Genomic DNA, 56,348 nt, shown 5'->3' with positions numbered 1-56,348 from the left:
GTTGGCTGGAACTAGTGGTCATATTTGGAGCACCATTACCTCCTTGAGGCGGTTGGTTATTACTTGTTTGGCTAGAAGATGTTGTCGTTGAACTGGATGAAGCAGAGGTATTTTCTCCTGGGCCACCCCCTTGTCCAGCCCCTGTTGACGTTTGTGTCGTGCTCGTTTGTTGGCTAATAAGCTGTTGTCCTAGAACATTTCCAACAACATTTCCTGCAGCGGTTGCAAGTCCAATAGAAACCAACATGACGACAAATAACTCAACGAAGAATTGACTGATAATCTTTAATCGCCCTTCTCCCAGACTCATGAGGACGCCGATTTCGTAACGTCGTTCACGAATACTTAAGATAACAATGAGTGTTAGGATGATGGCGCCAGCAATGGAAACCAGCCAAACAATGTTTTTAGCAATGGATGCAATGCTATTAAGAGGTTGAAGCATTTGTTGATAGACTTGGTCATTGCCCGTCAGTTCATACTTTTCAGTGTCAATATCTTTTTTGGCATTAGACACAAAACTGTCTTTTTTGGAAGGATTTGACAAGGTATAAACAGCTGAATCTACTGTATCACTGCTTCCTTTCATGGTATTTGCAGTTGTCAAGTTAGTGTAAATGTTGTTTTGTGGGTTGCTGGCTTTATTTTGCAATTGTGAAGCCGTCACAGTTGCTGTTGAGGTGTAAATGCCGACAACTTTAAGGGTGTAGCTTGTGCTTGTATTGTTGACAGTTGTGGTAACTGTAAAACTATCACCTACAGAGAGGTTATTGGCTTTGGCTAAATCAGATGAGATGACAGCTTCATTGTCAGCTGTTGACGCTGTAATGCCTACGCCACTTTTTAGTGTGTTTGTGCCATTTGAGAAATCAGAGACGTTATCTGTCGTGTTGACACCAGTGATAGTGAAATCCCCAGATTGCATAGCGCTCGGACCATTTTGTTGATTGGTGCTTGAGCTAGATGTAGTTGATGACGAACTAATGGCTGAAATGCCACTGCCAGCAGTTGCTGTTGTGGTCGTTGTAAAGAGATAGGATTTGACACCAGATTTTTCGGCGATTTTCTGAGCCGTCTCTAGGGGGATGGGGGTCATGGTCATGGTTGGTGGCTCGTTACTACTTGAGTCTGATGAGGATTTACTAGCCTCCATCTGTTGCATCATATAGTCTCGACTAACTTGGAGAGTGACCGTGGCTCCTGTTTCTTGCTTAGCAGTTTCAACAGCCGATTTTGCTGCTTTATTGATGGTTAAACCGGCTAGAACAAACGTTAAGATGACTGACGTCACTAAAATAAGTAGTAGTGACTTTCCTTTCTTTGCCCAAGTGTATAACCAGGCTCTTTTGATAAAATTCATATGAGGACTCCTTCTATTGTTATCTGGGCCTAATATACAATGAAATACTTGCAAAAACCTATAATTTATACAAAACAAAGCTTAAAAAGCCAAGTGGTAAGACCCAGGTGCTTTGGTAAAATGTGGTATAATAAAAGGACTATAGTAGAAGAAAAAGATTGTCTGTTAGGGAGAGAAAAATGGCAAAAATAATTGAGCTACCTGAAGTTTTAGCCAATCAAATCGCTGCTGGTGAGGTTATTGAACGACCAGCTAGTGTCGTTAAAGAATTAGTCGAAAACGCTATCGATGCCGACAGTCACATCATTCGTGTGGAAATTGAGGAATCTGGTTTAAAGAGTATCTGTGTTAGTGATGATGGAAATGGCATGGCAGAAGCAGACGTGGCTTTGTCTTTAAAACGGCATGCGACGAGTAAGATTTCAAAGCAGGCCGACCTTTTTCGCATAAGAACCTTAGGTTTTCGTGGTGAAGCCCTCCCCTCAATTGCCTCAGTTAGTCAGTTAACCATTACCACGAGAGAAGGCGAGGCGACTTCTGGGACACAACTGATTTCAGAAGGCGGAGAGGTTAGGTCAATCACGCCGATTGCAGCTAAACCTGGGACCAGGATTTTGGTTGAAAATCTCTTTTTTAATACGCCTGCCCGTCTGAAATATATGAAAAGTTTGCAGGCAGAATTGGGGCATATTATCGATGTCCTCAATCGACAGAGTCTTGCTCATCCAGAGATTGCCTTTTGCTTAATCAATGATGGGCGTGAAGTATTGAAGACAAATGGAACGGGGAAACTGAAAGAAACACTGGCAGGAGTTTATGGTGTCAATACAGCCAAGAAAATGATTGCCATTGAGGCGCAAGATTTAGATTTTGAAGTCACTGGCTATGTCAGCTTACCAGAATTAACACGGGCTAACCGTTCTTATATTACCTTGATCATCAATGGTCGTTACATTAAAAATTTTCTGCTTAACCGTGCTATTCTTAATGGTTATGGCAGTAAGTTGATGGTGGGACGCTTTCCCATAGCGGTCTTGTCCATCAAGATAGACCCTTATTTGGCCGATGTTAACGTGCACCCGACAAAGCAAGAAGTACGCTTATCTAAGGAAAAGGAACTGATGGGACTGATAGAGTCAGCCATACAGGAGGCCTTGTCTGAACAAGAACTTATTCCAGATGCCTTAGATAATCTGAATCAAACGCGTAAACGGACGTCACAGAGGCCAGAGCAACTTGCTTTTTCCTTACCAGCAGAGAAAGTGGGGAAAGAAGACTACCGTCCTGCGGTGACTTCTCCTGTAGATCTACCGAATTTTACAAAAAACGTTGTTGACGAAACCCTCTCATCGCCCGTCACCTATGAAACAAACGACACCACTTCTTCGGCGGTTAAAACTGCTAAACGTCGTGAGGACTTTGGAAATCAAGAACACCCGGGCCTAGCTATTCGGTCACGTAAGGAACGGCAAAGAGTTGACAAAATTGTCAACCAATTAGAACAGGAAGAAAACCAAACATTTCCAGAACTGGAGTATTTTGGTCAAATGCATGGGACCTACCTGTTCGCACAAGGGCAAGAAGGTCTCTATATCATTGATCAACATGCTGCTCAAGAGCGGGTCAAGTACGAATATTATCGAGAAAAGATTGGGGAAGTTGACAGTTCTTTACAGCAACTTCTGGTACCCTATCTGTTTGAATTCTCGAAATCGGATTACCTGACACTTTTAGAAAGACAAGATACCCTAAAAGAAATTGGTATCCATTTAGAACCCTATGGAGACAGCACCTTCATCCTAAGGGAACACCCCATTTGGTTGGCAGAAGATGAGATTGAGTCTGGGATTTATGAGATGTGTGACATGCTTCTTTTGACTGACCAGGTCTCTGTCAAGCGTTATCGAGCTGAACTGGCGATTATGATGTCGTGTAAACGCAGTATAAAAGCAAACCATCGTCTGGATGAGACGTCGGCACGAAATCTGTTAAGACAGCTTGCCTATTGTCATAATCCTTACAACTGTCCCCATGGACGTCCCGTATTGGTGTACTTTTCAACATCAGATATGGAAAAAATGTTTCGGCGGATTCAGGAAAACCATACCAGTCTGCGTGAATTAGGCAAATACTAGTACACTTTAGGAGGTGAGGGTGCCTCTTGTATACTGGCATAGGGGAAAAGCAAAAAGATGCGGTTGGTAGGCACAATCTTTTATATAGAAGTTTGTGTGAGCTACCAATAACGCTAGAAAGAAAATCAGAAAGAGACTTATGTACGAATATATTACTGGTGTTCTCGCCAAAATTACGTCTAAATACATCGTGGTTGAAACAGGAGGAATTGGCTATATCTTGCATGTGGCCAATCCTTATGCCTATTCTTCTCAAGTTGGTCAAAACTTAACCATCTATCTCCATCAAGTCGTCCGTGAGGATGCACAGCTCTTGTATGGCTTCTCAACAGAAGAAGAAAAACAACTGTTTTTGAACCTAATTTCAGTGTCGGGAATTGGCCCTGTATCAGCCTTAGCTATTATTGCCTGTGATGACAATACTGGTCTGGTGAAGGCCATTGAGGGGAAAAACATCACTTACCTGACTAAATTTCCCAAAATCGGGAAGAAAACAGCCCAGCAGATGGTACTTGATTTAGAAGGGAAAATTTCAGTTGCTTTAGATGAGGCCCCAGAACAATCACCGTCTTCACAGGAAACGTCAAATCAATCACTAGAAGAGGCTATGGAAGCTATGTTAGCACTGGGCTATAAAGCGACAGAATTGAAGAAGATTAAGAAATTCTTTGAGGGGACCTCTGACACAGCAGAGAATTACATCAAATCCGCTTTAAAAATGTTAGTTAAGTGAGATAGGAGTAAGCATGGTTAAACGTTGTTCTTGGGTGAAACTATCGAACCCTCTCTATGTAGCTTATCATGATGAGGAATGGGGGCGCCCCTTACATGACGATCAAAAATTGTTTGAGTTGCTATGTCTAGAGACCTATCAGGCGGGGTTATCTTGGGAAACGGTTCTCAATAAACGTCAGGCTTTCCGCCAAGCTTTTTTTCAGTATGATATTGCGCGTGTGGCACAAATGACAGACAAGCAGCTGGAAGCCTTATTGGCTAATGCAGCCATTATTCGACATCGCGCCAAGTTGTTTGCGACACGTCAAAATGCTCAGGCGGTTTTAAAAGTACAAAAAGAGTTCGGTAGCTTAGACCACTTTCTTTGGGATTTTGTTGGGGGACACCAGCAAGTCCATAAGGTTACGACGATTAAGGACATCCCGACTAAAACAGATTTGTCTGAACACCTGTCTAAAACATTGAAACGATTAGGTTTTTCATTTACTGGCCCTGTGGCCATGCAGTCTTTTCTGCAAGCAGCAGGTTTGGTAAATGACCATGAAGAGACTTGTGATTTCAAGTATCATCAATCGTCTTAGTGTTTATGGAAATAATAACGAATACATTGATGGGAGGATTAAAAGATGCGAACTGAAATTATTGCTGTCGGAACGGAGCTGTTGACCGGGCAAATCGTCAATAGCAACGCGCAGTTTATTTCTGAAAAGTTAGCTGAAATTGGGGTGGATGTCTATTACCACACGACTGTTGGAGATAATCCTAGCCGCTTGCTAGATGTTTTTCAAAAAGCACAAGAACGGAGCGATTTGGTGATTGTTTCAGGGGGACTGGGACCGACTGAAGATGATTTGACCAAACAAACCATCGCACAAGCCCTAGGTGTTTCTCTTGAAACAGATGGGCAGGCTATGGCAAAAATCAATCAGCGCTTTGTCAATATTGGTCGCCCTAAAACGGTTAATAATGACCGTCAGGCACTATACCTGGCTGGGGGAAAGCCATTGCCCAACCGAACTGGCTTAGCTATCGGCTCCTATCTGCAAAAAGAAGACAAAACCTATGTTTTATTGCCTGGCCCTCCTAGTGAATTGAAGCCAATGGTGGTAGAAGAATTGCTTCCACTCCTAGCACAAGGGAAAAGGCTTTACTCTCGCGTGCTACGGTTTGTAGGTATCGGTGAGAGCTTGTTGACGACCCTCTTGGCAGACATTATCAGTCAGCAAACAGACCCCACGATTGCGCCTTATGCAAAAACTGGTGAAGTTACTTTGCGGTTATCTACCAAAGCATCTCATGCTGAGGAGGCAGAGAAACGTTTGGACCTTTTTGAGGCAAGTATTTTAAGTAAGGACCCTCAAATTCGTCAAGCTTTTTATGGTTATGGGGATGATAACTCACTAGCTCAGGTGGTTGTTTCTGCCTTAAAGGCATCTCATCTTACCGTGACCGCTGCTGAAAGCTTAACAGCAGGTTTGTTTCAAGCGACCCTTGCCTCTGTCAGTGGTGCTTCTGAAGTTCTTCCAGGCGGATTTGTGACCTATAGCCTAGAGCAAAAGGCGCAGATGTTAGATATTCCTGTGGTTGATTTAGAAAAACACGGGGTGGTGAGTGCGTATACTGCAGAACAGATGGCTAGCCAATCTCGCAAAAAGACTGGTGCTTCGATTGGCGTCGGCTTGACAGGGGTTGCAGGCCCAGGAGAGTTGGAAGGTCATGAAGTAGGAACAGTTTATTTGGGCTTGGCAACAGAGCAGGGAGTCTACTCGCGCCTCTTAAAACTGGGAGACCGTTCGCGACAAGATATCCGTAAAATTTCTGTGCTGACAGCCCTAGACTGGATTCGTCAGGACTTGAAAAAAACCAAAAATATAGTATAATAACTATAAGAAACTATTTTAACAAAGGAGAAAACTTTGGCCAAAAAAACAAAGAAGACAGAAGAAATTACCAAAAAATTTGGTGACGAACGCCAGAAGGCCCTAGATGCAGCCCTCAAGAATATCGAGAAAGATTTTGGTAAAGGGGCCATTATGAAGCTGGGCGAACGCGCTGAGCAAAAGGTTCAAGTGATGAGCTCTGGGTCTCTAGCCTTGGATATTGCTCTGGGGGCAGGTGGTTATCCTAAGGGACGGATTATTGAGATTTATGGTCCTGAAAGTTCTGGTAAGACTACTGTTGCACTGCACGCAGTAGCACAGGCGCAAAAAGATGGGGGGATTGCTGCCTTTATTGATGCGGAACATGCTTTAGATCCAGCTTATGCGGCGGCCTTGGGAGTTAATATCGATGAACTTCTCTTGTCTCAACCAGATTCAGGTGAACAAGGTTTAGAGATCGCAGCGGAATTGATTGACTCAGGCGCTGTAGACTTGGTGGTGGTTGACTCTGTTGCCGCCCTTGTCCCTCGGGCTGAAATTGATGGTGATATCGGAGATAGCCATGTCGGTTTGCAAGCTAGGATGATGAGTCAGGCAATGCGTAAGCTGTCTGCTTCTATCAATAAAACTAAAACGATTGCCATTTTCATTAACCAATTGCGTGAAAAAGTTGGGGTTATGTTTGGAAATCCTGAAACTACCCCTGGTGGACGTGCTTTGAAATTCTATGCCTCTGTCCGTATGGATGTTCGTGGAAATACACAAATCAAGGGAACGGGTGACCAAAAAGATAGTAATGTTGGTAAGGAAACCAAGATTAAAATCGTTAAAAACAAGGTAGCTCCGCCATTTAAGGTTGCAGAAGTGGAAATCATGTATGGTGAAGGTATTTCACGGACAGGCGAACTTCTAAAGATTGCAACGAACTTGGATATTATAAAGAAGGCCGGTGCTTGGTACTCCTACAATGGAGATAAGATTGGCCAAGGTTCTGAAAATGCCAAGAAGTTTTTGGCTGACAATCCAGAAATTTTTGATGAAATCGACCGACAAGTGCGCGTGAAGTATGGACTCATCGAGGAAGACAAAGAAGTTGTCACAGAAACTCAGGCTCCAGATGAATCAGATGCTTCTGTAGACGATGTTGTTTTGGACTTGGATGATGCCATCGAAATCGAAGAATAAATCTTTGAAAACGAATTCTTTAAGAAAAAATTAGGAAAATAAACTTTTTATTTGACAAAAAGCGAAATAGGTCCTAAGACCTATTTCTTTTTTGGTCTAGACGTGTTAGAATAATGGTATCAGTGATAGAAAGCGAGAAAATCATGATTAAAATTTATACGATTTCAAGCTGTACCAGCTGTAAAAAAGCGAAAACATGGTTGAATAAACATCAACTGCCTTATAAAGAACAAAACTTAGGGAAGGAACCTCTCACACGTGAAGAAATTTTGGATATCCTTTCCAAAACTGAAAACGGGGTCGAAAGTATCGTTTCTTCTAAGAATCGCTATGCCAAGGCCTTAAAGTGTGATATTAATGAACTAAGCGTTAGTGAAGTAATCACTATCATCAAAGAAAATCCTCGAATTTTAAAAAGTCCGATTCTCATAGACGATAAGCGTCTACAAGTCGGTTATAAAGAAGATGATATCCGTGCCTTTTTGCCACGTTCTATTCGAAATGTGGAAAATGCAGAAGCCCGTATGCGTGCGGCTTTGTAAGGCAATTGAGGAAGTTCAAAAACACCTCCCTAATCAATAGCTAGTCTTTGATGTGGGTTGTTTTTGGGCTTTTTTCAATGGGCAAAGCAGATGGTTGATAAAAGCTAACAAATAAGATATACTACTGACTAAGAAACAAGAAAAAGAGGGTAAGTTATGGGATTTACTGACGAAACTGTTCGTTTCAATTTAGACGATAACAATAAAAAAGAGATTAGCGAAACCCTGACAACTGTTTATCGCTCACTCGAAGAAAAAGGCTATAATCCTATCAATCAAATTGTAGGCTATGTGTTGAGTGGAGACCCTGCCTATATTCCCCGTTACAATGATGCGCGGAATCAAATCCGTAAATACGAACGAGATGAACTGGTAGAAGAATTGGTCCGTTTTTATCTCAAAGGTAACGGAGTTGATTTTCGATGAGAATCTTGGGGTTAGATGTTGGCTCAAAGACCGTTGGAGTGGCGGTCAGTGATCCGTTAGGGTTTACGGCCCAGGGTGTCGAGATTATTGCTATCGATGAAGCAGCTGATGAGTTTGGACTGGATCGCTTGGGAGAGCTAATCGCTCAATATAAGCCCGAGAAGATTGTGATTGGCTTGCCTAAAAACATGAACAATACGAGTGGGCCACGTGTTGAGGCCAGTCAAGCTTATGGGGAAAAAGTGACCCAACGTTTTGATTTACCTGTGGCTTATCAGGATGAACGGTTAACGACTGTCCAAGCAGAACGGATGCTTGTCGAGCAGGCCGATATCAGCCGCAGTAAGCGGAAAAAAGTTATTGATAAATTGGCAGCACAATTAATTTTGCAGAATTACTTAGATAGTCATTTTTAAAGGAGAAGGTATGGCACACGAACACAACCACGATCATGAGCATAAACATGAAGTTATCACTTTAGTTGATGATCAAGGAAATGAAACTTTATTTGAAATTCTTTTGACCATTGATGGACGTGAAGAATTTGGGAAGAACTATGTTCTCTTGGTACCTGCGGGTGCTGAAGAGGATGAAAATGGCCAAATCGAAATTCAGGCCTACTCTTTCACAGAAAGTGAAGATGGAACAGAAGGCGACTTGCAACCTATTCCTGAAGATTCCGATAAAGAATGGGATATGATTGAAGAAGTCTTCAATAGTTTTTTAGATGAAGAATAAATAACCTAAAAAAGTCTGAGATGTTTATCTCAGACTTTTTATTTAGGATGCTCTCCCTGTTTTCCTCCTTTCTTTTTCGAATAAAGGATAGAAAGGAGGTGTACCTCATGGCAGAGGAAGGGTTAACACCGAAGGAAAAGAAGTTTTTGGAAGATTATCGGTCTAAGAAAACACACTGTTTTCGTGATATCCTGCGCTATTGTGAATTACGAAAGAAATTGACTAATAGCTGAAATTTGATATACTTGATAAGAATATATCAAGGAGTAATCGCGTGAAAGAACATCAAGAAAAAGCCGAGGTGACCTCCCAGTCACCTAGAGGACAATACAGCCGCGTTAGCCGACTAGAGGGGACCACAGCCAAAGTCCATCCAGCAAAGGAGGCTCGAGAGCGCTTGCGCCTTCCAAAGGAGGAAACGGCATCCAACACCGTTGAAAAGAGTGTTGAAAAGAAACCTCAAAAAGAACACAAGGTTAAAAAGAAGCGTAAGGTGACGGCTCCTGAACCACAAAAAGTGGCTAGTCGTAAACAGCCAGGAACAAATCGGTTGATGACAAGTAAACGAGTACCAGTCTTAAGACGGCATCGTCTCTTCCTGGCGATTTGTAGTTTCTTTTTGGCTTTACTAACGGTGTCAATGCCTTATATGACAAACCTGGCAAATGGTTTTCAATCTCAAAGCCTCTATACGGGCTATCTATTTGCGAATGGGTCGCTACCGTATACAGATGTCTTCTCAACGGGTGGTTTTTTCTATTATGCCATAATTGCCCTGTCTTATGTTTTAGGATCTAGTGTCTGGCTAATCTTTGTTCACTTTGTAGCCTTTTACATGGCTGGATTTTACCTGTATAAAATCGTTGCCCATATGACAGGACGACGTGATGCTGCAGTGAGTTTAGCCTTAATCTATTACCTTTTGAATCTTGGTCTCGGTTTTGGAGGACTTTACCCGATTCAGTGGGCCATGCCCCTTGTCCTGTTGGGCATCTGGTTTTTGACCAAATACTTCTCTGGCATGACGAAGGACGAAGCCTTTATTTTGTATGGTTTTGTTTCTGTTTTTGCTTTCATGATCGAACCTCGAACAGCGATTTTTTGGGTAGTTTCTTTTGTTGGTATTTTAGTCTATAACATAGCTAATCATCATTTTGCGCGTGGTTTTTATCAGTTACTGGCCATTATTTTTGGAGCGATTCTGGTCTTTTATACAGCGGCCTATTTTATCTTAAATCTCCAAATTTTAGGAAATTATGTCTATCAAGCAGGCAGTTACCTTCTTGGAAACTTTGCCATTGGTTCTGGGAATGTTTTCTTAACTCTAGTGTATCAGTTGTTTGTGGCAGCTGCTTCAGGTTTATTGATTGGCTGTTTTGCCTTGTCTAAGCGCAGTGCTTACACGGCGCGAGACCGAGTAATAAAAGTGATTCTGCTTTTGACAGTGGCCCTAAGCTTGGTGATGGTTCTTCTGGTACAGACTTTTCAAGTCTATGACCTCCTCTTAATTTTGCCATATAGTTTAGTCTTGGCTGCTGTGATGGTAACTAATACAGATGAGGTTAATGAAGAAACGATGTCAGGGCACGAGAGTGCGTTTGCAACCTATCTTGCCAAACATTTTTACTTGCCCTACCTGGTTGTGATTATTGGCATCCTATGTCCACTCATTTCAGGTGTTCTGCAAATTGCTACCGTAAAAGAGCGAACAGACCTTGCTAGTTTTGTCGCGAAAAACACCTCACAGTCTGATGCTATTTATGTTTGGGACAACTCGGCAACAATCTACTTAGCCAGTCAACGTAAAGCTGCTTCACAAATTATTTTACCAACAGTGAATGCAGCATCTGAGACCAACCAAAAGTTACTGTCGGATGATCTTTTGCAAAATAATGCTAAATATGTCATTGTCAACAATAATCAGAAGTTACCAAGTGCTGTCAGCACGGATTTAACCAGCAATTATGACATTATCACTGTCGATAATGTGAGTCACTTCACGGTTTATCAGAAAAAAACTTCGTAAGACCTAAAAATCAATATCTTGTGTTTCTAAAAAAAGTTACCACAAGATATTGATTTTTTTTAGATTACGACTATAATAGGTGGCGTGAAAGGAAGTATTGCGAAATGATTACATTGGAAGAAGAACGTGTTTTAAGTCAACCAAGGATTCGTGTCATGAAACGTGATGGTCGTCTGGTTGATTTCGATGCCCAAAAGATTGACCGTGCACTACACAAGGCTAGTCAAGAAGTGGAGGAAATGTCACCGCAAGTAGAGGCCAAGTTACGTACCATTTCTGATCGCATTATTGCCGAAATTTTTGAACGATTTAGTAAAGATGTTAAGATTTATGAAATTCAAAGTATTGTTGAACATGAGTTACTCGCATCTGGAGAATATACGATTGCTAAGGAATACATAAACTATCGGACGCAACGAGATTTCGATCGCCAAAAGGCAACTGATATCAACGTGGCCATTGATAAATTGCTTAATAAAGAACAAGCGGTGGTCAATGAAAATGCGAATAAGGATAGTGAAGTTTTCAATACGCAGAGGGATTTGACAGCAGGAATCGTTGGCAAGTCCATCGGGCTTAAGTTACTGCCACCTCATGTAGCCAATGCGCACCAAAAAGGGGATATTCATTTTCATGATATGGATTATAGTCCCTATACCCCAATGACCAACTGTTGTTTGATTGATTTTAAGGGCATGTTGGAAAATGGGTTTAAGATGGGAAATGCAGAGGTGGAGTCTCCAAAATCAATCCAAACGGCGACTGCGCAGATTTCTCAAATTATTGCAAATGTTGCCTCCAGTCAATATGGTGGCTGTACGGCAGACCGTATCGATGAACTGCTAGCGCCTTATGCCGAGCTTAATTATCAAAAACACCTCAAGGATGCCAAAGAGTGGGTAGCTGAAGATAAACAGGAAGCCTATGCACGTCAAAAGACGCAAAAAGATATCTATGATGCGATGCAGTCTTTGGAATATGAAATTAATACCTTGTTTACGTCAAATGGCCAGACACCATTTACCTCTCTTGGCTTTGGCCTTGGAACGAGCTGGTTTGAGCGAGAAATTCAAAAGGCTATTTTAACCATTCGTATCAAAGGTTTGGGAAGTGAACACCGGACGGCTATCTTTCCTAAGCTTATCTTTACCCTCAAATCAGGGCTGAATTTGGAAGTCGGGACGCCAAACTATGACATTAAACAGTTGGCTCTGGAATGTGCTACGAAACGGATGTATCCGGATGTTTTGTCCTATGACAAAATTGTCGAATTGACAGGCTCCTTTAAAGCACCGATGGGCTGTCGTTCTTTCCTTCAAGGTTGGTGGGATGAAAATGGGCAAGAAGTCAATTCTGGTCGCATGAATCTTGGTGTTGTAACCCTCAACCTTCCGCGGATTGCGCTTGAAGCAGAGGGGGATATCGAACGATTTTGGGATATTTTCAAGGAACGTTTAGCCATTGCCAAGGACGCTTTGGTTTACCGTGTCGAACGTGTCAAAGAAGCGAGTCCGGCAAATGCTCCTATACTTTATCAATACGGGGCCTTTGGCAAACGCCTGCCTAAAGTGGGCAGTGTGGATGAACTCTTTAGAAATCGTAGAGCCACTGTTTCCTTAGGTTATATTGGTCTCTATGAAGTGGCAACAGCCTTTTATGGTGGTGCCTGGGAACATAATCCGGCAGCCAAGAATTTGACCATTGATATTGTCCGTCAGATGAAGGAAGCCTGTGAAGACTGGTCCAATGAGTATGGTTATCATTTCTCTGTCTACTCAACACCATCTGAAAGTTTGACTGACCGTTTTTGCCGTCTGGATAGTGAAAAATTTGGTCTGGTTCCTGATATTACAGATAAGGAATACTATACCAACTCTTTCCACTATGACGTGCGCAAGAATCCAACGCCTTTTGAAAAATTAGATTTTGAAAAAGATTACCCAGCGGCTGGGGCAACGGGTGGCTTTATTCACTATTGTGAGTACCCTGTCTTGCAACAAAATCCAAAGGCGCTTGAGGCCGTATGGGACTATGCCTATACACGTGTCGGCTACCTGGGAACAAACACACCAATTGATCACTGTTATGCTTGTGGTTTTGAGGGGGATTTTGAACCAACTGAGCGGGGCTTCAAGTGCCCTAATTGTGGAAATAGTGACCCTAAAACAGTTGATGTGGTCAAACGAACCTGTGGCTATTTGGGAAATCCTCAGGCCCGTCCAATGGTTAATGGCCGCCATAAGGAAATTTCAGCGCGTGTCAAACACATGAATGGTTCAACGATTGCACAGGAAGGAGCGAAGGCTTAATGGGGAAATACCAATTAGATGACAAAGGAAAAGCTCAGGTGACTCGGTTTCACGAGAAACATTCAACGGGTGGCGTCAATAAGAAGGATCGCATTACGCAATTGAGAGAGCAATTTTTAAACAAAACGAAGAAATAAAAAAGTGAGAGGGAGCTCTCACTTTTTATCTAGAAAGGCGCAGTCATGAAACTAAGAAGACCGACAATGGAAGACAAAGAAGCTGTTATGGAGATGATGGCTGAATTTGAAGCGGCAAATTCTTTGCATGACGGTGGCTTTTGGGATGCAGATAACTTTGACTATGACAGCTGGTTGACAACGAATCTCATGTCTGAAGCAGGCCTTGACCTCCCCGATGGCTGGGTGCCTGCCATCCAACTCATCGGATTTGAAGGGGGAATCCCTGTTGGTTTTCTTAACCTGCGGCTTCGTCTAAACGACTATCTCTTCAACCAAGGTGGACATATTGGCTATTCGGTCCGACCTAGTCAGCGTGGTAAGGGGGTTGCCAAAGAAATGTTGCAGCAGAGCATTCCGCTTGCTAGCGAGAAAAATATTCAGCCTATCTTGCTGACTTGTCATGAGGATAATCCCGCCAGTCGTGCAGTTATTCTGGCCAACGGTGGTGTCCTAGAGGATGTGCGAGATGGTGTGGAGCGTTACTGGATAGATGTGGAGGCAAAGAATGAATAATCCTAAACCCCAAGAGTGGACCAGTGATGCCCTCAGTCAGGGGCGCATCATTGACTACAAGGCTTTTAATTTCGTAGACGGCGAGGGTGTGCGCAACTCCCTCTATGTGGCAGGTTGCATGTTTCACTGTGAAGGGTGTTACAATGTCGCTACCTGGTCTTTCAATGCTGGCATTCCCTATACTCAGGAGCTAGAGGAGCAGATAATGGCAGACCTGGCCCAACCTTATGTGCAAGGGTTAACCCTTTTGGGTGGGGAACCCTTTCTCAATACTGGTATTCTCCTGCCTTTGGTCAAACGGGTTAAGCGCGAACTGCCGGACAAGGATATCTGGTCATGGACGGGCTACACCTGGGAGGAAATGCTACTGGAAACACCAGATAAATTGGAATTGTTGCGGATGATTGATATCTTGGTGGATGGTCGTTTTGACCGTACCAAAAAAAATCTCATGCTACAATTCCGCGGTTCCTCCAATCAGCGCATTATCGATGTTCAAAAATCGCTAAAGGCTAACCAAGTGGTGATTTGGGATAAGTTAAATGATGGTGACGCAAGTTATGAGCAGGTAAAACGAGATGATTTAATCTAAAAAAGCCCTTATCGGGCTTTTTTTAGGATTTATTTCTGACATAGACCAAGGTTTGACCTGTGGATAAATCTGGACGATAGATGAAGCCATCAGCTGTGATGGTCTTTAAATCCTCAAGATGATGACTGTCTTGAAGGAAAACTTGGTTGATAAAGGCACCGCGTGCTTTTTTGGAGATGGTGGCGTGTTTCTTTAAACGACCATCGACCTCTTCTAGGAAGTCCAACCGTATAAACTTGGAGCGGACATTTGGCGAAAAGACATCTTCGAACTCGCTTGAAAGAAGTGAAACGACTGTTTCCTGGGAGTCGGCCCAGCTATCGTAGTGGGGGCGCCAATAGTTCTTAAGGGTTTGCTGATTGGCGAGAGTAACCCTGGTTTGAAAATCTAGCCTGTGAGGAACGATAGGCATTAAGGCAGGGATTATGCCATAGAGGCTGGTGGCGATAAAAAGAGACTTATCCACATTATCCACAAGTTCTGTGGATAACTTTTCTTTGGCTATCTGACGATACATCAAGCCATGGTAGAGTAAGAGAGCAGGATAGGCAGAGGCTGTTTGTTTGGCGATCGCTTGCCAGCGGTGGTACTCGCGCTCGGCAGCGGGAGGCGTTATTTGGTACGCTTGAGCCAATTCATCACTTGACAAACTTGTTAAGATATCCACAACAGGTGTTGACACCTGTGGATAAGTAGCAAGTGATTTTGAAAAGGGAAGTTCCATTTCTTTGGCTGGAGGAATGATAAAACTTAACATATTAGGATTGTAAATAAAACTGTCAAGCTTGTCAATAAAACTGTCAAGTTAACTCGTTTAAGTCGGTGAAAAGCACTTTTTTTGGTATAATGAAACCAATACAATGCAAGGGGGTATTGCAATGAAAGTAACGACTTTGGGCTGTTGGGGCGGCTATGCCTATCAAGATGCTGGTACAACGAGCTTTCTGGTTCAATCCGAAGATGGGTTTAACCTGTTGATGGATGCCGGTAGCCGTGCGGTAACGGAGTTGGAAAAAGAGATTTCTCCACTGGCACTTGACGCGGTTATCGTTAGCCATTATCATGCCGATCATGTGGCCGATTTAGGGGTCTTGCGGCAGTATCGCCAACTCTATCCCAAACATCTGTGGGAACCTAAAATCTTGCCTATTTATGGGCATACTGAGGATCCAGAAGAATTTGCCAAGTTGACACTGACGGATGTTTCCCAAGGTCAAGCTTATGATGTGGTAAATGGTCAAACGATTGGGCCTTTTGATATTAGTTTTATTAAGACTGTTCATCCTGTACCTTGCTATGCTTTTCGGATTTGTGAACGTCAGACGGGTCAGGTTCTGGTCTTTACGGGGGATACGGGTTACTTCCCTGAACTGGTAGACTTTGTCAAAGGTGCAGACCTTTTCTTGGCAGATGTGTACTTTTTTGAGGGAAATGAAGGTCATATAGCGCACTTAACAAGCAAGGAAGCTGGTGAGATAGCTCAAGAAGCTGGGGTGAAACGCTTGGTGTTGACCCATCTTCCTCAGTTTGGACCTTCTGAATTTACCGGGGACGACCACTTGGAGGCGCTACGGCAAGAGGCTCAGGGTTATGCTGGACTGATTCCGGTTGATCTAGCGGCACCTCACCGTTCTTTTCAGGTAGGGGACTAATGCAAGAATACACAGAAGCGGAAAAAATCCACTTTATGGGGGAGGCGCTTAAAGAAGCAGCGAAATCACGTGATAAGAATGAAATCCCAATTGGTTGTGTGATTGTAAAAGAGGGTGTCATTATTGGGCGAGGGCATAATGCGCGGGAAGAACAAGAACGCGCCATCTTACATGCAGAAATAATGGCCATTGAAGAAGCCAATCACAGCCTAAACTCATGGCGCTTGCTGGACACAACCTTATTTGTGACGATTGAGCCCTGCGTGATGTGTAGTGGTGCCATCGGATTGGCGCGAATTCCACAGGTTATTTATGGTGCTCCCAATCAAAAATTTGGCGGTGTGGACAGCCTTTACCAAATTTTAGAAGATTCAAGACTTAATCACCGTGTCCAGGTAGAACGTGGACTGATGGCTGACGAGTGCGCCCAGATGATGCGTGATTTTTTTCGCAGCAGGAGGTAATAGGGCATGAGATTTCTCCCTGAAATTGGTATAATATCCCTATGACACGAATTATAGATAGTGAAGCTTTAGGCGAGGAGATGTTTGAAGAACGCTCTTTGCGCCCGCAGTATTTGAGAGAATACATCGGTCAAGATAAGGTCAAAGAGCAGTTGTCCATTTTTATACAGGCAGCCAAAGCTCGTGACGAAGCCCTTGACCATGTTTTGGTTTATGGCCCACCAGGGCTGGGTAAAACTACGTTGGCTTTTGTGATTGCCAATGAACTGGGGGTCAATCTGCGTCAGACGGCTGGGCCTGCGATAGAAAAAGCTGGCGATTTGGTGGCCGTCTTAAATGAACTCGAGCCGGGTGATGTCTTGTTTATTGATGAGATTCATCGGATGCCAATGGCTGTCGAAGAGGTGCTTTATAGCGCCATGGAAGATTATTACATCGATATCATGATTGGGAGTGGCGAAGCCAGTCGCAGTATTCATTTGGACTTACCGCCATTTACCTTAATTGGTGCTACGACTCGAGCAGGTATGCTGTCTAACCCCTTGCGCGCGCGTTTCGGGATTACCGGTCATATGGAATACTATAATCTAAAGGATTTGACGGAAATTGTGGAACGGACAGCACAGATTTTTGAGGTAGGGATAAGCACCTCAGCGGCCAAGCAACTGGCCTTGCGCTCTCGGGGTACCCCTCGTGTGGCCAATCGCCTCTTGAAACGCGTGCGGGATTATGCCCAAATTATCGGAGACGGCCTAATCAATGAAGACATTGCTGTCAAAGCACTTGAGCTTTTGGATGTCGATCCCGAAGGTCTAGATTATACCGATCAAAAGATTCTTCGCACGATGATAGAGGTTTATGGCGGTGGGCCTGTTGGTCTGGGAACCTTGTCTGTTAATATCGCAGAAGAGAGGGAGACCGTGGAAGATATGTACGAACCCTATCTGATTCAAAAAGGATTTATCATGCGCACGAGGACGGGACGAGTGGCGACTAAGAAAGCTTACGACCATTTGGGAATTCCCTACCTCAAAGAAGACTAAGAGTTGTAAGGGAGTTGGTATGGCGTCAATCTGTTTTGTTTGCTTAGGGAATATCTGTCGGAGTCCCATGGCTGAAAGTATTATGACCCATCTCAATGATGGGCGTTTTGAGCGTATCGAAAGTCGAGCGACGTCATCGTGGGAACATGGAAATCCTATTCATGCAGGGACTCGCTCTGTTTTGGACGCCCACCAGGTCCCTTTTAATCCAGAGAAAAGATCGCAACAGATTACAGTGGAGGATTTGGAAGATTTTGACACTATTGTCGCGATGGACCAGCAGAATCTAACGGACTTGCAAGACTTATCAGCTGGTCGTTATGATCATAAAATTAGCCGATTGCTAGATCGCGATGTCCCAGACCCTTGGTATACAGGAGACTTCGAAGAAACCTTTGCCTTATTGTGGCAAGGGTGCCAAGATTTACGAGATAAAGAGAGAAAAAATGACTAAGGAGAAAACCCAATCACCTGTGCGTTCCGTTTGGGAACGTTTTAAGGCTATCGAATGGACAAGGGAACGCCTTGAAGGGCTTGCCTGTCTTTTTATTGTTTTATGTGCTTTGACGGTCCCTTTTGTTTCTGTAAAAAGTCAGGGAAGCTTGACCTACGATGGCGGAAAGATCACCTATCAGGGACAAGTGCAAAATAATGCCATGGATGGTCAGGGGACCTTGACCTATGCCAATGGAGATCGTTATAAAGGAAACTTCTCTCACGGTGTCTTTTCAGGTCAAGGGACCTATCGTTCAGCGACGGGGTGGAAATATGTTGGGCATTTTACAAATGGTCAGGCAGATGGTCAAGGAACCTTAACGACTGAGGATGGCACTGTTTATAAGGGCACGTTTGAAAAAGGAATTTATAAAAAATGAGAATTCAATGGTTTTCTTTTGTTCGGGTAATCGGCCTATCTCTGGTTTTGCTTTACCACTTTTTTACGGGGGCTTTTCCTGGTGGCTTCATCGGTGTGGATGTTTTCTTCACCTTTTCAGGCTTTCTCATCACAGCCTTACTGATTGATGAGCATCAAAAGCAGGGCAAAATTGACCTGTTAGGCTACCTGCGTCGTAGGTTTTATCGAATTGTTCCTCCTTTGCTATTGAGCATCCTTATCTCCTTGCCATTTACCTTCTTGGTGAGAAATGATTACATTGCGAGCATTGGCAGACAACTGACAGCAGCCTTAGGCTTCATGACCAATTTTTATGAAATATTGACAGGTGGTTCTTACGAGTCAAATTTTGTCCCCCACTTGTTTGTTCACACTTGGTCTTTAGCGATTGAAGTGCATTTTTACCTCCTCTGGGGGCTGTTATTGTGGTATCTAGCCAAACGGGTCAAGAGTCCTCAAGCCTTTCGATCTTTGGTCTTTTTGAGCTCCCTTGTTTTCTTAGGGCTTAGCCTTTTGACCATGGTGATTGGGGCTAGTCTTTCCAGTAACTTGTCTAGTGTCTATTTTTCAACTTTTAGTCATATTTTTCCATTTTTCATCGGTAGTGTCACGGCAACGGTTTCAGGTGTGCGTGAAACCACTGCACGCTTTAAAAGAAATGTGGGGAACTGGTCATTGAAGCGTACCTTGTCTGTGATGGGGCTAGCCACAGTTATCCTGCTTGTGCTTACCTTTGCGCTTGATTTTAATGCGCGTTTGACCTACTATGTCGGCTTCTTTTTAGCTAGTTTGTTTTCGGCCCTCTTTATCTATGCGGCGAGGTTGCTCAATGACCAACTACCGAACCGCAAAGAGCCTCAAGTGATAACTTATATTGCTAATATTAGCTATGCGGTTTATCTGTTTCACTGGCCCTTATTTACCATATTGTCACAGGTAACGACGACCTTTTTGGCTGTTGTCCTAACCCTTTTGCTTTGCCTGCTCTTTTCGACACTTTCCTACTATGTCATTGAACCCATGGTAATTGGTAAAACACCAGCCTTTATGGGGGTTAGCTTTGACCTTTCGCCGTATAAAAAGTATTTTTACGGTGCAACGGGGCTTTTGGTCTTAGCCATGTTAGTGGTCTTGGTACGTGCACCAAAGGTCGGTGCCTTTGAGGCGAATTTGACCACAAACACCATCAAGCAAGAGCAAAACACCATGAACAAAACCCGTCAATTGGCAGATAGTGCTAATGCGACTAGTTACAATGTTCCTGCGGGTGTCACTATTATCGGGGACTCTGTGGCCCTAAGAGCAAGTGATTGGCTGAATAGCTCCATTAGCAATGTTTCTGTCGATGCCGCAGTGAACCGAAATCTGGATGAGGCCTTGTCCATTTTACAGACAGATGCGCAAAACAACGCTCTGGCTCAGGATGTGGTCATAGCAACAGGTGTCAATACGGTCAATGATTATAAGTCAAGCCTGGATCAAATCGTTGCCAGTCTGCCTAAGGGTCACCATTTAGTTTTTGTCACCCCCTATGATGGGCGCTATATAACATCGAGTGATGCGGTGGTCAATCAAACAGCAAATTATATGCGTGAATTGGCCCAAAAGTATGATTACATTAGTGTAGCCGACTGGAACCAAGTGGCGCAAACCAATAGTGCCATCTGGGTCGGTACTGACGGTGTCCATTTTGGCTCAACAAGTGACAGTATCTCGACAGGAGCTACCCTGTATGTTCAAACCCTACAAGCTGCTCTTACGGAAGTTAATAGCAAACCTTTGAAGACAGCAGCTTAGCTCATAAACTTTCATTTGCATCAAAGACTGGGAATGCCCCTGGTCTTTTTTATGTTATTCTGCTTTTTCAAAATGAACTGAGGGGTTTTTCAGTTCAAGTGAGCGAAATAACGAACGAAAGATAAAGAGATAAGATAATTACAAACTAAAACACGAATGTTAAGAGATATTATTTTGATAAATATTTACAAAATTCAAAAATTAAGGTATAATTGAAGAGAATATTGTAAGGAAATCTCACATGAGTTTGGTTTCACGAAGGAGTAGACCATGAAAAAAATGAAGCGTTTCATACTGGCAGCAGTCACGGTAGCCGCCAGTGCTACCTTGGCGGCTTGCGGGGCCAATCAATCCCAGCAGTCCAGCACGAAGATCTACAATTTGTCTTATTCAGCAGACCCGGATACCTTGGATTATCTCGCAACGGCTAGTGGAGATACGCAAGGTTACGCTGCAAACTTCATTGACGGGTTAATGGAAATGGACCCGTATGGCAATGTGGTGAATTCCTTGGCTAAAAACTGGACAGTTTCTAAAGATGGGCTGACCTATACTTACCAGCTTCGGAAAGGGGCGTATTGGTATACCTCTGAGGGGGAACAGTATGCGCCAGTTACCGCCCAGGATTTTGTGACGGGCATTAAGCATGCAGCTGACTCGGGTTCTGATGGCCTCTACCTTATCCAAAATTCAATTGTGGGATTAGATGATTATGTCAACGGGAATGCAGACTTTTCAGCGGTGGGTGTGAAAGCCATAGACAAGTATACCGTACAGTATACGTTGACGCAGCCGGAGAGTTACTGGAATTCTAAGTTGACCAATATGATTTTGTTCCCTGTTAATGCAGAATTTTTGGCAGCTCAGGGCAGTCGTTTTGGGACAACAACCGATCCATCAACTCTGCTTTACAACGGTCCTTACATTTTAAGTAGTTTCACCTCGAAATCATCCATCAAAATGATGAAAAACACGAACTATTGGGATAAGAAAAATGTCCACATCGAAGAGGTTAACTTCACCTATAATGATGGCAGTGACTCCGAGTCTTTCTTTTCTGGTTTTGAGCAAGGGATCTACAGCTCGGCAGCGGTTAGTTCGACAGCGTCTTACTATAAGGCAGCAGTAGCTAATTACAAACAGTATTTCAACACCAATCCACAAAATAGTGCCTCATGGTTTGCGACCTTTAATATTGACCGTAAAACCTACAACAGCACTTCTAAAAAGACGGATGCTGAGAAAGCGGCAACCAAGGCTGCTATTCTCAATAAAGATTTCCGTCAGGCCATTACTTTTGCCTTTGACCGTACAGCGGCAGCAGGCAATTATATCGGTGTCAATGCAGCGAATTCGGTCTTACGCTCTATGATTGTGCCATCTGGTTTTGTCACGATTGATGGAGAGGACTTTAGCACGGCAGTCTCTAATGAATTAACGACCACTTATGGCAGCCAGTGGAATAAGGTCAACTTAGAAGATACGAAAGAAAGCTTATTCAATAAAGAAAAAGCAGTGGCAGCCTTAAAACGTGCGCAACAAGCTCTAAAAGCTCAAGGGATTAGTGGCACCATTCACCTGGACGTCAATGTGAACTCTACGAGTGAGACAGGCATGGCTTATGTTAAATCCTTTAAACAGTCTGTGGAAAGCGTCTTAGGCAAGGCTAACGTTACCATAGATATTCACGAACAAAGTGAAAGTGATTATAAAGATTTTTATATCACACAAGGGTCTGAAGCTGATTATGACTTGACCTTTGTCACAGGTTGGACGGCAGACTACATTGATCCATACAGCTATCTACAAACCCTAGTGACAAATGATAGTACGGCTTACACCACCAAGTACTTGGGCGTTGATCCAAACTCAGGAAATCCAGCGATTGAGACAGTCGGTTTGGACACCTACTCTAACTTGGTTGATGAGGCCAATGCCATTACTGACAATGTCAAAGAGCGTTATGTGGCCTTCGCCAAGGCTCAGGCATTCTTGACGGATTCTGCTTTGATTATCCCAACTTACTCAGGCGGAGGGGGAGAAATCATCACGCACAGTGTCCCTTACTCTGCTGGTCTCGCTTTGATTGGTTACAAAGGTGGAGGGAGCTCCTTCAAATACCGTCGCTTGCAAGAGACTTTGATTACCCATAAGGAATTTCTGCAACGACAAAAAGAGTGGCGTGCTAAAAAAATCAAGTCCAATGCGGCCTACCAAGAAGAATTAGCGTCACACGTGGTTGACTAAACCTAGCTATCACGTCGTCAAAAACTAGCGACATTCATGAGGATTGCCAATGAAAAACTATATTTTTGGTCGTATTTTACGATCGCTCCTTTCAATCTTTTTGGTGACGACACTGGTTTATGCCATTGTCTACACCATGATTCCGAGGAACTATATCTTTAAGCAAGACCCTAGCTATAGCAAAAACACAGCGACGCCAGATGCTAAGGTCAATTATGAAAGCACTGTTCTCCAAAAAATGGGCTACCTGCAATACTGGGATAGTAAAACCTTGTTGCAAAAGGCCAAGAGTCAGGACAAATCCATCACTGCTGAGAATACAAAGGCTAATACTAAAAAATATCAAGCCTTTCTCAAGCAAAAGGGCGGTGATTGGAAACTGGGAGAATTTAAAAAAGGTGGTTACTATGCTATCCGAAACATCCCCATTTATGAACAAGTTTGGAACTTTTACGCCAACCTGGTTGTGATTGACCATCCTTGGAAAATCCAGGATAAGACCAATCCAAACCTCAAGCGTTACCTTCGCTTTGAAAACGACAAAAGCATTGGCTGGGCCCTGGTTGGTTCAGGGACACAACACCGCTACATGCTTTACTTCAATGGTATCTTTCCTTTTGTTCACCAAAACTTTATCACCTTTAACCTAGGGACCTCTTATCCAAGTTACAAGGATCAAGCTGTTTTAGATGTGATTAACAATGGGCAAGGGGCAGCAGATATTAAAGAACAAACCTTCCCAACCGGTGTGACCAAGCGTTCTTCTGTCGATATTTACACGCGAACCTATCAATCGCCACAATTAGCCGATCGTTTGGCAATCGAAAAATTTGGTAAGGGTGACGCTTATACCAAGACGCAAAGCTACTACCAAGACCCTTCTATGGTTGTCAGCTCAACAATCATTGGCTTGGTTGGCCTCATCATCGCCTATGCGGCAGGGATTCCTTTAGCCATGCTGATGGCGCGTTACAAAAATAAAACCTTTGATAATGTGTCCACGGTAGCCTTGACCTTCTTGATGGCCTTGCCGTCTATTGCCTTGATTTACATCATTCGCTTTTTAGGGTCAAATGTCTTTGGTCTGCCAACAGTCTTCACCCAGTACGGTGCCTTAGACTGGCGTTCTTATGTCCTGCCGTCTCTATCTTTGGGTATTATGTCCCTATCTGGAGTGGCCGTTTGGGTACGGCGCTACCTGATTGACCAGCAATCAAGTGATTATGTCCGCTTTGCGCGTGCCAAGGGCTTGTCTGAGTCTGAAGTCTCTCGCAAACACATTTTCAAAAATGCCATGGTGCCGATTGTGTCAGGTGTACCAGGGGCCATCATTGGCGTTATTGGTGGGGCAACTTTGACCGAATCTATCTTTGCCTTTCCTGGTATGGGTAAGATTTTGATTGATTCGGTTAAGGCCTCCAACAATGCCATGATTATCGGGATTGTCTTTATCTTTACAGTGGTTTCTGTCATTTCCATGTTATTAGGAGACCTATGCATGATGTTGATGGACCCACGGATTACATTTACTTCTGGAAAGGGGCGTAAGTAATGCAAACCTATGATGCGAGCTTATTTAAACGCGTAAAAGTTGACCAAAGCGCCTCGGAAGTCATTGATGCGCCGGCCTATTCTTATTGGCGCTCAGTCATGACACAATTTTTCAGCAAGAAATCAACCTTTTTCTGGTTGTTTATCTTGGTGGGCATTGTCCTCATGAGTTTTATCTACCCGATATTTTCCCGTTATAATTTTAATGATGTGAGTAATATCAACGATTTCTCCTTACGTTATTTGTCGCCAAGTGCCAAGTACTGGTTTGGGACGGATAAGACGGGCCAATCGCTCTTTGATGGGGTTTGGTTTGGTGCGAGAAATTCTATTTTGATTTCGGTAATTGCTACCTTTATCAACCTTCTGGTAGGTGTTATTATTGGGGGGCTTTGGGGTGTTTCCAAATCTTTTGACCGCATTATGCTTGAAGTCTACAATGTCATCACCAATATCCCAGCCCTTCTGATTATCATTGTCTTAACCTACTCCATGGGGGCTGGTTTCTGGAATTTGATTTTTGCCATGTGTATTACTGGCTGGTTGGGAACGGCTTACTTTATTCGTGTGCAAATCCTACGTTACCGTGATTTGGACTACAACTTGGCTAGTCGCACTTTGGGAACGCCAACGCATAAGATTGTGACCAAAAACATCTTGCCACAGTTGATTTCTGTCATTGTGACATCAGCAAGCCAAATGTTGCCGGCCTTTATCTCTTATGAAGCCTTTTTGTCCTATTTTGGTTTAGGACTGCCTTTGACAGAACCTAGTTTGGGGCGTTTGATTTCCACTTATTCGTCCAATTTAACGACGAATGCCTACCTGTTTTGGATTCCTTTAGCTGTCTTAATTTTAGTCTCACTGGCGCTCTTTATCGTTGGGCAAAATCTTGCCGATGCCAGTGACCCACGGTCCCACCGTTAGAAAGGAGGCGTCACATGTCAACTGTTAATGATAAAGTCATTTTAAGTGTTAAAGATTTGGTCGTCGCCTTCGACTCTCGTAATCGTGTTTTGCGAGCTATCCGTGGGGTGACTTTGGACCTCTATGAAAATGAAGTATTGGCCTTGGTTGGAGAATCTGGCTCGGGGAAATCTGTTCTGACCAAGACCTTTACCGGTATGTTAGAGGATAACGGTTGGATTGAATCCGGCTCCATTGACTACCGTGGACAAGAATTGACCCAAATCAAAAGCAATGAGGATTGGGAGCATATCCGTGGTGCCAAAATTGCAACCATTTTTCAGGATCCCATGACCAGCTTGAACCCCATCAAGACCATTGGTAGCCAGATTGCAGAAGTCATCGTTAAACATCAGAAAAAGAGTAAACAAGAAGCGCGTGATTTGGCCATCAATTATATGGAGCGGGTAGGGATTCCCGAGGCTGAAAAGCGCTTTGACGAATACCCTTTCCAATATTCTGGTGGTATGCGTCAGCGGATTGTTATTGCCATTGCCTTGGCTTGTCGGCCAGATGTCCTCATTTGTGATGAACCGACCACAGCCTTGGATGTTACGATTCAAGCGCAGATTCTAACGCTTTTAAAGGAATTGCAAGCGGAGTATGATTTCTCCATCATTTTCATCACCCATGACTTAGGGGTTGTTGCGAGTATTGCTGATCGTGTGGCGGTCATGTATGCCGGCGAAATTGTCGAGTTTGGTCAGGTGGAGGAAATCTTTTATGACCCTCGTCATCCCTATACTTGGGGACTCCTGTCAAGTTTACCGCAACTGGCTAGTGCTGGAGGTGAGTTGTTCTCTATTCCTGGGACACCACCATCCTTGTACACCCCTATTGAAGGGGACGCCTTTGCCCTACGCTCTGACTATGCCTTGGCCATTGATTTTGAAAAAGAACCGCCAATTTTTCAAGTGACAGATACCCACTGGGCCAAGACCTGGCTCTTACATCCCCAAGCGCCTAAGGTAGAAAAACCTGAAGTGATTGATCATTTGCATGATAAAATCAAAAAGAAAATGGTGATTGAGGAGGTGTCTAATGGCTGAGAAAATTGTTGAGGTCAAGGACCTCGAGATTGCATTCGGAGAAGGGAAAAAACGCTTTGTTGCGGTTGAAAATGCGAATTTCTTTATCAATCGTGGCGAAACCCTCTCTCTTGTTGGGGAGTCTGGCTCAGGGAAAACGACAATTGGACGCGCCTTGATTGGTCTAAACGAAATCTCAAAAGGTGAAATTCACTTTGAGGGTGAGGATATCAATGGTCATATGTCTAAGGAAAAGCGTCGGGACTTGGTTCGTCGGGTTCAGATGATTTTTCAAGACCCTGCTGCTAGTCTCAACGACCGTGCCACTATTGATTACATCATTTCTGAGGGGCTATACAACTTTAACCTCTTTACCGATGAAGACGATCGTAAAGCCAAGGTTCGTGAAATGTTGAATGCTGTCGGACTTTTGCCAGAACATTTGACCCGCTATCCGCATGAGTTTTCAGGAGGACAGCGCCAACGGATTGGGATTGCCAGGGCTCTGATAATGAATCCTGACCTGGTTATCGCTGATGAGCCGATTTCGGCCTTAGATGTTTCCGTTCGTGCGCAAGTGCTCAACTTGTTGAAAAAATTCCAGCGCGAAAGGGGCGTTTCTTACCTCTTTATTGCCCATGATTTATCGGTGGTGCGCTTTATTTCAGATCGAATTGCGGTCATCTACCGAGGGAATATTGTTGAGGTAGCTGAAACAGAAGAATTGTTCTTGCATCCGATTCATCCGTATACCAAATCCTTGCTTTCGGCAGTGCCTATTCCAGATCCGATATTGGAACGTCAAAAGCAGTTGGTCGTCTACAACCCAGATGAGCATGACTACAGTCAAGACAAGCCGTCTATGGTAGAAATTCGGCCAGGCCATTATGTTTGGGCGAATGAGGCTGAAGCGGCGGCCTATCGTCAAAAATTATAAGTGACAAAAAGCAAGTATAAGAAAAACAGCTAGGACTTGATCCTAGCTGTTTTTCTTAGGCTTTATCATCACGGTTTTCAGTTTTTTCGTCGCTGTCTTTGTCGGTATCATTGACCGCTTTTTTGAATTCTGAAAACATTTTTCCAATAGATTGGCCTAGCTCAGGTAAGCGTTTAGGGCCAAAGATGAGTAGGGCCCCAAGCACGATAATAATAATGCCAGGTAATCCAATATCACGTAAGATTCCCATGGGAAGACTTCCTTTCTTTGCGTTTGGTGATGGTGTAACTCAAAAGAACGCTTAGTTCATAGAGAAGGATGAGGGGCACGGTCATGGCAATGTCACTAATAAAATCTGCAGGTGTGAGGACGACTGCTAGTACCAGTAAGATAAAATAGGCGTAACGCCGGTAATGGTTGAGCCATCTCGGAGTGACAAGTCCGATGCTGGTTAAAAAGCTGATAAGCACTGGTAACTCAAATAGACAAGCCACAGGGACAGTCGTGTGGAGGACAAAGGCCAGGTAATTTTCTGCGGTCAATTGTAACTCAAATAGCCCTTGTCCCAGTGATAGGAGCACCCTGAGAATTGCAGGGGTAATGAGAAAATAACCAAAGAGGAGGCCACTGACAAAACAGGCAAAGGTTGCTGGGACGTAGAGAATAATCGCGCGGGCTTCGCTTTTCTCCAGTGCAGGTCTCACAAAAGCCCAAATTTGGTAAACGGTAAAAGGGAGAGTGACGACAAAGGCCATCAGGCTAGCCAGAGAAATATAAATCCCTAGAATATCATTTGGTCCGAGAACGATGAGCTTTTGTTGGAAACCTCGTGTTAAAAAATGGTAAATGTCGGCACAAAAGATAAAGCTAAGGCCAAAGGCAAGAAAGAAGCAGATGACCACCGCTATAAAACGTTTACGAAATTCGCTTAAATGCTCAACTAGAGTCTGTTGTTTGTGGTTTCTAGTCATGGTTATCTCGCCAATTCTTGAAGGTGATAAGAGCGATAATCACGACAAAGACCAGTTGTGCGCTAAGCCCTTCAAGGTTGGGGTAAATCCCTGCCCAGTCGATGGTCGGAAAACCATTAACCAGATGGTTGGGAGCGATATTGGTCAACTGCAAGGCGTGGATGCTGACGCCTAACATCTTGAAGGCCAAAGCGTAAATCAACCAAGTCAGCCAGAAGAAGATTTTTTGTGGCTGGATATGGTTGGAGGCGCGCGATAGCACAAGAGCAAGGATAATCAACACCGCCACAGCTAAAGCGATACCGCCATAAAATTGTAAGCTGTCCGTCCGTGGGTATATCCCAGCATAAAAGAGAATGGTTTCAGCGCCCTCGCGGAAGACAGCTAGGAAACTCAGCCCAAACATGGAAACGAAACTACCTGTAGCAGCCACGGCTTTGATTTGCTTATCCATGAATGCTTGCCACTTTTTGGTGTTTGACTTGCCGTGCAGCCAAATCCCAATGAAAATCATCATGACGACGGCGAATAAGCCAACAAAGCCTTCGATAATTTCACGACTGGTACCAGAAGACACGGCGCTAGAGACAGAGGATTGGAGAACGACAGCAATCGCAAGGCTGGCCAAAATCCCGAGGAGAGCACCAGCATAGACCCAGCGCAAGCCCTTTTGCATTCGTGAGGCCTTGAGGGTAGTCACGAGAGCCATAATAATTAAGAGGGCTTCGATACCTTCGCGCAAGAGAATGAGCATGACATCAAAAGCGCCATAGTTTGCACTTGTGTCGATGGCAGAAAGTTCGCTGATGAGGGTTTCCAATTGTTTTTGATAGGCCTTTTGACCGCCCTTGACCATGATAACAGGCGTCTGACTCTCGACACGCGTGTAAAGTGCTGAATCGCGCGTGCTGACTTCTCCTTCAATCGTTGGCCAAATCGTGATGAATTGCTTCATATTGGCCTTGGCTTTAGCCGTCTCACCAGCCTTAAATTGGTTGAGGGCCTTTTGCAAAAGCTTGATACCGTCCTTGAGGGTCAGGTTACTGCTAACGGTGCTGGCTGCCTTGCCTTGAACAAAGTTGTCAATTTCTGTTTGCAGGTCATCAAAGGCAGTTTGAATGTCTGCGAAATCCGTTGGTTCTGTTTCAATAGCGCTACGCAAGAAAGAAATCGCTGTTTCGATGGAGCCGTAATAAGCAGTGCTTTGGTCCCGGACGATGCTTTCATTGGCTGTCCAGGTGCTGTTGAGGGATTTAAATGCGGTGCGTGTGGCGCTTAAATCCTTGGCACTGATGGCCGCCTGCAAGTGGTCAAAATCACTAGAGAGATTTTTCACCAGGCGTTGTTTTTCAGCGGAGGCGTCGACAGGGTTTTGCTCCTTGTCGAAGGCCAGAAGAGCTGCGCTGATGGCAGTCAGTTGTTTTTGGTGACCTTGCCTTTAATCGTCAATGCTTGAGAAACTTTTTTCCCAGCCTTAGAGTCATGGTTGGCCATGGCTTCAAAGCTATCCTTAATGTCTGCTACGAGGTCTTTGGCCTTGGTTTGGTCACCATTTTCAACGGCAGTCGTTGCATCAGTAATCTTGATATAAAGGCTACTATCCACGTTGGCAAAAACAGGTCTGGTCAGAAAACACAGGAGGCTTAGTGACAAAAGGAGCCAAATCTTGAGCCAGCGGTTAGTCAAAGAGTGCTTGTCCAATGTATTCTCCTTTCTTAATACCTCCAAAGCAGGCGAAAAGACCGCTGCCGACATGTTTGGTGTATTCATTCATCTTGTCCAAGTTACCCAGGTTGGTCTGGATTTTGATGAAGTTTTCGGGGTCCTTTTGAAAGGAAATGAACAACAAGCCCGTATCAAACTGCCCTGTGCTCTCGATAATCCCGTCTGAATAGGAGTAGGACCGGCGATAGATGGGAACTCCAGCTTCCTTGGCTAGGCGCACGTGGGCATCTACTGGAATGAGGGGGTCGCCATTGTCATCTTTGAGACTGAGGTCGACCTCGTCGAATTCATTGGTCTTGCCAAATGGTGCGCCACTGTCTTTATAGCGCCCAAAAGTGTTTTCTTGTTCTTTTAGGTTTGTCCGATCCCAAGTGTCTAGGAGCATCTGAACGCGGCGGACGGCCATATAGGTCCCGCCATTGAGCCAGTCAGAGCTTTTCACCCAAATGACATCGTCATAGTCTTTTTCTGTTTTGACATTGGCCGTGCCGTCTTTAAAACCAAACAGGTTCCGCGGTGTTTCTAAACGGTCGCCAATGGCCGCAAAGCCTGATTGGCTCCAGCGCATGGTAACAGCGTATTTAGCCTTACGAACGAGATTTCGCACGGCGTGGAAAGCAACTTGTTCATCGTCGGCACAAGCTTGGATGATGAGATCTCCGCCCGTGTATTTTTCCTGTAATTGTTCACGAGGAAAAGGAGGCATGTCACGAAAGAGTTTGGGGCGTTTTTTTTCGAGGCCCATCTTTTTTAGGAAGTCGGCTGAAACCCCAAAGGTCAGGGTAAGGCGATAAGGGTTGAGTCCGACTGTTTCGCCTGTGTCACTTGGTGGAAGGTAGGCGTTGCTATTGTCTTTTTTGACCAACTCGCCATCCACTAGTTTTTGGCTGTAAGCTGTCCAATCTTTGAACATTTGGATGACGGTATCCTTGTCTGTGTCAATCAAATCAAGGACAACAAAGTAAATGTTTTTTTGCATGGCTGTCGTGACACCGGCTTGATGCTTGCCATAAAAAGAAATGGCTTCATCACCGTCAGCGATTGCTTTCTCATCGGAGGCTTGTTTACCGAAAAAAGCAGATGCACCCGAAAGGCCAATGGCAAGGCCAGCCCCTCCGATACCTGCTTTTTTGAGAAATTCACGACGGTCCATTTTTTTGTGGAAGAATGAATCGTCTTTTGTCATGGCTTTAGTTCCCGTTTAAGATAATGCCCATTTGGGACAGGGGTTCACCGAGTTTTGCTACCGCTTCGGAGAGTTCCTTGGTATCTTTTTGGGTCAACTCAGTGAAAGATTTGTAGTGTTTGTCATCGGTCATGTGTTTGTCTAAGAGACTGTTAACCGTTTTGAATTCACTATCAAGGGTTTTCACCAAACTCTTGTCCTTGTTTTGAATGAGGGGACGGAGGAGTTCGTAGATTTTTTGAGCACCCTCGATGTTGGCGCGGAAATCGTAGAGGTCCGTGTGAGAATAGATTTCTTCTTCACCAGTAATTTTGCTATCAGCGACTTCGTTGAGCAAGTCAACAGCCCCTGTCAACATGGCTTGTGGGGTCACGTCTAGGGTAGCGACCTTGGCTTTAAGCTCTTTAACATCGTTGACGAGTTGATCAGCATAATCAGCCGTTCCGTTTGTGGTGTTTTGTTCCCACAGGATTTGCTCAATCTTGTGGAAACCACGCCAGCCATCCTCAGTTTGGTTGTCCTTTTTGTAGTCAACCAAGCGACTGTCGATACGCTCGTCTAGCTCGGAGAAACTTTCAGCCAAAGGCTCTGAACGCTCATAAGACATCCGGATGAGGGGGTATTGTTTTTTGGCCTCATCAATATTTCCTGCCTTGAGGGTATCGCGGAAGGTTTCGGTGTCGGTTAAGAGTTGCGCAATCTGCTCTTCAACATAGGTCTTGTACTGAGCGGTTGCCTTATCCAACTGTTTTTGGTCTGATGAAGACAAGGTCACTGACGACGAGCTCGAGCTAGCAGACGACGACGGTTGCTTGCTACAACCTACAACGACAAGGGCTGTAGCGATTAGGAGAAATCCTAATTTTTTCATGAAAATATCCTTTCAGTGCGTCCCAAGAGGACACATCCATCTATCAGGGGCATTCTGCAAAGGCTGCAAAATGACGAGTCATAAGCGATAACGAGTACAAGTATACTCCCTTAAATTATACCAAAACTAGGGCTTTTTTGACAATTGCCTTTTGAGATTTCCTGGGCTGAAAGCTTGTCAGGCCGTCAAAGGAGGAGAGGGAGTCAAGCAAGCTTGCAAGTTTGAAGTGACATATTTGAGGTTTCCTAGAGGAAGGGGCTATTGATGGCACAAGGCGGGGGTCCAGCTTCTTCGAATGGCGAAATTCTAGGGACTCCTTCGCTAGCTTATCTGATAGTCCTCTCCCTTTTAGAGCTGATTTGTGATAAAATGACTCTTATGGGAAAAACGAAAAACACGAAAAAGAAAACACAAAGCCGGAGCCAGCGCCCAACGAAGGCAGAGCTAGAAAAACGTCAGGCAGTTAAAAGGATGATTGTGACGGTTTTGACCGTGATGTTACTCTTATTTGCCCTTTTTCGCCTGGGTGTTTTGGGGCTGAGCCTCTATAATATCACCCGTCTGCTAGTCGGGTCTTTGGCACCGCTAGCCATTGTCCTTTTGATTGGGTATTTGCTGGGACATCGCTGGATTAAAGATAGAGAAGGTTTGACTTCTGGTTTACTGACCATTTTCATCGGCCTCTTGTTGATTTGGCAAGCCAACCTTATGGGCAAACCCGCTTTTGGTGGCCAATCTCCTTTTGGGGTGGTCTTGTCACAAGTTTTGCCAGATGTGACGGCGATTAAGGTCGTTCACTTTGCAGGTGGGGGTCTCTTAGGCGCCAGTCTTTATTATCCAGTGGCCTTTTTATTTGCGAATGTCGGCACCTATATCATTGCAGGCCTGCTCATCCTTTTGGGCGCCTTTCTGGCCAGTCCTTGGACCGTAGAGGATATCGGTGATTTTATCCGTTTTTATCAGGAAAAATGGCGCCAAGCTTCAGAAGAGCGGGCCATTCGCCGAGAGGAAAAAGCGCGGGAACGCGCGGCACTAGAAGCCGAACGCCAGGCCCAGGCTGAGGCGGAAGCTGAGGCCCAAGCCCAAGCTCAAGCCGAAGAAGCTAGTCGCTTAGCCCAACTGCCAGTTGACCTTGAAACGGGTGAAATCCTAGAAACTCCAGCTAGCTTGGATGAGGTGTCCCTGCCAGAGCGTTTGGCAGAACCAGCAATTGTTAGTCATGATGAAGACGGAATGGCCCCTCGGGCTTCCTCTGAGCAGGAGGCGCTGGCTGATGAGGACGAGGTAATCGACATGGACGGCTTGCTCGGTGATAAGCCAGCCAGCAAAAGGCCAGTGCGTCAGAGTCATTACCGTCTGCCGGGCATCGGTCTTTTTGCTCCAGATAAGCCAAAGAACCAGTCACGGGAAAAATCGCTGGTTCGCCAAAATATTAGAACCCTAGAAGATACCTTTAAGAGCTTTAATATCCAAGCGACGGTTGAGCGAGCCGAAATCGGCCCGTCGGTTACCAAATACGAAATCAAACCAGCTGTCGGCGTGCGGGTTAACCGCATTTCAAATCTTGCGGATGACTTGGCGCTGGCTCTAGCTGCCAAGGATGTCCGGATTGAAGCGCCCATTCCAGGGAAGTCTCTGGTCGGGATTGAGGTGCCAAATGCTGAAGTGGCCACGGTGAGTTATCGGGAGCTTTGGGAGCAGTCCAAAACCTCACCAGATAACCTCTTGGAAATTCCTCTGGGTAAGGCCGTTGACGGTTCGGTTCGTTCCTTTGATTTGGGGCGGATGCCCCACCTTCTCGTGGCAGGGTCCACAGGTTCAGGGAAATCGGTGGCGGTTAATGGCATTATTGCCAGCATTCTGATGAAAGCACGTCCTGACCAGGTGAAGTTTCTCATGGTTGACCCTAAGATGGTCGAACTTTCGGTCTATAATGATATTCCCCACCTCCTCATCCCCGTTGTGACCAACCCACGTAAGGCGGCCCGCGCCTTGCAAAAGGTGGTTGACGAGATGGAAAATCGTTACGAACTCTTTAGCAAGTATGGGGTGCGCAACATGGCTGGTTACAATGCCAAGATTGCTGCCTATAACGACACAGCAGACGATAAGATGGCGCCTCTGCCCTTTATCGTTGTCATTGTCGATGAGTTGGCTGACCTCATGATGGTTGCTAGTAAAGAAGTCGAAGATGCTATTATTCGCTTGGGGCAAAAAGCTCGAGCGGCTGGGATTCATATGATTTTAGCGACGCAAAGGCCATCAGTGGATGTCATCTCTGGTCTCATCAAGGCAAACGTCCCCTCACGCATAGCCTTTGCAGTATCTAGCGGAACGGACTCACGCACCATTCTAGATGAAAATGGTGCTGAAAAACTCTTGGGTCGTGGGGACATGCTCTTTAAACCAATTGATGAAAACCACCCCATCCGTCTGCAAGGCTCCTTTATTTCTGATGATGATGTCGAACATATTGTAGATTTCATTAAATCGCAAGCTGAAGCCGACTACGACGAGACTTTTGATCCAGGTGAAGTTTCTGAAAATGACTCATCTAGTGGGTTTGGTGATTCAAGTGAACCTGAGGGCGACCCTCTTTTTGAGGAGGCTAAGGCCTTGGTGATTGAGTCGCAAAAAGCGAGTGCCTCAATGATACAACGGCGTCTTTCTGTTGGATTCAACCGTGCCACACGCCTTATGGAAGAACTCGAAGCCGCTGGCGTTATCGGTCCAGCCGAGGGAACCAAACCGCGGAAAGTTTTACAAAAGTAAGAAAAAAAGCTAGGACAGATGTCCTAGCTTTTTAAGCTGTTAAAAAGATTAGGGCCAGTTCGACCAGGTAAAAAGCCAAAGTGGCTAAAAATCCGAGTCGCCAAAAAAGTTTAAAGAAACGTTTGTAGCCAAAGGCTTTTTTACTCCGAAAGAGCAAAAAGAAAGTAACTCCAATAGCCAAAAGGGCTAGCAAAAGCAGGTAGGCTGGCAAAATCAGATGTGTGAAAAAGAGGCTCGATAACCAGACCGCCTCAACAGCATAGAAAACCAAAGCGAGGTCGGTAAAGAGCAGGCCACGTTTGCGTAAACCAAAGAGTTTGGTGAGGATAACGGCAAAAAACGGCGTAATAAAGAGCAGGGCGACAGCTAAAATCTTGTATATCATAGTGTTATTGTACCCCGAAAGTGACCAAGTGTAAATAAAAAGCCTTGAAATTTCATTTAAAATGAGGTATAGTTAATTGGTATGCGTTCTTGCATGCCTGTGGGAGGTAAAAATCTACAATTACCGAGTGAACCACAAAGAGAGGATTTTACACATGGCTAAACAAGTCGAAAACATCGTGAAGCTTCAAATTCCTGCTGGTAAAGCAACACCAGCTCCTCCAGTTGGACCTGCTTTGGGTCAAGCTGGTATCAACATCATGGGCTTCACCAAAGAATTTAATGCACGTACTGCTGACCAAGCTGGTATGATTATCCCAGTTGTTATCACAGTTTACGATGACAAATCATTCGAATTCGTCACTAAAACACCTCCAGCAGCTGTTCTTTTGAAAAAAGCAGCTGGCGTGGAAAAAGGTTCAGGAACACCTAACACCGTTAAGGTAGCTTCTGTGACACGTGCACAAGTTAAAGAAATCGCTGAAACAAAAATGCCAGATTTGAACGCTGCAGACATCGAAGCTGCAATGCGTATCATTGAAGGTACTGCTCGTTCAATGGGATTCACTGTCACTGACTAATCACTGACACCCAAACAACCCGCAGGAACTTCATCTTGAGATGAGTGACGTGGGAGATGCAAATCGTTAGACCACATTACAAGGAGAAATCATAAATGGCTAAAAAAAGCAAACAATTACGTGCTGCTTTGGAAAAAGTAGACAAAACAAAAGCGTACACTGCTGAAGAAGCAATCGCTTTGGCAAAAGAAACAAACTTTGCAAAATTTGACGCAACTGTTGAAGTAGCATACAACCTCAACATCGACGTAAAACAAGCAGACCAACAAATCCGTGGGGCAATGGTTTTGCCAAACGGTTCTGGTAAAACACAACGTGTCTTGGTCTTTGCGCGTGGTGCTAAAGCTGAAGAAGCTAAAGCAGCTGGTGCTGACTTTGTCGGTGAAGAAGACCTTGTCGCTAAAATCAACGGTGGTTGGTTAGACTTTGACGTGGTTATCGCAACACCAGATATGATGGCTGTTGTTGGTCGTCTTGGACGTGTCCTTGGACCACGTAACCTCATGCCAAACCCTAAAACTGGTACCGTAACAATGGATGTTACTAAAGCCGTTGAAGAGTCTAAAGGTGGTAAAATCACTTACCGTGCAGACCGTGCAGGTAACGTGCAAGCTATCATCGGTAAAGTTTCATTTGATGCAGACAAATTGTTGGAAAACTTTAAAGCTTTCAACGATGTTATCGTAAAAGCAAAACCAGCTTCTGCTAAAGGAACTTACATCGAAAACCTTTCTATCTCTACCACACAAGGTGTTGGTATCAAGGTAGATGCAAACTCATTGTAAGCAAAGAGAAAGTCTCTCAGGGAAACCTGGGGGATTTTTGCTTTCTCAAAAAATCGGTATATTTAATTTTTTAAAATAAATATTGGGGAAGCGTTTTAAATTTGACAAAAGAAAACGATTACAATATAATGGTATGAAAAAAGGAAATAGGTTAACCTAAAATAATTGATGAAAGGAGGCGAGTATCATGCGGTTCCTTAAAAGGTTATTTTCACGCCATGAAGTAAACTTAGGTATCGTTTCTTTTGGGTACAGAGGTAAGAAGTGGCACTGGTAATGTAAACCTACTAGTTTACTAGATGTGTTGTCACTATAGTTGTAGTTGAGAGAAAGGTAGTTGCTTCTCTCAACTTTTTTATTAGTGTGAGATGAAGTGATTTATTATGATTAAGGTAAAGAAGCGGTTTGAGGTAATAACAATATCGCTATGTGTTGTGATACTTGCTGGATTATTTATGAATGTTGGGAGTATGATATTACTCTTATTTCAGATAAATAAGAGTTAAATTAGTGAAAATAGCGTTAAATCAACGTTTAAACACTTAACACTAGCCGAGTGGAAACATTTTGGCAACAAAAAGGTAGTAAGATATAATCTTGCTACCTTTTTATAATCTCCGTTTTCGTATAACAGACTTCGCTAGTGATACGAAAGCCGTGATTAAAACTAAAGCGATATTACCCCCTCTAGTTTATCCGCCACCTCTTTCATTGCAGAAGGGCGAAGATGAGAATATACTCCTAAAGTCGTCTGTATATCCGCATGTCCTAGCCTATTTTTAAGTTCTAGGTCATTCATACCCAAAGATAGCAATAGACTTGCGTGGGAGTGCCTTAAATCATGTATACGAATACTTTTGACTCCTGCTATTTCTCCGTGTTTCTTCATGCTATTAGCAAGCATTGTCTTAGTCACAGGTAAACAGTTATAAGAAAAGACAAAACTTATTTTTCCTAGCTGTTTCTGATGTTCTTTCCATGAGGATAGTGCCTTAATCGTCATGGCATCAAGATAGATTTTTCTATTACTTGAAAAAGTTTTTGTGGGGTTAATTTGCCAATTATTTTTATTTTGATAAAACATAGACTTATTGACTTGTACAGCTTTATTTTCAAAATCAACATCTTCCCACGTTAAGGCTTGTAATTCGCTAATCCTCAATCCTGTCATAAAGAGAAATAGAAAACAGGTATATTTCAAATGTTCTACAAGGTCATTTTTTTCAAATGTTTTGATAAATTTTTCAAATTCTTCTTTTGTCCAAAAATCAACCTTTTTTCTAGTCCTCTTCATATTTCCTACCTGCCTAGCAGGATTTTCACTGACAACACCCAAAGTAAGAGCCATATCAAATAATTCTTTTACTGTTTGATGTAAATCTTTTAAGTAGTTATTAGATAAACCTTCTTCCAAGATATCTGTATGCCATTTTTTTATATGAATAGGTTTAACATCAACCATTTTCATAGGATAAAAATATTTCAATCTTTTCAGCTTAGAAGAAAATGTCATAAATGTCCGAGCTGTCACTTTATTCTGATAGTGAGGTACAAAATATTTTTCCAAGAACAACTCAACCGTTAAAGTTGCACCATGTACAATAGCTTTTTTTGAGTGTTTCGCTATAAAATCATCATACCATTTCTTAGCTTCTGCTTGTGTTTTAAACCCTCTTTTCTTTTTCTGCATTCTCTTACCAGTCACTTCATCAAAACCTAGAGAAGCAACCGTATAATAAGATTTACTAGCCTTGTCATAATATACATGAGGGATTTTAGGCATATTCTTCCACTTCCTTAAAATTTAATTTTGTACCCAAAATCTCCTCAACAGCTTCCACAGGAACTTGACCCAATCCCTTAGAATTATAGTAAGCAAAACCCTTTTGTACCATCAAAGCCTTAGCTTGTTTAATCAAACTATATGCTTGATAATTTCCAAAACCCAATTTTTTTAAATCTTCTTTTGTTACGAACATAGCTTTTTTCTCCTTTTCATGTTATAATTACTTTGGTTTTTTATTTTGATGTGTGATTTTTCACGCATCTTTTTTTGCATCTAGTCCATAAATTTTTATCATTCATGAACATATAAATATTATCTAGTTCCTCGCTTATCAACAAACTTTTCCCAAATCGTATTATACGAAAGTCCATTTCTAATCTTTTATCAAAGAAAATAACAATCTTTTTAGTCATTTTTATTCCCCCCATGTAAAATTGTTATTTTGCTCAATCGAAAATTCTTTGACTTCTGTATAATCTTTATCATTCATTTTTTCAAGTCCAATAGCTAACAAATAATTTATATACGCATTTGCAAATTCTACACCTTGGGAACTCTCATAAGCCTTATAAACCTTAGTAAGCGTTCGTGCAACTTGAGTTTCTAGAAATTCTTTTGACTTTAGCAAAGTAGTCTCTTCTCTGATTGTTTTCAATTTTGTACGCTCCTTTGTTTGGATATATTCATTCCACCATGAAACAGTTTCCCTTCTGGATTTTTTTGTATCTATTGAGTATTTATCTGATAAAACGAAACGATAATGACTTGCTAATACAGAAAAAAACAAATCTTTCAATGGTTTCTTCGAAGCCATATTTTGAGCAAATAAAACAGCCTTATCTCCAAATAATCTCAACTCCGATCGAACCCATGAGTTAATTCCAATATCGCTTGCTTTCTCTCCTTGTTCCATCAGCTTATTGTATACTCCCCACTGTTGCGAGTTACTTCCTTTTTTCCCAATATTTATAGTTTCTCCAACAATTTCGCCATCTTCAAGTCTACCAGTTTCGTGATATTCATATTTTTTTGAATAGCTAATACACAAGCCTTGTTTGCAATATTCGTATATTTTTTGAACAGATAAACTTCCATCATAAATATCATTCGCTACATCTAACCTTGTAAAATGTGCGCAATCATTAAGATACCGACTTATTAAAGCGCTCCAGTTATTAACTGAACCATTCATAAATTGTTCATATTGCCTACACCCTTGCCCCCTCATCTCGGTAAATATTCCCATTCCATAATTCATTGAATTATCATCATTAAGAGAAAAGTAAACCTTAATATCTGCATAGACAAAATGATGGTTATATCGATTTGTACCGTACAACTCAAGAACAAAATCATTAAAATTTAATTTTAGTAATTCTTCAACTACATATTTACAAGACCTAATATAATCAGCATCGTCAACTGGTTTGACTGTGTTAGCAAACCAGTCAATAGTGACTGTATTACTCCTCTTCAAATTCTCTTACCTCTAATTTAATTCCATCAAAGCATTGTCTAGAACCATTCCATTTTGGTTTAATAACATAATCTGTCAGAATGATATAACGAGTTAAACCTTTATCTTTAAACATTTTGACTTTCTCCAAATCACCTGAAATCTCAAATACAAAGTCTTTCAATTCTCCAATCTCAGAAACCATACCTTTTTCTTCAAGGAACTGAGCTAATTCCCCCTCTTTAGAATAAACCGTGTACCGTTCGATTTTATCAGTTTTTGTACTTTCTCCATTAATCTCAGCATATTCATATCTTTCTCTTGCTTTTGAGAAATCAACTCTTAATATTCTTGGAACCTCAAATTGCTCCTTGTCAAATTCAAACTCACCTTTAATAAATTGTGTTGCAGTTATTTTAAATTTTTCCATTTAAATTTTTCCTTTTCTATATGTTTGATAAATTTCACAATCTTTTTTCCTTGCTGAAATTCACTTGTCTTTCGGCAAAAGACATCAAACAGGCCCTGTTCCCTTGTGGCTCTAAGCGCCAAAGCGATTTCGTTCAATAAAATGCACTCCGCACCTACTCTCCCAAGGGTTTAGGGGCTCTTCAATGTCTTTTAGACCTACCTATTAGAGATTGTAGGTCTTTTTTCTACTAAAAGTTTGTGAAATACTATGTTACTGATAGTTACTAGTGCCCGCTAGTGCCCACTAGTGCCCGCAGTCGCTGGCTTACGCTTTCGCTCCTGCTACTAGTTACTAGCTACTAGTAACTATCCCTCTTGTTGCTAGTGCCCGCTAGTGCCCGCTAGTGCCCACTAGTGCCCGCAGTCGCTGGCTTACGCTCGCTCCTGCTACTAGTTACTAGCTACTAGCAACAAGAAACCAAAATTACTAGTCTTTGAGGATTTTTTCTTCAAAGACTTTTTTATACAATCATAGGTTATATACCCCCTTTGAAATTTAATCATCAAAATGATATACTTTGTTAAAGTATCGTTTTGATACTTCTATTTTAGTATCATTTTGATACATTGTCAAGAGGAAAGTGTCGTTTCGATACAAAAAGGAGGACCTATGTCAATTTTCTCAGATAGACTATCCGCGCTTAGAAAAAGACGAGGATTAACACAACAACAAATTGCAGATGAACTTAGTATCAATCGTGTTACATATACGAACTGGGAAAAAGGTAACAGAGAACCTAGTTTTACAAATTTGATAAAGTTAACTGCCATTTTGGGAACAACTTCCGATTATTTACTCGGTAATTCAGATAAAAATATAGATATGCACAACTTTAAAAACGAACTTGATACTCTTACAGAAGAAGAAATTATCGATATAGGAACATCTAACATAAGGGATACTAAAATGAGTTTAGTCATTGCTACCAAAGAAACTGGCTATTCTCTCGACCAACTCGTAGAGTTATTGGCTAAAACTGATAAACAAAAAGAGTGGTTGAATACAATTGTTCAAGATTTAAAAAAAGAATTAAAAGAAATCAGCAGTAAAGTACAGACTGGCAACAATTCGGAAACAACAGAAACAAAATAACCCTATTTTTAGTAACTTAAACCTTATTAGAACCTAATAAAACATAGCGTTTTAGTTAAATCAATAGCTGTATGTTACATCAGATAAATAATCGAATCCTCGTTAATCTAACAATTGCGACTTCTGCAGTTTTCGGCTTTGTCATTATACCCCTTTTAATATTTAAAATATTAGGTTATAAGATCAAAGAGATAAATTTAAATATTTTGGTTGCTGTAATACTTGGGGTAGCAATTGTAGGGTTTTCTTACCTTTTTCTAAATTTCGTAGAAGTTGCACATGCGTTTATAATAGCAACTTGCGAGGAATTGCTGTTTAGATATATTTTATTTTCTGCATTGTTATCTTATTATCCAAGACGACAAGCTATTTTTATTGGTTCGATGCTGTTTGCCGTGATTCTTCACTTAAATGGTGATTTTTTAGCAAATTTACTAATTAAATTTCCGTCAAGTATCATTTTATATTTGTTGGCAGATAGGTATGGAATTCAATATTCAATTGGCCTTCATTGGTTCTACAATGTGCTTATTGGTAGTTTATCTTAAAAGGAGAATTTTTATGATTTATTTGATTACTGCTATATTGATAAACGTAATATTAGTTTTTGTAGCAACTATATTTTTAGATAGTATGTCTATTTTGGGCTTTATTTCTATCATTTATTTTTTTCCTATAATAATGAATATAACGCTGTCTGCTTTGGCCATTGATAAAGGAGGAAAAAAAGGTAACTATTGCTATAGTTTTCCTTCAATGTCTTTGATTATGTACTTGATAATTGGAGTTTTGTTATACCATAGTCAAAGTTGGATTAATTTTATTGAAAATAATGTGATTTCAAGTGGAGAAATGTATATTAGAGTAAATTCGAATTTGCTGGATTTGTCACAGATTATATTTGTTGCCTTGCTATATTTTTTAGTAGAATTCTTATGCTTGAAGTTGATTGAAAGAAGGAACAAGTATGAAAATAATTGAGGTCAAAAACCTTGGAAAAAGATATCGGAAAAACGATTTCTATTCTTTGAAAAACGCTAGCTTTGTCATTGAAGAAGGTGATATCGTAGGACTTGTTGGGAAAAATGGCTCAGGGAAGAGTACATTGCTTAAGCTCTTGGCAAAATCACAACGTCCAACAGAAGGAGAAGTCTTTTTCAGAGGTAAAAATATTTTTAAAGAAGATAATATTCTTAATGACTTTGGTATTATGATTGACCCCGTCTACTTTCCTCAGATTAGTGTGGAGGAAAATTTAAAGTTGTTTTTGAAAATTCATAAAAAGGAAGAGTACCTACCAAATATTGAGAGCACTTTACGCTTGGTAGGTTTGTGGGAAGCGAGAACTAGAAAGCCATCTGATTTTTCTTTCGGGATGAAGCAGCGGACCGCCCTGGCCTTAGCCTTGATTACAAAGCCTAAGTTTGTTCTACTTGATGAACCTTTTGTCGGTCTGGATCCTATTGGTGTGAAAAATCTTTTAACGATTTTGAAAGAGTGGGCACAGACAAATAAAACTTCAATGATCGTCTCTAGTCACCAACTCGCAGAGTTGGAGGACCTTTGTAATAGATACCTTTTCATTGATCAGGGTGTTATTCAAAGTCAGTTTAAGTCTGAACAAAACAGCATTATAATTGAACTGAATAGGGAGGACGAGCGTCAGGATAATAGTGTGTCTAGTATCGATAAATTGGTAGCTGAGTATGGATTGCTTTATTATGAAGATAAAGTTGAAATCACGAATGTAGAAGATAATCGTGCTCTCAATGAAATTTTGGAGCAACTCGCAGCTACTCAATCAATTAAAACAATATTGTCTAAGAAAGAAAGCTTAGAGCGACTCTTTAGCGAGGATTAAATAATGAACTATTTGACTATACCTTTTTTTAAGGCACTACTGAAGAAAACTGAATCCAAAATAGCTCTTGCATTCAGTTTTTTTCCACTGCTTTTGATTGTTGTCGGCTTGTTTAATACGAATTTTATGAGATTAAGTGCGCCGCCAGGCTCAATGAGCTTTTTAGAATTTTTTAGTGCGGTATTATCGACACAATATCAGATTACGCTACCACTCGTGGTCTTTATCTATATATCGAGTACCGTCTTTCGAGATGAAATCACTACAGGAATTATGTATCTCTATAAAGACATTAGTCGTCGTCTAGTCTTAAATGCAAAAATTGGTGCGATTATACTCCTTCAATTCTTGTATATCGGGTTAACGGCGATTATGTCACTGATTACATATTATTTATATCTTATTCATCAGCCTTATACTTCTGGAAATTTTCTGCCAAGGGCTAGTGCTGATATACAGTATACATTGGTTAGCATAACAGGGACGGTATTAGTCTTTCTGCTTTGTTCTATGATTGCTAATCTTGCTTCTATTTCCTTTTCTAACGGCATTACGATGTTGGTTGGGATTGTTTTTGCTCTGTTCTCATTTATAGCACCATCTCTCACACATCTGAGATTCATTTTTCCAAATGGTTATATAAATGTGCTCAATAATTTGTCCTTTGGTTTTGCAATTCTCCTTACAACAATTGTCTTTGCTGTGTATTTTATTAGTATCTACGTGCTTTCGCTTAGATTTTATCGTAAATTGGAGTACTAATGATTGTAGGAGGTTCTTATGGTAAGAAAAAGAATTTCCACAAATCAACTGCAATACAGGCAGTTGATTGTACCATATCAATTATTATTTTTATTGGGTGTTATTTTAAGTATTTGCGGGGCTCTAGGCTCGCTTGTCCTCCCGATGATTTTGGGGAGTCTTACTGACGCTAAAACTATGGCTTATATTTTAGCTCATAAAAAATTGGTAAATATTAGACTACCATTTTTCTTTGGAGATTTTCCTCCATAAATCCTTCTTTCCTCCTAGGCTATCAATGCTTTTTGTGGTAAAATAAATAGGATAACGTGCAAGGAGTGAAATGATGGTTGAAGCCAAATATAAGCGTATTTTGATTAAGTTGTCAGGAGAAGCCCTAGCGGGTGAGAGGGGTGTTGGTATTGATTTGCCAACGGTTCAGGCTGTCGCTCGTGAGATTAAAGAAGTGCATGATTTTGGGGTAGAGATTGCCTTAGTTATCGGAGGTGGAAACCTCTGGCGTGGCGAACCTGCCTCTCAGGCGGGCATGGATCGTGTTCAAGCAGACTACACAGGTATGCTGGGAACGGTCATGAATGCCTTGGTGATGGCCGACAGTCTCAAACAAATCGGTGTAGATACCCGAGTACAAACCGCTATCAACATGCAACAAGTGGCTGAGCCTTATGTACGAGGACGGGCCCTGCGTCATTTGGAAAAAGGACGTATTGTGATTTTTGCTGCAGGTGTTGGTTCTCCCTATTTTTCAACAGATACGACCTCTGCGCTTCGGGCAGCAGAAATTGATGCGGATGCCATTTTGATGGCTAAAAATGGTGTCGACGGGGTCTATAATGACGACCCACGAAAAAATGCAGACGCCTTTAAGTTTGATGAGTTGACCCACATGGAAGTGCTCAAACGTGGCTTGAAAATCATGGATTCTACGGCCAGCTCACTGTCCATGGACAATGATATCGACCTGGTAGTCTTCAACCTCAATCAACCTGGTAATATCAAACGTGTGGTTCTGGGTGAACAAATCGGAACCACTGTGACAAATAAGAACGAAAACGAATAGGAGAAAACAGACACATGACACAAGAAATTATCCAAAAAGCGAAAGACCGTTTCGAGCAGTCTCACCAAGCCTTGGCGCGGGAATTTGGAAGCATCCGTGCTGGTCGCGCTAATGCCAGTCTCTTAGACCGCATCGAAGTGGAATACTACGGAGCGATGACCCCTCTTAACCAACTGGCTTCTATCACAGTTCCAGAGGCACGTGTGCTTTTGGTTTCGCCATTTGATAAGTCAGCCCTCAAGGAAATTGAACGGTCAATCAATGCTTCTGACATTGGTATTACACCAGCCAACGATGGGGAAGTTATTCGATTGGTTATCCCAGCCTTGACGGAAGAAACACGTAAAGAACTGGCTAAAGAAGTGAAAAAAGTTGGTGAAAATGCCAAGGTAGCGATTCGTAACATCCGTCGCGATGCCATGGATGAGGCTAAAAAGCAAGAAAAAGCCAAAGAAATTACCGAAGACCAGCTCAAAGGTCTGGAAAAAGACATCCAAAAAGCGACAGATGAAGCCGTTAAACACATTGATACCATGACGGCCAACAAGGAAAAAGAATTGCTTGAGGTCTAAGCATGACGTGAGCCAGTTGGGAAACCGACTGGCTTCCTTTTGCTAAAGCCTACTCAGCTAGAAAAGAGAACTATGTCACAATTATTGGCAACTCTAGTGACGGGAATCGTCACAGACGAAAATGAAAAATACTACTTTGTCCAAAAGGATGGGCAGACACTGGCTTTGGATAAGGCCGAGGGAGCTTACCGTTTGGGGCAAAGTGTGCGCGGTTTTGTTTACCAAGATAGCCACAAAAAATGGCGCCTAACGACAAAAAAACAAGAAGCACGTTTGGGCCACTACGGTTGGGGAAGTGTGACCGAAGTTCGCAAAGACTTGGGCGTTTTTGTCGACACAGGCCTTCCAGATAAGGATATCGTTGTCTCCTTAGATCATCTTCCTGAGATGAAAGAGCTTTGGCCTAAAAAAGGGGATCAGCTTTACATCGCGCTCTACAAGGATAAGAAAGACCGCTTGTGGGGGCAACTAGCTGACCAAGAGGCTTTTCAACAATTAGCAGGGCCTGCCTATGGTAATATGCAAAACCAAACGCTCAAAGCTATTCCCTATCGCCTCAAATTATCTGGGACCTTTGTTTACCTCCCTGATAACAATATGTTGGGCTTTATTCACCCCAGTGAACGGTACCAAGAACCCCGTCTGGGTCAAGTTCTAGAGGCGCGTGTCATCGGTTACCGTCAGGTTGATCGCACGCTCAACCTGTCTCTCAAACCCCGTTCCTTTGAAATGCTCGACAATGATGCTCAAATGATTGTGACTTATCTAGAGACTGTTGGTGGCTTTATGACCTTAAATGACAAGTCTACCCCAGAAGAGATTAAGGCCACCTTTGGAATTTCCAAGGGGCAATTTAAAAAAGCGCTGGGTGGTCTAATGAAAAAAGGGCGCATTCGTCAGGACGCAAGTGGAACGGAGCTACTGGCTGAGCTTTCAAGCGATAAAGACTAGAGGAGGCCTATGCGCAAATCATTTTATCATTGGCTCATGACGCAACGTCACCATGGGACGGATGCGGGGATGGCAGACTTGGCGGAACATGTTTTTTACGAGGCGGATTTTCCCAAGCAATCTAGTGACTTTGATCAGGTGAGTCGTTTTCTAGAAGAAGAGGCGAGCTTTGCCTTTTCCTTGTCAGAGTTTGACCGGATTTGGGAGGCCTATGAGGCGGCCTTAGCTTAAACAATGCAAAGAATGAAAGGGAGAACTATGTCTCATTACTCGATTGAAATTCCCTTAGCGCACCCGGATGATGTCTTATCCCTGTTTGGGAGCAATGAACGTCACCTGCGTTTTTTGGAAGATGAAGTTGGTGTTACCATTCATGCCCGGAGCGAGCGGATTCAAGTCATCGGAGAGGAAGCTGCGGTTGAATTGGTGCGTCAGATAATTCAAGCCTTGCTGGTCTTAGTCGGCAGAGGGATGGTGATCAATAGCTCTGATATGGTCACGGCCCTCACCATGGCGAGAAATAAGGAAATTGACAAATTTGTTGCTCTTTATGAGGAAGAAATTATTAAAGACCACGCTGGAAAACCTATCCGTGTCAAAACGCTAGGACAAAAGGTCTATGTGGATAGTATCAAGCAACATGATGTCGTGTTTGGTATTGGGCCTGCTGGGACAGGAAAGACCTTTCTAGCAGTGACTTTGGCGGTCACGGCTTTAAAACGTGGTCAGGTTAAGCGTATCATCTTGACCCGTCCAGCTGTCGAAGCTGGCGAAAGTTTAGGGTTTTTGCCAGGGGACCTAAAGGAAAAGGTGGACCCTTACTTGCGTCCGGTTTATGATGCCCTTTATCGCATCTTGGGGAAAGAACAGACGACTCGCCTTATGGAGCGTGATACGATTGAAATAGCACCTTTGGCTTATATGCGGGGGCGGACCCTAGAAGATGCGTTTGTCATCCTAGATGAAGCTCAAAACACGACCATCATGCAGATGAAAATGTTTTTGACCCGTTTAGGCTTTAACTCTAAGATGATTGTCAACGGAGATACCAGTCAGATTGACTTACCTGGCCGAGTGAAATCAGGGTTGATTGACGCCAAAGAGAAATTGCAAGGCATTTCGCAGATTGATTTTGTTCATTTTTCAGCTCAGGACGTGGTACGCCACCCTGTGGTGGCTGACATCATCAAGGCCTACGAGTCAGAACGCGAGGACGCATAGTCTCAGAAAGGACAGTCAGATGGATTCTATTTTTGAAGCAATCAAACAAGACCCTCAAAATGCAGATTTTACTGCACGTGGGATTGACCCGCTTTACACAGCGCCAAAAACGGCAAGAATTGTGATTGTGGGGCAGGCTCCTGGCGCTAAGGCAGAAGCCAAACGCCGTTACTGGGACGACCCGTCGGGTGACCGCCTCAGAGACTGGATGGGGATTGACCGTGAAACCTTTTACCAGTCCGACAAGTTGGCCATCTTGCCTTTGGATTTTTACTTTCCTGGTCATGGGAAATCAGGCGATTTGCCCCCACGAAAAGGCTTTGCAGACAAGTGGCATCCAAAACTTTTAGCCACGATGCCACATGTGGAACTCTTTGTCCTGGTGGGGTCTTACGCTCAGAAATACTATCTCAAAGACAAGGCTCAACGAACCTTAACCGCGACGGTTCAAGACTTTGCGATTTATTTGCCGACTTATTTTCCCTTGGTACATCCTTCGCCACGTAACCAAATCTGGATGTCCAAAAATCCGTGGTTTGAAGCGGACGTTTTACCTGTTTTCAAACAAACCATCGCTGATATCCTAAAAAAATAAAGGAGCATGCCCAAGCAAGGGGCATGTGAGTCCGAGGTCTTTTCCTCGGGCTCTTTTTGAAAATGGGGGAGCGACCTGCTATCAGGGTCTTGAAGTGGTGGAAGCTTATTTTTGTGTTATAATGTAGAAAAGTAAGATGAGAGGTGAGCTATGTACGTCGAATTGATTGATGAGACCAATGAAGTGTCTGATGCGATTAAACAACAGACCTTGGATTTGCTGGACTTTGCTGCCAAAAAGACTGGCAAAGAAGACAAGGAAATGGCCGTGACCTTTGTAACCAATGAGCGCAGTCATGAGCTGAACTTGGCCTACCGGGAGACGGACCGTCCAACGGATGTTATCAGTTTGGAGTATAAGCCTGAACTTCCGATTAGTTTTGATGAGGAAGATTTGGCAGAGGACCCAGACCTGGCAGAAATGTTGGCAGAATACGATAGCTATATCGGCGAACTCTTTATCTCGGTCGACAAGGCGCGTGAACAAGCGGCAGACTACGGCCACTCTTTTGAGCGTGAAATGGGCTTTTTAGCCGTGCATGGTTTTTTACACATTAATGGCTACGATCACTACACGCCTGAAGAAGAAAAAGAAATGTTCAGCTTGCAAGAAGAGATTTTAACTGCTTATGGCCTCACACGACACTAATTCATCGCCACGCAAATGGAAGAACCGGACCATGGTGTCTAGTTTGGAGTTTGCCTTGACGGGCGTTTTCACTGCTTTTAAAGAAGAACGCAATATGCGTAAACACCTGGTCTCTGCTGTTCTGGTATTGATTGCAGGGCTAATTTTTCAGGTGTCTCGTCTGGAGTGGGTAGCACTGGTCTTTTGTATTTGTTTGGTCATGGTGATGGAGATTATCAACTCGGCCATCGAAAATGTCGTTGATTTGGCTAGTGACTACCACTTTTCCATGCTGGCAAAAAATGCTAAGGACATGGCTGCCGGGGCAGTTTTGGTTATGTCAGCGGGTGCTGCTATTGTCGGCTGTCTCATCTTCATTCCGAAAATTTGGCAAATCATTTTTCACTAAAAGGGAGGAAGGCCTCAGGAGAGGTCTAGAAGTTTATGTTTAAATCAGGCTTTGTGGCTATTATTGGTCGGCCCAATGTGGGCAAGTCCACTTTCTTGAACCATGTCATGGGGCAAAAGATTGCTATCATGAGTGATAAGGCGCAGACAACGCGCAATAAAATCATGGGCATTTACACAACGGACAAGGAACAAATCGTTTTTATTGATACGCCAGGGATTCATAAACCCAAAACAGCCTTGGGTGATTTTATGGTGGAATCCGCTTATAGTACCCTGAGAGAAGTGGACACGGTGTTGTTTATGGTGCCTGCTGATGAAGCGCGTGGTAAGGGAGATGATATGATTATCGCCCGCCTCAAAGAAGCCAAGGTGCCCGTTATCCTAGTTATTAACAAAATCGACAAGGTCCATCCTGACCAACTCCTAGAACAGATTGATGATTTTAGAAATCAGATGGACTTTAAAGAAATCATTCCGATTTCTGCCTTGCAAGGCAATAACGTCTCACATCTGGTGGATGTTTTGAGTGAAAACCTTGAAGAGGGTTTTCAATATTTTCCTGCTGATCAAATCACGGACCATCCGGAACGGTTCTTGGTGTCTGAGATGATTCGTGAAAAGGTCTTGCTCTTGACACGGGAGGAAATCCCTCATTCGGTGGCTGTTGTTATCGATGCCATGACACGGGACGAGGACACGGATAAAGTCCACATTCGAGCGACCATCATGGTTGAGCGTGACAGTCAAAAAGGGATTATCATCGGTAAAAAAGGGGCCATGCTTAAAAAGATTGGGACCTTGGCCCGGCAAGATATTGAGTTAATGCTAGGGGATAAAGTCTTTTTGGAGACTTGGGTCAAAGTCAAAAAGAACTGGCGCGATAAAAAGCTGGACTTGGCAGACTTTGGTTACAACAAGAAAGAATACTAAAAGAGGTGGGCCAGTGCCTGCTTCTTCATTTTGGGAGAAAATCCTATAAAGGAGGGGCTATGCCAGAATTACCTGAGGTGGAAACCGTTCGTCGGGGCCTAGAGGGCCAGGTGCTTGGTCGGACAATCAAACAAGTCACTGTGACCTATGCCAAAATGATTCGAATGGACAAGGAGCGCTTTATTCAAGAAGTCACCGGCCAGACTATTTTGGCGGTAAACCGACGCGGGAAATATTTGCTCTTTGATCTGGGGGAAGTCTTATTGATTTCCCATCTGCGGATGGAGGGAAAATATTTCCATTACCCAAGGCAAGCGCCAGAGGATAAGCATGCCCACGTGGATTTTGGCCTAGATGATGGCTCTCACTTAGTCTATCAGGATGTGCGCAAGTTCGGCACCATGGAGTTAGTTGCCAAAAAGGACTTAGAGGCTTTTATAGCCAGTCATCGCTTAGGGCCTGAACCGGTTGCCGAATCTTTTACCCTCGACAGTTTTCAAGCAGGGCTCAAACGCTCCAAAAAGCCCATCAAGAACCATTTGTTAGACCAAAGTTTGGTGGCAGGTTTGGGTAATATTTATGTTGACGAAGTGCTTTGGGCCAGCTCCCTCCATCCGGAACGCCCAAGCCAGTCGCTCAGCCAAGATGAAGTTATCCGTCTACGAGAAAATATTATCCGTATCATGGCCTTGGCTATCGAGAAGGGGGGATCGACCATTCGCACCTATCATAATGCCTTTGGCGAAAATGGGCGGATGCAAGATGAACTCAAGGTCTATGGCCAGACAGGCCAAGCCTGTCCACGCTGTGGGCATCCGATTGAAAAAATAAAAGTAGGAGGAAGGGGAAGCCATTTATGTCCTGTATGTCAAGAAAAAAATCGCACTTGATTGGTTTGACAGGGGGGATTGCCTCAGGGAAGTCCACGGTGAGTCGCTATTTGCAGGAGCAAGGTTACCCGGTGATTGATGCGGATGCCTTGGTCCATGCCTTACAGGCTCCAGGTGGTCGTCTCTTTTTGGTCCTGCAGGAGCACTTTGGAGAGGCTATTTTGACACCTGAGGGAGAGTTGGACCGACATCGTCTGGCAGACAAACTCTTTCAGGATGCGACGGCCATGGCTTGGTCGCAAAAGGTGCAGGGGGCTATTATTCGAGAAGAATTGGCAAAAGCGAGAGACCAGGCGCTTAAGCACCATGCTGTGGTTTTTATGGATATTCCCTTATTGATTGAGCAAGATTATGTGACTTGGTTTGATGCTATCTGGCTGGTCAGTCTCTCGGAAGAAAAACAGCTGACTCGCCTGTTAGCACGTAATCCCCTAACAAAGGAACAGGCTAAGGCCCGCATCGCTAGCCAGATGCCCTTGGCGGAAAAGCGTGCCTATGCAAGCCTTGTGATTGACAATAACGGGAGCAAGAAGGCGACTTTAGCGCAGGTAAAAAAGGCCTTAAAGACTTTAAAATGACACTAGAAAGAAGGAAGCGTTTTGGAGGCTGAATCTTATTGGAAACGTAATTTAAAGATTGCCTGGCTGGGAAATCTGCTGACGGGGGCTAGTTTTTCTTTGGTTATGCCTTTTATGGCTCTTTTTGTCGAAGAACTAGGGGCCCCAAAAGGGATGGTTGAGTGGTATGCAGGTCTGGCAGTTTCGATTTCGGCCTTGGCTGCGGCTCTGGTCTCACCAATCTGGGGAAAACTCGCCGACCGTTTTGGTCGTAAACTCATGATGGCCCGGGCCAGTTTTGTTATGGCCTTTACCATGGGTGGGCTGGCTCTAGTGCATAATGTTTATTGGTTACTCGGCTTACGATTGATTAATGGCTTGTTTTCAGGCTATGTCCCTAATTCGACAGCCTTGATCGCTTCGCAGGTTCCTAAGGAAAAGACGGGCTATGCTTTAGGGACCTTGGCAACTGGTGTGACTGCTGGGACCTTGATTGGCCCTCTTTTGGGAGGGCTTTTAGCGGATATTTTGGGAATTCGGATGGTCTTTATCCTAGTGGGTTGTCTCCTCTTGGCGGTTCACCTCCTGACAGTTTGTTTTGTCAAGGAGAATGTCAGCCCTCAATCTCGCAAAGAGGTCATGCCAACGCGGGAAGTCTTTCGAGAGGTGGCCGACCGTCGGGTACTCTTTGGTCTTTTTATCACGAGTATGATTATCCAAATTTCAGCCCAGTCCATCGCCCCCATCTTGACCTTATATATCCGTCACTTGGGACAGACGCAAAATCTCATGTTTGTCTCAGGCCTCATTGTATCGGCTTTGGGATTTTCAAGTATGCTGTCAAGTTCTGCACTGGGAAAACTCGGAGACCGAATCGGCAATCACCGCTTGCTCTTGATGGCTCTCTTTTATAGTTTTGTCATGTATTTCTTATCAGCCAATGCTCAGACACCATTGACACTAGGCCTTTTGCGCTTTTTCTATGGTTTTGGAGTCGGAGCCTTGATGCCTTCCATCAATGCCCTTCTCAATAAAATCACACCAAAGCAAGGGATTTCACGGATATTTTCCTACAACCAAGCCTTTAGCTATCTGGGGCAAGTGATTGGTCCTTTTATTGGCTCCTTTGTTGCCGTGCAATTAGGCTATCGCTGGGTATTTTTTGTCACTAGTGCCATTGTGTTGACCAACTTTATCTGGTCCTTTGTCACCCTTCGTCAGTATCTATCAGTAAAGGAAATCGTGTGAGAGTTAAAATCAATCTCAAATGTAGCTCATGTGGGCAAAAAAACTACTTAACCAGTAAGAATAAGAAAACCCACCCAGAGAAAATGCAAGTCCCTAAGTTCTGCCCCAAGGAGAGAAAAGTCACCCTCCATATTGAATCTTAGCCAAAATTGTGTTAAGATATTTAGGACTTATACGGAGGAAAAAGGATGTATCGTCTACTACTGATTTTACTTTTGGTCTTATCGGCCATTTTGATTGTGGCTATCTTTATGCAACCGACCAAAAATCCAAGTAGCAATGTTTTTGATAGCAGTGGCTCAGAAGCACTGTTTGAACGGTCCAAAGCACGTGGGTTTGAAGCCTTCATGCAACGTTTTACAGGGATTATGGTCTTCTTTTGGCTAGCAATCGCTCTGGCTTTGGCTATTCTATCAAGTCGGTAAATCAAGCCTTGGCAGTCGCCGAGTGCTTTTTTATTAGGAAAAGGAATAACAAGTATATATGGAATCACAAATTATTACTTATCTCAAGGAGCATCCCAAGGTCAGCATGAATGAATTGGCCGAGGGACTCGATCAAGCAGGGGCACAACGTTTTCCCCAATTGGTTAAAGTGGTGTCGCGCTTAGAATCGACAGGAACCCTTATCTTTACCCGTGATGGCTTGATTGCCTTAGCTGAAAAATCACAGGCCAATGAACCTGTTCGCATCACAGGTGTCTTTCACGCCAATAAAGCAGGCTTTGGTTTCTTGTCTGTCGAAGGTGAAGAAGAAGATCTCTTTGTGGGGCGGACGGATGTCGGCCATGCTGTCGACGGGGATACCGTCGAGGTCGTGGTTAAAAAGCCAGCCAATCGGTTAAAGGGCACATCTGCGGAAGTCCGTGTGGTAGCCATCGTTGAACGGGCCCTCAAGACAGTGGTCGGGAAATTCGTCTTAGACGATGAAAAACCAAAATACGCGGGCTATATCACTTCAAAAAACCGTAAAATTCAACAGCGTATCTATATCAAAAAAGAACCTGTCGTCTTAGACGGAACAGAGATTATCAAACTAGACATTGTCAAATACCCAAGCAAAAAACATGATTATTTTGTCGGAGAAGTTCGCGACATCATCGGTCACCAAGAGGATGTAGGGATTGATGTGCTTGAAGTCTTGGAGTCTATGGATATCGTGTCTGAATTTCCTCAGGCTGTCATGGCAGAGGCCAATAATGTCGCTGATGCTCCAAGTGAAAAAGACTTCATGGGACGGATTGATTTGCGCCAGGAAGTTACCTTTACCATTGATGGCAAGGATGCCAAGGATTTGGATGATGCCGTTCATATCAAATACTTGCCTAATGGGAACTTTGAACTGGGTGTTCATATCGCTGATGTCTCTTATTATGTCACAGAAGGGTCAGCCCTTGACCGTGAAGCCGTCAGCCGTGGAACCTCCGTCTATGTGACCGACCGAGTGGTACCTATGTTACCCGAGCGCTTGTCCAATGGCATCTGCTCGCTGAATCCTAACGTCAACCGCTTAACCCAATCTTGTATCATGGAAATCGACCGTCAAGGGCGTGTTGTGGCCCACCAGATTGCGCCATCGGTCATTAAAACCACTTTCCGTATGACCTACAGCGATGTCAATGCCATGCTAAAAGGCGACCAGGAACTCTTGGAGCGCTACGCTCCCATCACAGAATCTGTCCGCTATATGGCAAGTCTTCACCAGATTTTAGAAGCGATGCGGGTGCGTCGTGGGGCCTTGAACTTTGATACCCAAGAGGCAAAAATTTTGGTTGACGATAAAGGGAAGCCTGTGGATATTCAAGTCCGCCAGCGTGGTATTGCGGAACGCATGATTGAGTCCTTTATGCTGGCAGCCAATGAAACTGTGGCAGAGCACTTTGCCCGTAAAAACCTGCCTTTTATCTACCGGATTCACGAAGAACCCAAGGCTGAAAAATTACAGAAATTCATTGATTACGCCACTATTTTTGGCGTACCGATTCGTGGGACAGCGCAAAAAATCACGCAAGAAGCCTTGCAGGACTTTATGGCTAAGGTCGAGGGCAAACCTGGGGCAGATGTTTTGGCTATGATGCTCTTACGCTCCATGCAACAAGCCCGCTATTCTGAACACAACCACGGTCACTATGGTTTGGCGGCAACCTATTATACCCACTTCACGAGTCCGATTCGTCGCTACCCTGACCTCCTGGTTCACCGTCTGATTAGGGAGTATGCGACGGTTACGCCGGAAAAAGAAGAACATTTTGCACAAGTCATTCCAGAAATTGCCAGCACTGCGTCAACTCTAGAGCGCCGAGCTATCGATGCTGAGCGTGCGGTAGAAGCAATGAAGAAGGCTGAATTCATGGCAAGCTATGTCGGTCAAGAATTCGAGGGAGTTGTTGCTAGCGTAGTCAAATTTGGTCTCTTTGTGGAGTTGCCTAATACGATTGAGGGTTTGATTCACATCACCACATTCCCAGAGTTTTACCAGTATAATGAGCGTACCATGAGCTTGCATGGAGAAAGCACAGGAAAAGCCTTTCGGGTTGGCCAAAAGATTAAAATCAAGTTAACCCGTGCCGATAAGGAAACGGGCGACATTGACTTTGAATACCTGCCAAGCGATTTTGATGTCATCGAAAAGAAACCAAAATCTGACCGTGACCGCAGACGTCGTCGTGATGACACGAATAAAGGTCAAGGAAATGGACGGTTCAAGAACAATCGCAAGCCTTTTTATAAAGACCAAGCGAAAAAGAGGAAGAACTAATGGCCAAACAAAAGCAGACAGACAATGTCTTAGCACAAAATAAAAAAGCCAGACACGACTATACCATTGTGGAAACCTATGAGGCTGGTCTTGTTTTGACAGGTACGGAGATCAAAAGTGTCCGTGCCTCACGCTTGACCATCAAAGATGGGTTTGCCCGTGTGCGTCATGGCGAAGTCTGGCTGTCTAATGTTCACATCACCCCTTATGAACAAGGCAATATCTGGAACGTTGACCCGCTTAGAGATCGTAAATTATTGCTCAAAAAAAAGGAAATTGCAAAGATTAACGAAGCGCTCAAGGGGTCTGGAATGACCCTGATTCCTTTACGCGTTTATCTTAAGCACGGTTTTGCCAAGGTTCTGATGGGCCTTGCCAAAGGAAAACATGATTACGATAAGCGAGAAAGTATCAAACGACGGGAACAAAACCGTGATATCGCTCGCCAAATCAAAGCCTACAATAACCGTTAGCCTCTGCCGAGGTTTGCCTTAGGTTTGTGAGGTGTCAAACTCAAAAGCGCTGAAGACCTGTGCAGGTTTTCAGCGCTTTTTATGTCCTTAGCCCTATCAAAGCTAGCAGTAAGGGCAGGTAAGGCTTGCTAGAGCAAAAGAAAAACGCCCTT

At 43.4% G+C, this 56,348-nt stretch carries 62 protein-coding genes and 1 pseudogene (1 of these 63 running past the window's edge); 51 read left to right on the top strand and 12 right to left on the bottom strand.

The window, feature by feature from the left end:
* Window positions 1–1,360, bottom strand: partial view of an ABC transporter permease gene (locus STRDD12_RS05850; protein WP_066916055.1) — the 5' portion only. The gene continues 143 nt to the left of window position 1, outside the view; 1,360 of the gene's 1,503 nt are visible here — the first part of the coding sequence; its start codon is at window positions 1,358–1,360; the stop codon falls past the left edge of the window.
* 179 nt (window positions 1,361–1,539) lie between these two features.
* On the opposite strand from STRDD12_RS05850, the gene mutL reads away from it, so the two are divergent.
* From mutL to nrdG, 15 genes are all read left to right on the top strand, one after another.
* Window positions 1,540–3,495, top strand: coding sequence for a DNA mismatch repair endonuclease MutL (mutL, locus tag STRDD12_RS05845; protein WP_066916053.1), 1,956 nt, complete (start codon window positions 1,540–1,542; stop codon window positions 3,493–3,495).
* A 139-nt stretch (window positions 3,496–3,634) separates the two neighbouring features.
* Window positions 3,635–4,228: a Holliday junction branch migration protein RuvA gene (gene ruvA, locus STRDD12_RS05840; RefSeq protein ID WP_066916051.1), complete on the top strand. Its 594-nt coding sequence runs from the start codon at window positions 3,635–3,637 to the stop codon at window positions 4,226–4,228.
* A gap of 13 nt (window positions 4,229–4,241) precedes the next feature.
* Window positions 4,242–4,811 carry a DNA-3-methyladenine glycosylase I gene (locus tag STRDD12_RS05835; protein WP_066916049.1) on the top strand — a complete coding sequence of 190 codons (570 nt, stop codon included), beginning with the start codon at window positions 4,242–4,244 and terminating at the stop codon, window positions 4,809–4,811.
* Between the two features lie 45 nt (window positions 4,812–4,856).
* Window positions 4,857–6,110: a competence/damage-inducible protein A gene (locus STRDD12_RS05830; protein ID WP_066916047.1), complete on the top strand. Its 1,254-nt coding sequence runs from the start codon at window positions 4,857–4,859 to the stop codon at window positions 6,108–6,110.
* A gap of 36 nt (window positions 6,111–6,146) precedes the next feature.
* Window positions 6,147–7,295, top strand: a complete 1,149-nt coding sequence (gene recA, locus STRDD12_RS05825; RefSeq protein WP_066916045.1) for a recombinase RecA — start codon at window positions 6,147–6,149, stop codon at window positions 7,293–7,295.
* A 143-nt stretch (window positions 7,296–7,438) separates the two neighbouring features.
* Window positions 7,439–7,837, top strand: coding sequence for a transcriptional regulator Spx (gene spx, locus STRDD12_RS05820; protein ID WP_066916043.1), 399 nt, complete (start codon window positions 7,439–7,441; stop codon window positions 7,835–7,837).
* A gap of 156 nt (window positions 7,838–7,993) precedes the next feature.
* A complete protein-coding gene (locus tag STRDD12_RS05815) occupies window positions 7,994–8,263 on the top strand; it encodes an IreB family regulatory phosphoprotein (RefSeq protein WP_066916041.1) in 270 nt (89 codons plus the stop codon).
* Window positions 8,260–8,679 carry a Holliday junction resolvase RuvX gene (gene ruvX / locus STRDD12_RS05810; RefSeq protein ID WP_066916039.1) on the top strand — a complete coding sequence of 140 codons (420 nt, stop codon included), beginning with the start codon at window positions 8,260–8,262 and terminating at the stop codon, window positions 8,677–8,679. The genes STRDD12_RS05815 and ruvX overlap by 4 nt, the downstream gene beginning before the upstream one ends.
* Window positions 8,680–8,689: 10 nt before the next feature.
* Window positions 8,690–9,001, top strand: coding sequence for a DUF1292 domain-containing protein (locus tag STRDD12_RS05805; protein WP_066916037.1), 312 nt, complete (start codon window positions 8,690–8,692; stop codon window positions 8,999–9,001).
* Between the two features lie 107 nt (window positions 9,002–9,108).
* Window positions 9,109–9,234, top strand: a complete 126-nt coding sequence (locus STRDD12_RS08515; protein ID WP_269450043.1) for a hypothetical protein — start codon at window positions 9,109–9,111, stop codon at window positions 9,232–9,234.
* Window positions 9,235–9,275: 41 nt separating this feature from the next.
* On the top strand, window positions 9,276–11,027 hold the full coding sequence (locus STRDD12_RS05800; RefSeq protein ID WP_066916035.1) for a glycosyltransferase family protein: 1,752 nt from the start codon (window positions 9,276–9,278) through the stop codon (window positions 11,025–11,027).
* Window positions 11,028–11,131: 104 nt separating this feature from the next.
* Entirely contained in the window at window positions 11,132–13,336 is a 2,205-nt protein-coding gene (gene nrdD, locus STRDD12_RS05795) for an anaerobic ribonucleoside-triphosphate reductase (protein WP_066916033.1), read from the top strand.
* Complete coding sequence (locus STRDD12_RS08240) at window positions 13,336–13,473, top strand: hypothetical protein (RefSeq protein ID WP_156471447.1); 138 nt, start codon at window positions 13,336–13,338, stop codon at window positions 13,471–13,473. Before nrdD ends, STRDD12_RS08240 begins: the two co-directional genes overlap by 1 nt.
* Window positions 13,474–13,518: 45 nt before the next feature.
* Window positions 13,519–14,028, top strand: coding sequence for a GNAT family N-acetyltransferase (locus tag STRDD12_RS05790; protein WP_066916031.1), 510 nt, complete (start codon window positions 13,519–13,521; stop codon window positions 14,026–14,028).
* Window positions 14,021–14,620, top strand: a complete 600-nt coding sequence (nrdG, locus tag STRDD12_RS05785) for an anaerobic ribonucleoside-triphosphate reductase activating protein (protein WP_066916029.1) — start codon at window positions 14,021–14,023, stop codon at window positions 14,618–14,620. Before STRDD12_RS05790 ends, nrdG begins: the two co-directional genes overlap by 8 nt.
* 22 nt (window positions 14,621–14,642) lie before the next feature.
* On the opposite strand, the gene yaaA is transcribed toward nrdG, so the two are convergent.
* Window positions 14,643–15,377, bottom strand: coding sequence for a peroxide stress protein YaaA (gene yaaA / locus STRDD12_RS05780; RefSeq protein ID WP_082753067.1), 735 nt, complete (start codon window positions 15,375–15,377; stop codon window positions 14,643–14,645).
* A gap of 121 nt (window positions 15,378–15,498) precedes the next feature.
* Between yaaA and STRDD12_RS05775 the strand changes: the two genes are divergently transcribed.
* The 11 genes from STRDD12_RS05775 to STRDD12_RS05725 all read left to right on the top strand — a co-directional run bounded on the left by STRDD12_RS05775 (window position 15,499) and on the right by STRDD12_RS05725 (window position 27,200).
* Window positions 15,499–16,272: an MBL fold metallo-hydrolase gene (locus tag STRDD12_RS05775; protein ID WP_066916022.1), complete on the top strand. Its 774-nt coding sequence runs from the start codon at window positions 15,499–15,501 to the stop codon at window positions 16,270–16,272.
* The gene (gene tadA, locus STRDD12_RS05770; protein ID WP_066916020.1) at window positions 16,272–16,736 is read left to right on the top strand and encodes a tRNA adenosine(34) deaminase TadA; all 465 of its coding nucleotides are present in this window, start codon (window positions 16,272–16,274) and stop codon (window positions 16,734–16,736) included. Before STRDD12_RS05775 ends, tadA begins: the two co-directional genes overlap by 1 nt.
* A gap of 41 nt (window positions 16,737–16,777) precedes the next feature.
* Window positions 16,778–17,779: a Holliday junction branch migration DNA helicase RuvB gene (gene ruvB / locus STRDD12_RS05765; RefSeq protein ID WP_066916018.1), complete on the top strand. Its 1,002-nt coding sequence runs from the start codon at window positions 16,778–16,780 to the stop codon at window positions 17,777–17,779.
* Window positions 17,780–17,798: 19 nt separating this feature from the next.
* Entirely contained in the window at window positions 17,799–18,233 is a 435-nt protein-coding gene (locus tag STRDD12_RS05760; protein ID WP_066916016.1) for a low molecular weight protein-tyrosine-phosphatase, read from the top strand.
* Complete coding sequence (locus STRDD12_RS05755; protein ID WP_066916014.1) at window positions 18,226–18,654, top strand: MORN repeat-containing protein; 429 nt, start codon at window positions 18,226–18,228, stop codon at window positions 18,652–18,654. The genes STRDD12_RS05760 and STRDD12_RS05755 overlap by 8 nt, the downstream gene beginning before the upstream one ends.
* Entirely contained in the window at window positions 18,651–20,471 is a 1,821-nt protein-coding gene (locus tag STRDD12_RS05750) for an acyltransferase family protein (RefSeq protein ID WP_066916012.1), read from the top strand. Before STRDD12_RS05755 ends, STRDD12_RS05750 begins: the two co-directional genes overlap by 4 nt.
* Before the next feature lie 270 nt (window positions 20,472–20,741).
* A complete protein-coding gene (locus STRDD12_RS05745) occupies window positions 20,742–22,718 on the top strand; it encodes a peptide ABC transporter substrate-binding protein (RefSeq protein ID WP_066916010.1) in 1,977 nt (658 codons plus the stop codon).
* Between the two features lie 49 nt (window positions 22,719–22,767).
* Entirely contained in the window at window positions 22,768–24,270 is a 1,503-nt protein-coding gene (locus STRDD12_RS05740; protein WP_066916008.1) for an ABC transporter permease, read from the top strand.
* Entirely contained in the window at window positions 24,270–25,196 is a 927-nt protein-coding gene (gene oppC / locus STRDD12_RS05735) for an oligopeptide ABC transporter permease OppC (RefSeq protein ID WP_066916006.1), read from the top strand. The genes STRDD12_RS05740 and oppC overlap by 1 nt, the downstream gene beginning before the upstream one ends.
* Window positions 25,197–25,210: 14 nt before the next feature.
* Window positions 25,211–26,284: an ABC transporter ATP-binding protein gene (locus tag STRDD12_RS05730; RefSeq protein ID WP_066916004.1), complete on the top strand. Its 1,074-nt coding sequence runs from the start codon at window positions 25,211–25,213 to the stop codon at window positions 26,282–26,284.
* A complete protein-coding gene (locus tag STRDD12_RS05725; protein WP_066916002.1) occupies window positions 26,277–27,200 on the top strand; it encodes an ATP-binding cassette domain-containing protein in 924 nt (307 codons plus the stop codon). Before STRDD12_RS05730 ends, STRDD12_RS05725 begins: the two co-directional genes overlap by 8 nt.
* A 55-nt stretch (window positions 27,201–27,255) precedes the next feature.
* On the opposite strand, the gene STRDD12_RS05720 is transcribed toward STRDD12_RS05725, so the two are convergent.
* The 5 genes and pseudogenes from STRDD12_RS05720 to efeO form a co-directional block, all read right to left on the bottom strand.
* Window positions 27,256–27,450: a twin-arginine translocase TatA/TatE family subunit gene (locus tag STRDD12_RS05720; protein WP_066916000.1), complete on the bottom strand. Its 195-nt coding sequence runs from the start codon at window positions 27,448–27,450 to the stop codon at window positions 27,256–27,258.
* Window positions 27,434–28,171, bottom strand: coding sequence for a twin-arginine translocase subunit TatC (gene tatC, locus STRDD12_RS05715; RefSeq protein WP_066915998.1), 738 nt, complete (start codon window positions 28,169–28,171; stop codon window positions 27,434–27,436). Before tatC ends, STRDD12_RS05720 begins: the two co-directional genes overlap by 17 nt.
* Window positions 28,164–29,857 (bottom strand): annotated as a pseudogene (locus STRDD12_RS05710) (FTR1 family protein). The gene tatC and the pseudogene STRDD12_RS05710 overlap by 8 nt, the downstream one beginning before the upstream one ends.
* Window positions 29,850–31,082 carry an iron uptake transporter deferrochelatase/peroxidase subunit gene (gene efeB / locus STRDD12_RS05705; RefSeq protein ID WP_066915996.1) on the bottom strand — a complete coding sequence of 411 codons (1,233 nt, stop codon included), beginning with the start codon at window positions 31,080–31,082 and terminating at the stop codon, window positions 29,850–29,852. Before efeB ends, STRDD12_RS05710 begins: the two are co-directional and overlap by 8 nt.
* 4 nt (window positions 31,083–31,086) lie before the next feature.
* Window positions 31,087–31,953, bottom strand: a complete 867-nt coding sequence (efeO, locus tag STRDD12_RS05700) for an iron uptake system protein EfeO (protein ID WP_066915994.1) — start codon at window positions 31,951–31,953, stop codon at window positions 31,087–31,089.
* Between the two features lie 378 nt (window positions 31,954–32,331).
* Here efeO and STRDD12_RS05695 point away from each other — a divergent pair, with 378 nt between their 5' ends.
* Window positions 32,332–34,725, top strand: a complete 2,394-nt coding sequence (locus STRDD12_RS05695) for a DNA translocase FtsK (protein ID WP_066916245.1) — start codon at window positions 32,332–32,334, stop codon at window positions 34,723–34,725.
* A 31-nt stretch (window positions 34,726–34,756) separates the two neighbouring features.
* Here STRDD12_RS05695 and STRDD12_RS05690 read toward each other — a convergent pair whose 3' ends face one another.
* Window positions 34,757–35,110 carry a DUF3397 family protein gene (locus STRDD12_RS05690; RefSeq protein ID WP_066915992.1) on the bottom strand — a complete coding sequence of 118 codons (354 nt, stop codon included), beginning with the start codon at window positions 35,108–35,110 and terminating at the stop codon, window positions 34,757–34,759.
* A 154-nt stretch (window positions 35,111–35,264) separates the two neighbouring features.
* On the opposite strand from STRDD12_RS05690, the gene rplK reads away from it, so the two are divergent.
* Both rplK and rplA read left to right on the top strand, forming a co-directional pair.
* Entirely contained in the window at window positions 35,265–35,690 is a 426-nt protein-coding gene (rplK, locus tag STRDD12_RS05685; RefSeq protein ID WP_066915990.1) for a 50S ribosomal protein L11, read from the top strand.
* A gap of 95 nt (window positions 35,691–35,785) precedes the next feature.
* Window positions 35,786–36,475 carry a 50S ribosomal protein L1 gene (gene rplA / locus STRDD12_RS05680; RefSeq protein WP_066915988.1) on the top strand — a complete coding sequence of 230 codons (690 nt, stop codon included), beginning with the start codon at window positions 35,786–35,788 and terminating at the stop codon, window positions 36,473–36,475.
* 667 nt (window positions 36,476–37,142) lie between these two features.
* Here the strand turns inward: rplA and STRDD12_RS05675 are convergent.
* The 4 genes from STRDD12_RS05675 to STRDD12_RS05655 form a co-directional block, all read right to left on the bottom strand.
* Window positions 37,143–38,258 (bottom strand): site-specific integrase, encoded by a 1,116-nt coding sequence (locus STRDD12_RS05675; RefSeq protein WP_066915986.1) that lies wholly within the window; start codon window positions 38,256–38,258, stop codon window positions 37,143–37,145.
* Window positions 38,251–38,454 carry a DUF3173 family protein gene (locus tag STRDD12_RS05670; RefSeq protein WP_066915984.1) on the bottom strand — a complete coding sequence of 68 codons (204 nt, stop codon included), beginning with the start codon at window positions 38,452–38,454 and terminating at the stop codon, window positions 38,251–38,253. Before STRDD12_RS05670 ends, STRDD12_RS05675 begins: the two co-directional genes overlap by 8 nt.
* A 222-nt stretch (window positions 38,455–38,676) precedes the next feature.
* Window positions 38,677–39,738 (bottom strand): replication initiation factor domain-containing protein, encoded by a 1,062-nt coding sequence (locus tag STRDD12_RS05660; RefSeq protein WP_066915980.1) that lies wholly within the window; start codon window positions 39,736–39,738, stop codon window positions 38,677–38,679.
* On the bottom strand, window positions 39,725–40,147 hold the full coding sequence (locus tag STRDD12_RS05655) for a hypothetical protein (RefSeq protein WP_066915978.1): 423 nt from the start codon (window positions 40,145–40,147) through the stop codon (window positions 39,725–39,727). The genes STRDD12_RS05660 and STRDD12_RS05655 overlap by 14 nt, the downstream gene beginning before the upstream one ends.
* A 651-nt stretch (window positions 40,148–40,798) precedes the next feature.
* Here STRDD12_RS05655 and STRDD12_RS08100 point away from each other — a divergent pair.
* The 22 genes from STRDD12_RS08100 to smpB all read left to right on the top strand — a co-directional run bounded on the left by STRDD12_RS08100 (window position 40,799) and on the right by smpB (window position 56,196).
* Window positions 40,799–41,281 carry a helix-turn-helix domain-containing protein gene (locus tag STRDD12_RS08100; protein WP_082753066.1) on the top strand — a complete coding sequence of 161 codons (483 nt, stop codon included), beginning with the start codon at window positions 40,799–40,801 and terminating at the stop codon, window positions 41,279–41,281.
* A gap of 71 nt (window positions 41,282–41,352) precedes the next feature.
* The gene (locus STRDD12_RS05645) at window positions 41,353–41,829 is read left to right on the top strand and encodes a CPBP family intramembrane glutamic endopeptidase (protein ID WP_066915976.1); all 477 of its coding nucleotides are present in this window, start codon (window positions 41,353–41,355) and stop codon (window positions 41,827–41,829) included.
* A 13-nt stretch (window positions 41,830–41,842) separates the two neighbouring features.
* A complete protein-coding gene (locus tag STRDD12_RS05640) occupies window positions 41,843–42,262 on the top strand; it encodes an Msa family membrane protein (protein WP_066915974.1) in 420 nt (139 codons plus the stop codon).
* Window positions 42,249–43,142 (top strand): ABC transporter ATP-binding protein, encoded by an 894-nt coding sequence (locus STRDD12_RS05635; protein WP_231853446.1) that lies wholly within the window; start codon window positions 42,249–42,251, stop codon window positions 43,140–43,142. Before STRDD12_RS05640 ends, STRDD12_RS05635 begins: the two co-directional genes overlap by 14 nt.
* 3 nt (window positions 43,143–43,145) lie before the next feature.
* Window positions 43,146–43,904, top strand: a complete 759-nt coding sequence (locus STRDD12_RS05630) for a hypothetical protein (RefSeq protein WP_066915972.1) — start codon at window positions 43,146–43,148, stop codon at window positions 43,902–43,904.
* 18 nt (window positions 43,905–43,922) lie between these two features.
* Window positions 43,923–44,156, top strand: a complete 234-nt coding sequence (locus STRDD12_RS05625) for a hypothetical protein (RefSeq protein WP_066915970.1) — start codon at window positions 43,923–43,925, stop codon at window positions 44,154–44,156.
* 73 nt (window positions 44,157–44,229) lie between these two features.
* Entirely contained in the window at window positions 44,230–44,964 is a 735-nt protein-coding gene (pyrH, locus tag STRDD12_RS05620; RefSeq protein ID WP_066915968.1) for a UMP kinase, read from the top strand.
* Between the two features lie 14 nt (window positions 44,965–44,978).
* Entirely contained in the window at window positions 44,979–45,536 is a 558-nt protein-coding gene (frr, locus tag STRDD12_RS05615; protein WP_066915966.1) for a ribosome recycling factor, read from the top strand.
* Window positions 45,537–45,608: 72 nt separating this feature from the next.
* The gene (locus STRDD12_RS05610) at window positions 45,609–46,487 is read left to right on the top strand and encodes a CvfB family protein (protein WP_066915964.1); all 879 of its coding nucleotides are present in this window, start codon (window positions 45,609–45,611) and stop codon (window positions 46,485–46,487) included.
* Window positions 46,488–46,496: 9 nt separating this feature from the next.
* Entirely contained in the window at window positions 46,497–46,718 is a 222-nt protein-coding gene (locus STRDD12_RS05605; protein WP_066915962.1) for a YozE family protein, read from the top strand.
* Between the two features lie 27 nt (window positions 46,719–46,745).
* Window positions 46,746–47,708 (top strand): PhoH family protein, encoded by a 963-nt coding sequence (locus STRDD12_RS05600; RefSeq protein WP_066915960.1) that lies wholly within the window; start codon window positions 46,746–46,748, stop codon window positions 47,706–47,708.
* Between the two features lie 19 nt (window positions 47,709–47,727).
* Entirely contained in the window at window positions 47,728–48,303 is a 576-nt protein-coding gene (locus STRDD12_RS05595; protein ID WP_066915958.1) for a uracil-DNA glycosylase family protein, read from the top strand.
* A 150-nt stretch (window positions 48,304–48,453) separates the two neighbouring features.
* On the top strand, window positions 48,454–48,951 hold the full coding sequence (gene ybeY, locus STRDD12_RS05590) for an rRNA maturation RNase YbeY (protein ID WP_066915956.1): 498 nt from the start codon (window positions 48,454–48,456) through the stop codon (window positions 48,949–48,951).
* Window positions 48,932–49,339 carry a diacylglycerol kinase family protein gene (locus tag STRDD12_RS05585; RefSeq protein WP_066915954.1) on the top strand — a complete coding sequence of 136 codons (408 nt, stop codon included), beginning with the start codon at window positions 48,932–48,934 and terminating at the stop codon, window positions 49,337–49,339. Before ybeY ends, STRDD12_RS05585 begins: the two co-directional genes overlap by 20 nt.
* Window positions 49,340–49,374: 35 nt before the next feature.
* Window positions 49,375–50,271 carry a GTPase Era gene (era, locus tag STRDD12_RS05580; RefSeq protein WP_066915953.1) on the top strand — a complete coding sequence of 299 codons (897 nt, stop codon included), beginning with the start codon at window positions 49,375–49,377 and terminating at the stop codon, window positions 50,269–50,271.
* 59 nt (window positions 50,272–50,330) lie between these two features.
* Window positions 50,331–51,161, top strand: a complete 831-nt coding sequence (gene mutM, locus STRDD12_RS05575; RefSeq protein WP_066915952.1) for a DNA-formamidopyrimidine glycosylase — start codon at window positions 50,331–50,333, stop codon at window positions 51,159–51,161.
* Window positions 51,137–51,739, top strand: coding sequence for a dephospho-CoA kinase (gene coaE / locus STRDD12_RS05570; protein ID WP_197456664.1), 603 nt, complete (start codon window positions 51,137–51,139; stop codon window positions 51,737–51,739). Before mutM ends, coaE begins: the two co-directional genes overlap by 25 nt.
* A gap of 57 nt (window positions 51,740–51,796) precedes the next feature.
* A complete protein-coding gene (locus STRDD12_RS05565; protein WP_082753078.1) occupies window positions 51,797–52,966 on the top strand; it encodes a multidrug efflux MFS transporter in 1,170 nt (389 codons plus the stop codon).
* A complete protein-coding gene (gene rpmG / locus STRDD12_RS05560) occupies window positions 52,963–53,109 on the top strand; it encodes a 50S ribosomal protein L33 (RefSeq protein ID WP_066915948.1) in 147 nt (48 codons plus the stop codon). Before STRDD12_RS05565 ends, rpmG begins: the two co-directional genes overlap by 4 nt.
* 45 nt (window positions 53,110–53,154) lie before the next feature.
* The gene (gene secG / locus STRDD12_RS05555; protein ID WP_066915946.1) at window positions 53,155–53,391 is read left to right on the top strand and encodes a preprotein translocase subunit SecG; all 237 of its coding nucleotides are present in this window, start codon (window positions 53,155–53,157) and stop codon (window positions 53,389–53,391) included.
* A 58-nt stretch (window positions 53,392–53,449) separates the two neighbouring features.
* The gene (gene rnr / locus STRDD12_RS05550) at window positions 53,450–55,723 is read left to right on the top strand and encodes a ribonuclease R (protein ID WP_066915944.1); all 2,274 of its coding nucleotides are present in this window, start codon (window positions 53,450–53,452) and stop codon (window positions 55,721–55,723) included.
* Window positions 55,723–56,196 carry an SsrA-binding protein SmpB gene (smpB, locus tag STRDD12_RS05545; protein WP_066915942.1) on the top strand — a complete coding sequence of 158 codons (474 nt, stop codon included), beginning with the start codon at window positions 55,723–55,725 and terminating at the stop codon, window positions 56,194–56,196. The genes rnr and smpB overlap by 1 nt, the downstream gene beginning before the upstream one ends.
* Window positions 56,197–56,348 lie beyond the last annotated feature (152 nt).

This window comes from Streptococcus sp. DD12, assembly GCF_001578885.1.
Taxonomy (GTDB): Bacteria; Bacillota; Bacilli; order Lactobacillales; family Streptococcaceae; genus Streptococcus.
Note: the sequence above shows the minus strand (reverse complement) of the source record. Positions and strands in the feature narration are given on the sequence as shown.

Excerpts from the sequence above, each read along its gene's own strand:
- mutL (WP_066916053.1), top strand. The coding sequence starts at position 1,540 with ATGGCAAAAATAATTGAGCTACCTGAAGTTTTAGCCAATCAAATCGCT.
- ruvA (WP_066916051.1), top strand. The coding sequence starts at position 3,635 with ATGTACGAATATATTACTGGTGTTCTCGCCAAAATTACGTCTAAATAC.
- STRDD12_RS05835 (WP_066916049.1), top strand. The coding sequence starts at position 4,242 with ATGGTTAAACGTTGTTCTTGGGTGAAACTATCGAACCCTCTCTATGTA.
- STRDD12_RS05830 (WP_066916047.1), top strand. The coding sequence starts at position 4,857 with ATGCGAACTGAAATTATTGCTGTCGGAACGGAGCTGTTGACCGGGCAA.
- spx (WP_066916043.1), top strand. The coding sequence starts at position 7,439 with ATGATTAAAATTTATACGATTTCAAGCTGTACCAGCTGTAAAAAAGCG.
- STRDD12_RS05815 (WP_066916041.1), top strand. The coding sequence starts at position 7,994 with ATGGGATTTACTGACGAAACTGTTCGTTTCAATTTAGACGATAACAAT.
- ruvX (WP_066916039.1), top strand. The coding sequence starts at position 8,260 with ATGAGAATCTTGGGGTTAGATGTTGGCTCAAAGACCGTTGGAGTGGCG.
- STRDD12_RS05805 (WP_066916037.1), top strand. The coding sequence starts at position 8,690 with ATGGCACACGAACACAACCACGATCATGAGCATAAACATGAAGTTATC.
- STRDD12_RS08515 (WP_269450043.1), top strand. The coding sequence starts at position 9,109 with ATGGCAGAGGAAGGGTTAACACCGAAGGAAAAGAAGTTTTTGGAAGAT.
- nrdD (WP_066916033.1), top strand. The coding sequence starts at position 11,132 with ATGATTACATTGGAAGAAGAACGTGTTTTAAGTCAACCAAGGATTCGT.
- STRDD12_RS08240 (WP_156471447.1), top strand. The coding sequence starts at position 13,336 with ATGGGGAAATACCAATTAGATGACAAAGGAAAAGCTCAGGTGACTCGG.
- STRDD12_RS05790 (WP_066916031.1), top strand. The coding sequence starts at position 13,519 with ATGAAACTAAGAAGACCGACAATGGAAGACAAAGAAGCTGTTATGGAG.
- nrdG (WP_066916029.1), top strand. The coding sequence starts at position 14,021 with ATGAATAATCCTAAACCCCAAGAGTGGACCAGTGATGCCCTCAGTCAG.
- yaaA (WP_082753067.1), bottom strand. The coding sequence starts at position 15,377 with ATGTTAAGTTTTATCATTCCTCCAGCCAAAGAAATGGAACTTCCCTTT.
- STRDD12_RS05775 (WP_066916022.1), top strand. The coding sequence starts at position 15,499 with ATGAAAGTAACGACTTTGGGCTGTTGGGGCGGCTATGCCTATCAAGAT.
- tadA (WP_066916020.1), top strand. The coding sequence starts at position 16,272 with ATGCAAGAATACACAGAAGCGGAAAAAATCCACTTTATGGGGGAGGCG.
- ruvB (WP_066916018.1), top strand. The coding sequence starts at position 16,778 with ATGACACGAATTATAGATAGTGAAGCTTTAGGCGAGGAGATGTTTGAA.
- STRDD12_RS05760 (WP_066916016.1), top strand. The coding sequence starts at position 17,799 with ATGGCGTCAATCTGTTTTGTTTGCTTAGGGAATATCTGTCGGAGTCCC.
- STRDD12_RS05755 (WP_066916014.1), top strand. The coding sequence starts at position 18,226 with ATGACTAAGGAGAAAACCCAATCACCTGTGCGTTCCGTTTGGGAACGT.
- STRDD12_RS05750 (WP_066916012.1), top strand. The coding sequence starts at position 18,651 with ATGAGAATTCAATGGTTTTCTTTTGTTCGGGTAATCGGCCTATCTCTG.
- STRDD12_RS05745 (WP_066916010.1), top strand. The coding sequence starts at position 20,742 with ATGAAAAAAATGAAGCGTTTCATACTGGCAGCAGTCACGGTAGCCGCC.
- STRDD12_RS05740 (WP_066916008.1), top strand. The coding sequence starts at position 22,768 with ATGAAAAACTATATTTTTGGTCGTATTTTACGATCGCTCCTTTCAATC.
- oppC (WP_066916006.1), top strand. The coding sequence starts at position 24,270 with ATGCAAACCTATGATGCGAGCTTATTTAAACGCGTAAAAGTTGACCAA.
- STRDD12_RS05730 (WP_066916004.1), top strand. The coding sequence starts at position 25,211 with ATGTCAACTGTTAATGATAAAGTCATTTTAAGTGTTAAAGATTTGGTC.
- STRDD12_RS05725 (WP_066916002.1), top strand. The coding sequence starts at position 26,277 with ATGGCTGAGAAAATTGTTGAGGTCAAGGACCTCGAGATTGCATTCGGA.
- STRDD12_RS05720 (WP_066916000.1), bottom strand. The coding sequence starts at position 27,450 with ATGGGAATCTTACGTGATATTGGATTACCTGGCATTATTATTATCGTG.
- tatC (WP_066915998.1), bottom strand. The coding sequence starts at position 28,171 with ATGACTAGAAACCACAAACAACAGACTCTAGTTGAGCATTTAAGCGAA.
- efeB (WP_066915996.1), bottom strand. The coding sequence starts at position 31,082 with ATGACAAAAGACGATTCATTCTTCCACAAAAAAATGGACCGTCGTGAA.
- efeO (WP_066915994.1), bottom strand. The coding sequence starts at position 31,953 with ATGAAAAAATTAGGATTTCTCCTAATCGCTACAGCCCTTGTCGTTGTA.
- STRDD12_RS05695 (WP_066916245.1), top strand. The coding sequence starts at position 32,332 with ATGGGAAAAACGAAAAACACGAAAAAGAAAACACAAAGCCGGAGCCAG.
- STRDD12_RS05690 (WP_066915992.1), bottom strand. The coding sequence starts at position 35,110 with ATGATATACAAGATTTTAGCTGTCGCCCTGCTCTTTATTACGCCGTTT.
- rplK (WP_066915990.1), top strand. The coding sequence starts at position 35,265 with ATGGCTAAACAAGTCGAAAACATCGTGAAGCTTCAAATTCCTGCTGGT.
- rplA (WP_066915988.1), top strand. The coding sequence starts at position 35,786 with ATGGCTAAAAAAAGCAAACAATTACGTGCTGCTTTGGAAAAAGTAGAC.
- STRDD12_RS05675 (WP_066915986.1), bottom strand. The coding sequence starts at position 38,258 with ATGCCTAAAATCCCTCATGTATATTATGACAAGGCTAGTAAATCTTAT.
- STRDD12_RS05670 (WP_066915984.1), bottom strand. The coding sequence starts at position 38,454 with ATGTTCGTAACAAAAGAAGATTTAAAAAAATTGGGTTTTGGAAATTAT.
- STRDD12_RS05655 (WP_066915978.1), bottom strand. The coding sequence starts at position 40,147 with ATGGAAAAATTTAAAATAACTGCAACACAATTTATTAAAGGTGAGTTT.
- STRDD12_RS08100 (WP_082753066.1), top strand. The coding sequence starts at position 40,799 with ATGTCAATTTTCTCAGATAGACTATCCGCGCTTAGAAAAAGACGAGGA.
- STRDD12_RS05645 (WP_066915976.1), top strand. The coding sequence starts at position 41,353 with ATGTTACATCAGATAAATAATCGAATCCTCGTTAATCTAACAATTGCG.
- STRDD12_RS05640 (WP_066915974.1), top strand. The coding sequence starts at position 41,843 with ATGATTTATTTGATTACTGCTATATTGATAAACGTAATATTAGTTTTT.
- STRDD12_RS05635 (WP_231853446.1), top strand. The coding sequence starts at position 42,249 with ATGAAAATAATTGAGGTCAAAAACCTTGGAAAAAGATATCGGAAAAAC.
- STRDD12_RS05630 (WP_066915972.1), top strand. The coding sequence starts at position 43,146 with ATGAACTATTTGACTATACCTTTTTTTAAGGCACTACTGAAGAAAACT.
- STRDD12_RS05625 (WP_066915970.1), top strand. The coding sequence starts at position 43,923 with ATGGTAAGAAAAAGAATTTCCACAAATCAACTGCAATACAGGCAGTTG.
- pyrH (WP_066915968.1), top strand. The coding sequence starts at position 44,230 with ATGGTTGAAGCCAAATATAAGCGTATTTTGATTAAGTTGTCAGGAGAA.
- frr (WP_066915966.1), top strand. The coding sequence starts at position 44,979 with ATGACACAAGAAATTATCCAAAAAGCGAAAGACCGTTTCGAGCAGTCT.
- STRDD12_RS05610 (WP_066915964.1), top strand. The coding sequence starts at position 45,609 with ATGTCACAATTATTGGCAACTCTAGTGACGGGAATCGTCACAGACGAA.
- STRDD12_RS05605 (WP_066915962.1), top strand. The coding sequence starts at position 46,497 with ATGCGCAAATCATTTTATCATTGGCTCATGACGCAACGTCACCATGGG.
- STRDD12_RS05600 (WP_066915960.1), top strand. The coding sequence starts at position 46,746 with ATGTCTCATTACTCGATTGAAATTCCCTTAGCGCACCCGGATGATGTC.
- STRDD12_RS05595 (WP_066915958.1), top strand. The coding sequence starts at position 47,728 with ATGGATTCTATTTTTGAAGCAATCAAACAAGACCCTCAAAATGCAGAT.
- ybeY (WP_066915956.1), top strand. The coding sequence starts at position 48,454 with ATGTACGTCGAATTGATTGATGAGACCAATGAAGTGTCTGATGCGATT.
- STRDD12_RS05585 (WP_066915954.1), top strand. The coding sequence starts at position 48,932 with ATGGCCTCACACGACACTAATTCATCGCCACGCAAATGGAAGAACCGG.
- era (WP_066915953.1), top strand. The coding sequence starts at position 49,375 with ATGTTTAAATCAGGCTTTGTGGCTATTATTGGTCGGCCCAATGTGGGC.
- mutM (WP_066915952.1), top strand. The coding sequence starts at position 50,331 with ATGCCAGAATTACCTGAGGTGGAAACCGTTCGTCGGGGCCTAGAGGGC.
- coaE (WP_197456664.1), top strand. The coding sequence starts at position 51,137 with ATGTCAAGAAAAAAATCGCACTTGATTGGTTTGACAGGGGGGATTGCC.
- secG (WP_066915946.1), top strand. The coding sequence starts at position 53,155 with ATGTATCGTCTACTACTGATTTTACTTTTGGTCTTATCGGCCATTTTG.
- rnr (WP_066915944.1), top strand. The coding sequence starts at position 53,450 with ATGGAATCACAAATTATTACTTATCTCAAGGAGCATCCCAAGGTCAGC.
- smpB (WP_066915942.1), top strand. The coding sequence starts at position 55,723 with ATGGCCAAACAAAAGCAGACAGACAATGTCTTAGCACAAAATAAAAAA.